The 57671-nt window shown below is 70.9% G+C and carries 46 protein-coding genes and 1 pseudogene (1 of these 47 running past the window's edge); 18 read left to right on the top strand and 29 right to left on the bottom strand.

The window, feature by feature from the left end; translation table 11 throughout:
* The 9 genes from ACWCQM_RS27010 to ACWCQM_RS26970 form a co-directional block, all read right to left on the bottom strand.
* Positions 1-1740, bottom strand: the 5' portion of a protein-coding gene (locus tag ACWCQM_RS27010) for a ThuA domain-containing protein (RefSeq protein ID WP_450917708.1). Its footprint begins 1968 nt before the window's first position; the window shows 1740 of its 3708 coding nt (coding positions 1-1740); it begins with the start codon at positions 1738-1740; its stop codon lies beyond the left edge, outside the window.
* 373 nt (positions 1741-2113) lie between these two features.
* Positions 2114-3118 carry a sugar phosphate isomerase/epimerase family protein gene (locus tag ACWCQM_RS27005; protein WP_450917707.1) on the bottom strand — a complete coding sequence of 335 codons (1005 nt, stop codon included), beginning with the start codon at positions 3116-3118 and terminating at the stop codon, positions 2114-2116.
* 12 nt (positions 3119-3130) lie between these two features.
* Positions 3131-4351 carry a Gfo/Idh/MocA family protein gene (locus tag ACWCQM_RS27000; protein ID WP_450917706.1) on the bottom strand — a complete coding sequence of 407 codons (1221 nt, stop codon included), beginning with the start codon at positions 4349-4351 and terminating at the stop codon, positions 3131-3133.
* Between the two features lie 47 nt (positions 4352-4398).
* Complete coding sequence (locus ACWCQM_RS26995) at positions 4399-5436, bottom strand: substrate-binding domain-containing protein (protein ID WP_267078299.1); 1038 nt, start codon at positions 5434-5436, stop codon at positions 4399-4401.
* A gap of 78 nt (positions 5437-5514) precedes the next feature.
* The gene (locus ACWCQM_RS26990; RefSeq protein ID WP_450917705.1) at positions 5515-6567 is read right to left on the bottom strand and encodes an ABC transporter permease; all 1053 of its coding nucleotides are present in this window, start codon (positions 6565-6567) and stop codon (positions 5515-5517) included.
* Complete coding sequence (locus tag ACWCQM_RS26985; protein ID WP_450917704.1) at positions 6564-8087, bottom strand: sugar ABC transporter ATP-binding protein; 1524 nt, start codon at positions 8085-8087, stop codon at positions 6564-6566. The genes ACWCQM_RS26990 and ACWCQM_RS26985 overlap by 4 nt, the downstream gene beginning before the upstream one ends.
* Positions 8088-8453: 366 nt before the next feature.
* Positions 8454-9635 (bottom strand): ROK family protein, encoded by a 1182-nt coding sequence (locus tag ACWCQM_RS26980; protein ID WP_450917703.1) that lies wholly within the window; start codon positions 9633-9635, stop codon positions 8454-8456.
* A gap of 290 nt (positions 9636-9925) precedes the next feature.
* Positions 9926-10603, bottom strand: coding sequence for a GntR family transcriptional regulator (locus ACWCQM_RS26975; RefSeq protein WP_450917702.1), 678 nt, complete (start codon positions 10601-10603; stop codon positions 9926-9928).
* 75 nt (positions 10604-10678) lie between these two features.
* Positions 10679-11629 carry a beta-ketoacyl-ACP synthase III gene (locus ACWCQM_RS26970; protein WP_450917701.1) on the bottom strand — a complete coding sequence of 317 codons (951 nt, stop codon included), beginning with the start codon at positions 11627-11629 and terminating at the stop codon, positions 10679-10681.
* Positions 11630-11915: 286 nt separating this feature from the next.
* Between ACWCQM_RS26970 and ACWCQM_RS26965 the strand changes: the two genes are divergently transcribed.
* From ACWCQM_RS26965 to fdhD, 5 genes are read left to right on the top strand one after another with little or no spacing between them, the layout of a single operon-like run.
* Positions 11916-12905 carry a 2-dehydropantoate 2-reductase gene (locus ACWCQM_RS26965; protein WP_450917700.1) on the top strand — a complete coding sequence of 330 codons (990 nt, stop codon included), beginning with the start codon at positions 11916-11918 and terminating at the stop codon, positions 12903-12905.
* A complete protein-coding gene (locus ACWCQM_RS26960; RefSeq protein ID WP_450917699.1) occupies positions 12902-14857 on the top strand; it encodes a molybdopterin oxidoreductase family protein in 1956 nt (651 codons plus the stop codon). The genes ACWCQM_RS26965 and ACWCQM_RS26960 overlap by 4 nt, the downstream gene beginning before the upstream one ends.
* Entirely contained in the window at positions 14848-16716 is a 1869-nt protein-coding gene (locus ACWCQM_RS26955) for an NAD(P)H-dependent oxidoreductase subunit E (RefSeq protein WP_450917698.1), read from the top strand. The genes ACWCQM_RS26960 and ACWCQM_RS26955 overlap by 10 nt, the downstream gene beginning before the upstream one ends.
* On the top strand, positions 16713-17573 hold the full coding sequence (locus tag ACWCQM_RS26950; RefSeq protein WP_450917697.1) for a 2Fe-2S iron-sulfur cluster-binding protein: 861 nt from the start codon (positions 16713-16715) through the stop codon (positions 17571-17573). The genes ACWCQM_RS26955 and ACWCQM_RS26950 overlap by 4 nt, the downstream gene beginning before the upstream one ends.
* A gap of 5 nt (positions 17574-17578) precedes the next feature.
* A complete protein-coding gene (gene fdhD, locus ACWCQM_RS26945; protein WP_073748844.1) occupies positions 17579-18427 on the top strand; it encodes a formate dehydrogenase accessory sulfurtransferase FdhD in 849 nt (282 codons plus the stop codon).
* An 87-nt stretch (positions 18428-18514) separates the two neighbouring features.
* Here the strand turns inward: fdhD and ACWCQM_RS26940 are convergent, their stop codons facing one another.
* Both ACWCQM_RS26940 and ACWCQM_RS26935 read right to left on the bottom strand, forming a co-directional pair.
* The gene (locus tag ACWCQM_RS26940) at positions 18515-18724 is read right to left on the bottom strand and encodes a DUF397 domain-containing protein (RefSeq protein WP_450917696.1); all 210 of its coding nucleotides are present in this window, start codon (positions 18722-18724) and stop codon (positions 18515-18517) included.
* A pseudogene (locus ACWCQM_RS26935) lies at positions 18706-19549 on the bottom strand (helix-turn-helix domain-containing protein). Before ACWCQM_RS26935 ends, ACWCQM_RS26940 begins: the two are co-directional and overlap by 19 nt.
* Positions 19550-19724: 175 nt before the next feature.
* On the opposite strand from ACWCQM_RS26935, the gene ACWCQM_RS26930 reads away from it, so the two are divergent.
* The 3 genes from ACWCQM_RS26930 to ACWCQM_RS26920 all read left to right on the top strand — a co-directional run bounded on the left by ACWCQM_RS26930 (position 19725) and on the right by ACWCQM_RS26920 (position 20853).
* The gene (locus ACWCQM_RS26930) at positions 19725-19982 is read left to right on the top strand and encodes a hypothetical protein (protein WP_450917695.1); all 258 of its coding nucleotides are present in this window, start codon (positions 19725-19727) and stop codon (positions 19980-19982) included.
* The gene (locus ACWCQM_RS26925; RefSeq protein ID WP_450917694.1) at positions 19979-20260 is read left to right on the top strand and encodes a hypothetical protein; all 282 of its coding nucleotides are present in this window, start codon (positions 19979-19981) and stop codon (positions 20258-20260) included. The genes ACWCQM_RS26930 and ACWCQM_RS26925 overlap by 4 nt, the downstream gene beginning before the upstream one ends.
* 341 nt (positions 20261-20601) lie before the next feature.
* Positions 20602-20853 (top strand): hypothetical protein, encoded by a 252-nt coding sequence (locus ACWCQM_RS26920; protein WP_450917693.1) that lies wholly within the window; start codon positions 20602-20604, stop codon positions 20851-20853.
* A gap of 46 nt (positions 20854-20899) precedes the next feature.
* Here ACWCQM_RS26920 and ACWCQM_RS26915 read toward each other — a convergent pair whose 3' ends face one another.
* A complete protein-coding gene (locus ACWCQM_RS26915; RefSeq protein WP_450917692.1) occupies positions 20900-21931 on the bottom strand; it encodes a bile acid:sodium symporter family protein in 1032 nt (343 codons plus the stop codon).
* A 115-nt stretch (positions 21932-22046) separates the two neighbouring features.
* Between ACWCQM_RS26915 and ACWCQM_RS26910 the strand changes: the two genes are divergently transcribed.
* From ACWCQM_RS26910 to ACWCQM_RS26900, 3 genes are all read left to right on the top strand, one after another.
* Positions 22047-22940, top strand: a complete 894-nt coding sequence (locus ACWCQM_RS26910; RefSeq protein ID WP_450917691.1) for a LysR substrate-binding domain-containing protein — start codon at positions 22047-22049, stop codon at positions 22938-22940.
* Between the two features lie 227 nt (positions 22941-23167).
* Entirely contained in the window at positions 23168-24967 is a 1800-nt protein-coding gene (locus ACWCQM_RS26905) for an AMP-dependent synthetase/ligase (protein ID WP_450917690.1), read from the top strand.
* Between the two features lie 123 nt (positions 24968-25090).
* Positions 25091-25927 (top strand): aldo/keto reductase, encoded by an 837-nt coding sequence (locus ACWCQM_RS26900; protein ID WP_450917689.1) that lies wholly within the window; start codon positions 25091-25093, stop codon positions 25925-25927.
* 70 nt (positions 25928-25997) lie between these two features.
* On the opposite strand, the gene ACWCQM_RS26895 is transcribed toward ACWCQM_RS26900, so the two are convergent.
* From ACWCQM_RS26895 to ACWCQM_RS26880, 4 genes are read right to left on the bottom strand one after another with little or no spacing between them, the layout of a single operon-like run.
* Positions 25998-26708: a class II aldolase/adducin family protein gene (locus ACWCQM_RS26895; protein ID WP_267078286.1), complete on the bottom strand. Its 711-nt coding sequence runs from the start codon at positions 26706-26708 to the stop codon at positions 25998-26000.
* The gene (locus ACWCQM_RS26890) at positions 26705-27757 is read right to left on the bottom strand and encodes an ABC transporter substrate-binding protein (protein ID WP_450917688.1); all 1053 of its coding nucleotides are present in this window, start codon (positions 27755-27757) and stop codon (positions 26705-26707) included. Before ACWCQM_RS26890 ends, ACWCQM_RS26895 begins: the two co-directional genes overlap by 4 nt.
* Positions 27754-28959, bottom strand: a complete 1206-nt coding sequence (locus tag ACWCQM_RS26885) for an LLM class flavin-dependent oxidoreductase (RefSeq protein WP_450917687.1) — start codon at positions 28957-28959, stop codon at positions 27754-27756. The genes ACWCQM_RS26890 and ACWCQM_RS26885 overlap by 4 nt, the downstream gene beginning before the upstream one ends.
* A complete protein-coding gene (locus ACWCQM_RS26880) occupies positions 28956-30530 on the bottom strand; it encodes a GMC family oxidoreductase (RefSeq protein ID WP_450917686.1) in 1575 nt (524 codons plus the stop codon). The genes ACWCQM_RS26885 and ACWCQM_RS26880 overlap by 4 nt, the downstream gene beginning before the upstream one ends.
* Positions 30531-30680: 150 nt before the next feature.
* Here ACWCQM_RS26880 and ACWCQM_RS26875 point away from each other — a divergent pair, with 150 nt between their 5' ends.
* The 4 genes from ACWCQM_RS26875 to rfbB all read left to right on the top strand — a co-directional run bounded on the left by ACWCQM_RS26875 (position 30681) and on the right by rfbB (position 34399).
* Positions 30681-31490: an IclR family transcriptional regulator gene (locus ACWCQM_RS26875; protein ID WP_450917685.1), complete on the top strand. Its 810-nt coding sequence runs from the start codon at positions 30681-30683 to the stop codon at positions 31488-31490.
* A 135-nt stretch (positions 31491-31625) separates the two neighbouring features.
* Positions 31626-32183: an NADPH-dependent FMN reductase gene (locus tag ACWCQM_RS26870; protein WP_450917684.1), complete on the top strand. Its 558-nt coding sequence runs from the start codon at positions 31626-31628 to the stop codon at positions 32181-32183.
* 159 nt (positions 32184-32342) lie between these two features.
* Positions 32343-33410 carry a glucose-1-phosphate thymidylyltransferase gene (locus tag ACWCQM_RS26865; protein WP_450917683.1) on the top strand — a complete coding sequence of 356 codons (1068 nt, stop codon included), beginning with the start codon at positions 32343-32345 and terminating at the stop codon, positions 33408-33410.
* Complete coding sequence (gene rfbB / locus ACWCQM_RS26860) at positions 33407-34399, top strand: dTDP-glucose 4,6-dehydratase (RefSeq protein WP_450917682.1); 993 nt, start codon at positions 33407-33409, stop codon at positions 34397-34399. Before ACWCQM_RS26865 ends, rfbB begins: the two co-directional genes overlap by 4 nt.
* Before the next feature lie 72 nt (positions 34400-34471).
* On the opposite strand, the gene ACWCQM_RS26855 is transcribed toward rfbB, so the two are convergent.
* The 9 genes from ACWCQM_RS26855 to ACWCQM_RS26815 form a co-directional block, all read right to left on the bottom strand.
* Positions 34472-35440, bottom strand: coding sequence for an ABC transporter permease (locus ACWCQM_RS26855; protein WP_450917681.1), 969 nt, complete (start codon positions 35438-35440; stop codon positions 34472-34474).
* Between the two features lie 4 nt (positions 35441-35444).
* On the bottom strand, positions 35445-36476 hold the full coding sequence (locus ACWCQM_RS26850; protein ID WP_450917680.1) for an LLM class flavin-dependent oxidoreductase: 1032 nt from the start codon (positions 36474-36476) through the stop codon (positions 35445-35447).
* The gene (locus tag ACWCQM_RS26845; RefSeq protein ID WP_450917679.1) at positions 36473-37657 is read right to left on the bottom strand and encodes a macrolide family glycosyltransferase; all 1185 of its coding nucleotides are present in this window, start codon (positions 37655-37657) and stop codon (positions 36473-36475) included. Before ACWCQM_RS26845 ends, ACWCQM_RS26850 begins: the two co-directional genes overlap by 4 nt.
* A gap of 16 nt (positions 37658-37673) precedes the next feature.
* Positions 37674-38069, bottom strand: a complete 396-nt coding sequence (locus ACWCQM_RS26840) for a PPOX class F420-dependent oxidoreductase (protein ID WP_073748828.1) — start codon at positions 38067-38069, stop codon at positions 37674-37676.
* Positions 38070-38100: 31 nt separating this feature from the next.
* Complete coding sequence (locus ACWCQM_RS26835) at positions 38101-39714, bottom strand: ABC transporter substrate-binding protein (protein ID WP_450917678.1); 1614 nt, start codon at positions 39712-39714, stop codon at positions 38101-38103.
* Positions 39715-39761: 47 nt separating this feature from the next.
* A complete protein-coding gene (locus ACWCQM_RS26830) occupies positions 39762-41444 on the bottom strand; it encodes a dipeptide ABC transporter ATP-binding protein (RefSeq protein WP_450917677.1) in 1683 nt (560 codons plus the stop codon).
* The gene (locus ACWCQM_RS26825) at positions 41444-42385 is read right to left on the bottom strand and encodes an ABC transporter permease (protein WP_450917676.1); all 942 of its coding nucleotides are present in this window, start codon (positions 42383-42385) and stop codon (positions 41444-41446) included. Before ACWCQM_RS26825 ends, ACWCQM_RS26830 begins: the two co-directional genes overlap by 1 nt.
* 201 nt (positions 42386-42586) lie before the next feature.
* Complete coding sequence (gene rfbH / locus ACWCQM_RS26820) at positions 42587-43894, bottom strand: lipopolysaccharide biosynthesis protein RfbH (protein WP_450917675.1); 1308 nt, start codon at positions 43892-43894, stop codon at positions 42587-42589.
* Positions 43894-44940: a Gfo/Idh/MocA family protein gene (locus ACWCQM_RS26815; protein ID WP_450917674.1), complete on the bottom strand. Its 1047-nt coding sequence runs from the start codon at positions 44938-44940 to the stop codon at positions 43894-43896. The genes rfbH and ACWCQM_RS26815 overlap by 1 nt, the downstream gene beginning before the upstream one ends.
* A 228-nt stretch (positions 44941-45168) precedes the next feature.
* On the opposite strand from ACWCQM_RS26815, the gene ACWCQM_RS26810 reads away from it, so the two are divergent.
* Complete coding sequence (locus ACWCQM_RS26810) at positions 45169-46620, top strand: NDP-hexose 2,3-dehydratase family protein (protein WP_450917673.1); 1452 nt, start codon at positions 45169-45171, stop codon at positions 46618-46620.
* 186 nt (positions 46621-46806) lie between these two features.
* Here the strand turns inward: ACWCQM_RS26810 and ACWCQM_RS26805 are convergent, their stop codons facing one another.
* Complete coding sequence (locus ACWCQM_RS26805; protein ID WP_450917672.1) at positions 46807-48612, bottom strand: multicopper oxidase family protein; 1806 nt, start codon at positions 48610-48612, stop codon at positions 46807-46809.
* A 383-nt stretch (positions 48613-48995) separates the two neighbouring features.
* Between ACWCQM_RS26805 and ACWCQM_RS26800 the strand changes: the two genes are divergently transcribed.
* Together ACWCQM_RS26800 and ACWCQM_RS26795 are read left to right on the top strand one after the other, a co-directional pair.
* Positions 48996-51788: an AAA family ATPase gene (locus ACWCQM_RS26800; RefSeq protein WP_450917671.1), complete on the top strand. Its 2793-nt coding sequence runs from the start codon at positions 48996-48998 to the stop codon at positions 51786-51788.
* A 5-nt stretch (positions 51789-51793) separates the two neighbouring features.
* Positions 51794-53122: a 3-deoxy-7-phosphoheptulonate synthase gene (locus ACWCQM_RS26795; RefSeq protein WP_450917670.1), complete on the top strand. Its 1329-nt coding sequence runs from the start codon at positions 51794-51796 to the stop codon at positions 53120-53122.
* Positions 53123-53194: 72 nt separating this feature from the next.
* Here the strand turns inward: ACWCQM_RS26795 and mhpA are convergent, their stop codons facing one another.
* The 3 genes from mhpA to ACWCQM_RS26780 form a co-directional block, all read right to left on the bottom strand.
* A complete protein-coding gene (mhpA, locus tag ACWCQM_RS26790) occupies positions 53195-54799 on the bottom strand; it encodes a bifunctional 3-(3-hydroxy-phenyl)propionate/3-hydroxycinnamic acid hydroxylase MhpA (RefSeq protein WP_450917669.1) in 1605 nt (534 codons plus the stop codon).
* Positions 54796-55662, bottom strand: coding sequence for an arylamine N-acetyltransferase family protein (locus tag ACWCQM_RS26785; protein ID WP_450917668.1), 867 nt, complete (start codon positions 55660-55662; stop codon positions 54796-54798). Before ACWCQM_RS26785 ends, mhpA begins: the two co-directional genes overlap by 4 nt.
* A 5-nt stretch (positions 55663-55667) precedes the next feature.
* Positions 55668-57671 (bottom strand): acyltransferase domain-containing protein (locus ACWCQM_RS26780; RefSeq protein ID WP_450917667.1); only part of this gene is annotated, 2004 nt, incomplete at its 5' end.

Raw genomic sequence — 57671 nt, 5'->3', positions numbered from 1 at the left:
GTGCACGCTCGCCGAGCCGGTGCGGCCCGTGGGGTCCTTCGCCGTCACGGTGGCGGTGTAGGTGCCGTTCTTCTTGTACGTGTACGTGGGGTTGGCGGCGGTGGACGTGCCGCCGTCCCCGAAGTCCCAGGAGTAGGTGAGGGCATCGCCGTCACCGTCGGCGGTGCCCGCCGAGGAGAACTTCACCTTGAGCGGTGCGACGCCGGAGGTCTTGTCCGAGGAGGCCTCGGCGATGGGAGAGCGGCCACCGGTGGCGTTCTCGATGCGGTACAGCGCCGAGTGCTCGTCGCCGCCGAACCAGGAGAGCCCGTAGTCCAGGACGTAGAGGGCGCCGTCGGGTCCGAAGGCCATGTCCATCACCTGCGTCCCGGTCCACGGGATGTCGTTGATGGACTGCACGGCACCGTCTGCGTCCTGCTCGACGCGCTTGATCCACTGCCGGCCGAACTCTCCGGCGAAGAAGTCCCCGTCGTACTCCTCGGGGAACTTCACGGGCGAGTCCAGGGCGGCGTCGTAGCGGTAGACGGGGCCGCCCATCGGGGACTCGGAGCCGGTGCCGAACTCGGGAACGGACGCGCCGTCGTACGGGATCCAGGCGGCCTGCGCGGGCGGCAGGTCGACCAGGCCGGTGTTGTACCGCGACTCGTTCTTCGGGGCGGCGCAGTCGAAGGCCGGACCGGACGTCTTGGTCGCGAAGTCGTAGTCGCGGAAGGGGTCGTTGTCGCCGGTGCAGAAGGGCCAGCCGAAGTTGCCGGGCTTCGTCACCCGGGCGAACTCGACCTGCCCGGCCGGCCCTCGGTTCGGGTCGGCGGCGCCGGCGTCGGGGCCGTAGTCACCGACGTACAGGACGCCGGTGGCCTTGTCCACGCTGAAGCGGAAGGGGTTGCGGAAGCCCATCGCGTAGACCTCGGGCCGCGTCTTGTCGGTGCCCGGGGCGAAGAGGTTCCCCTCGGGGACGGTGTACGAGCCGTCCTCGGCGACCTTGATGCGGAGGATCTTGCCACGGAGGTCGTTGGTGTTGCCCGAGGTGCGGCGGGCGTCGAAGGCGGGGTTGCGGTCGGCCCGGTCGTCCAGCGGCGAGTAGCCGTCGGAGGCGAAGGGGTTGGAGTCGTCGCCCGTCGAGAGGTAGAGGTTGCCCTGCGCGTCGAAGTCGATGTCGCCGCCCACGTGGCAGCACATGCCGCGGGTGGCCGGGATGTCGAGGACCTTCTTCTCGCTGGCGTTGTCGAGGGTGCCGTCCTCGTTGAGCACGAAGCGCGAGAGCCGGTTCACTCCGTCGAACTTCTCGAAGTCGGCGGCGGTGCCGTTCTCCGGGGCGTCGCCGGCGGGGGTGTCCAGTGGCGGCGCGTAGTACAGGTAGATGGCCCGGTTCTCCGCGAAGTCCGGGTCGACGCCGATGCCCTGGAGACCTTCCTCGTCGTGCGAGTAGACGGGGATGGTCCCGGAGATCCGGGTGTTGCCGGAGCTGTCCGTGATCCGCAGCTCACCGCTGCGCGCGGTGTGCAGCACGCTGCGGTCGGGGAGTACCGCGAGCGAGATGGGTTCGCCGGTCTCGGCGGCGCCCTTGGCGAGGGTGACCTGCTGGAAGTCCTCGGCGGCGTCCTGCGCGGCCGCGTCGGTCCGCGCCTCGGCGGTCGCGGCGGGCGAGGAGCCCAGGGTGAGGGTTGCGGCGGTGAGCAGTGCGCCGGTGAAGAGGGCGAGTGATTTTCGGGCGCGGAGCCGTCTGCTGCTGATGTGCACGTGCGTCCTCCGGAGTGTGCCGGTTGTCGGGCGGGTGCGTTCTGCCGTTCCGCGCGGGGACTGCCGCGCTCGCCTCCGGGACCTGTCGGTGCCCCGGTGACGCGAGTCATGTCGTGTACACGTCTGGGACGGTAGCCGTGTTCGTCCCTGCCGGAAAGCCCTTGCGCAGGGGGTCGGTCGAACTTTTACCCCGGCCAGGACAAAGCCGCCCGAGGGCATGCCGAACAGCCCCGGCGGCCCCGGAACCGGTGGTCAGGCGGGGGCCTGGGGGGCGGGGGCCCGCCCGGAGGCGGCGGACCCGCCCGGGAACCTGGGGCTCCGCCCCGAGGGTCCTGCGGCGCGGCCCCCGGGGTCCCGGGGGCCTCGCCCGGGGCTACTCGCCCCCGCCGAACGCCGCGTCGAACGACGCGCTCGGCGGGTCGAAGTCGAACCGCTTGAGCGAGGCCAGCGCCTCGGGCGCCCCCGTGAGCCGGTCCATGCCCGCGTCCTCCCACTCCACGGACACCGGTCCCGCGTACCCGATGGACCGCAGCATCCGGAAGACGTCCTCCCAGGGCACGTCACCGTGGCCCGCCGAGACGAAGTCCCAGCCGCGCCGTGGATCGCCCCACGGCAGGTGGGAGCCGAGGCGCCCGTTGCGGCCGTCGAGGCGCTTGCGGGCCTCCTTGCAGTCCACGTGGTAGATCCGGTCCCGGAAGTCGTACAGGAAGCCGACCGGATCGAGGTCCTGCCACACGAAGTGGCTCGGGTCGAAGTTCAGCCCGAACGCCGGCCGGTGGCCGACGGCCTCCAGCGCGCGATGCGTGGTCCAGTAGTCGTACGCGATCTCGCTGGGGTGCACCTCGTGGGCGAAGCGGACGCCCTCCGCGTCGAAGACGTCCAGGATCGGGTTCCACCGCTCCGCGAAGTCCTCGTAACCGCGCTCGATCATGTGCGGCGGCACCGGCGGGAACATGGCGACCAGGTGCCAGATGGAGGAACCGGTGAAGCCGATGACGGTGTCGACACCGAACGCGGCAGCCGCCCGCGCGGTGTTACTGATCTCGTCGGCGGCCCGACGGCGTACACCCTCGGGCTCCCCGTCCCCCCAGATCCGGCCGGGCAGGATTCCCTGGTGGCGTTCGTCGATCGGGCTGTCGCAGACCGCCTGGCCGACCAAGTGGTTGGAGATCGCCCAGCACTTGAGGCCGTACTTGTCGAGCAGCTGTCGCCGCCCGTCGAGATAGCCGGGGTCCGACAGGGCCTTGTCGACCTCGAAGTGATCTCCCCAGCAGGCGAGTTCGAGCCCGTCGTAGCCGAAGTCACGGGCGAGGCGGCAGACCTCCTCCAGGGGCAGGTCGGCCCACTGGCCGGTGAAGAGAGTGAAGGGACGGGGCATGAGCGCAACCTCCTAGAAGGGGACCGGGGTGAAGACGGAGTTCTTGGCGGCGCTCTCCTCCACGGCGGCGAGCACCCGCTGCACCTGGAGCCCGTCGGCGAACGACGGGACCGGGGCGCGACCTTCGGTGATCGTGCGCACCACGTCACGGGCCTGGTGGACGAAGGTGTGCTCGTAGCCCAGGCCGTGACCCGGCGGCCACCACGCCTCCAGGTACGGGTGCTCGGGCTCGGTGACCAGGATCCGGCGGAAGCCGGCGGAGGTGGCCGGTTCCGTGTGGTCGTGGAAGGAGAGCTCGTTGAGCCGCTCCAGGTCGAAGGCGACCGACCCCAGCTCCCCGTTGATCTCCAGGCAGAGGGCGTTCTTGCGGCCCGCGGCCATCCTGGTCGCCTCGAAGGAGGCGAGGGCGCCCGATGCCAGCCGCCCCGTGAACAGCGCGGCGTCGTCGACGGTGACCGCCCCCCGTGCGGTACCGTCCCCGGCGCCCGAGAGCCCGGTGGCCGGGCCCGCGAGCACGGGCCGTTCGCGTACGAACGTCTCGCTCATCGCCGACACCCCCACCAGCGGCTCTCCCGCCAGGTACTGGGCGAGGTCGACGATGTGCGCCCCGAGGTCCCCCAGTGCTCCGGAGCCGGCGTGTTCGCGCTGGAGCCGCCAGGTCAGCGGCGACTCGGGATCGACGAGCCAGTCCTGGAGATACGTGGCCCGCACATGGCGAAGGGTGCCGAGCCTCCCCTCCTCGATCAGGGCGCGGGCGTAGGTGAGGGCGGGCACCTTGCGGTAGTTGAAGCCCACGATCGCCACCTGGCCGCGGGCGGCGGCCCGCTCGGCGGCCTCCGCCATGGCTTCCGCCTCCGCGACCGTGTTGGCGAGCGGCTTCTCGCACAGCACGTGCTTGCCCGCCTCCAGGGCCGCGATGGCGATCTCCGCATGGCTGTCGCCGGGTGTGCAGATGTCGACCAGCTGCACGTCGTCCCGGGCGATCAGGGCGCGCCAGTCGGTCTCCGCCGCCGCCCAGCCGTGCCGGGCGGCGGCGGCCTCGACGGCCGTACGGTCGCGTCCGCAGATCGCGGCGAGAGCGGGTCTCACCGGCAGGTCGAAGACGTGTCCCGCTGTGCGCCACCCCTGCGAGTGGGCGGCGCCCATGAAGGCGTATCCGACCATGCCGACGCCGAGCGTCGCCTTGGGGGGCGGTGCTTCGGTCTCCTGCTCCGTCTCATCCCTACGGGCCATGCGGGCTTCCTCCTCATCGGTGGTTCGGTGTCGGCGGCGGTGCGGGATCAGCTGAAGCCGGTCGGCAGGTACTGGTCGATGTTGTCCTTGGTGACCACGGCCGAGTACAGGGTCAGCGAGGTCGGGATCTCCATCTCGGCGAGTCCCGCGACGCCCTTGTTCTGGCCGAGCGCACGGGCCAGGTCGATGGCGGAGGCGGCCATCGTGGGCGGGTAGAGCACGGTGGCCTTCAGCACGCTGTTGTCCGCCTTGATGGCGTCCATCGCGGACTTGGCTCCGGCACCGCCGACCATGATGAACTCGTCGCGTCCGGCCTGCTGGATGGCCCGGAGCGCGCCCACGCCCTGGTCGTCGTCGTGGTTCCAGAGCGCGTCGAACTGCTTCTGCGCCTGGAGGAGCTGCGCCATCTTCGCCTGGCCCGACTCCACGGTGAAGTCGGCGGCCTGGCGGGCCACCAGCTTGATGTTGGAGTAGTTCTTCAGGGCGTCCGCGAAGCCCTGGCTGCGCTGCTTGGTGAGCTCCAGGTTGTCGATGCCCGCGAGCTCGACGACCTTGGCGTTCGCCTTGTCCTTGAGCTGCTCGCCGATGTAGTGCCCGGCGTTGAGCCCCATGCCGTAGTTGTCGCCGCCGACCCAGCAGCGGTAGGCCTGGGGCGAGGCGAAGATGCGGTCCAGGTTGACGACGGGGATGCCGGCCTTCATGGCCTCGAGCCCGACCTGGGTGAGGGCCTTGCCGTCGGCGGGGAGGATGACGAGGACGTCGACCTTCTTGTTGATGAGGGTCTTGACCTGGCCGATCTGGGCGGCGGTGTCGTTGGATCCCTCGGTGATCTCCAGCGTCACCTCGGAGTACTTCTCGGCCCGCGACTTGGCGTTGACATTGATGGCGTTGAGCCATCCGTGGTCGGCCTGCGGTCCCGCGAATCCGATGGTGACGGGCGTGCCCGGCTTGTCGTCGGCGGCGGGCTGGTTGCTCTGTGCGGCCGACGCCTCCTTGGGCTCGTTGCTGGTACAGGCGGTGAGGAAGGCTCCCGCGGAGACGGCCGCGGTGCCGAAGAGCAGTCCTCTGCGGCTGGTTTCTGGCATGGCTGTCGAACCCTTCATCCGGTGTGGCGCATACGGAACAGCGGGTGGGTGATCGGTGCTCTGCTACGGAAGAGGTGCTCAGGTCTCCCCGCCGCGCAGCGTGCGCCGCTGGACGAGGACGGCGGCGACGATGATGGCGCCCTTGGCGATCTGCTGGACATCGCTCTGGAGGTTGTTCAGAGCGAAGATGTTGGTGATCGTGGTGAAGACCAGGACCCCGAGTACGGAGCCGACGATGGTGCCCCGGCCGCCGCTGAGGAGGGTGCCTCCGATGATCGCCGCGGCGATGGCGTCGAGCTCGTACAGGTTGCCGTTGGTGTTCTGGCCCGATCCCGACAGGATGACGAGCATGAAGGCGGCGATGCCGCAGCACAGGCCGGAGAGCAGGTACAGGTAGAGGCGCTGTCGGCGTACGTCGATGCCGGCGAGCCTGGCCGCCTCCGCGTTGCCTCCGACGGCGACCGTACGGCGCCCGAAGGTCGTCCGGTTCAGGATCAGCCAGCCGGCCACGGTGACCGCGGCGAAGACGAGGACCAGCGGCGGGATGCCCAGGACGTAGCTGTCGGGCAGTCCGAGGTCCAGGACCGACTGGACGGTGACGATCTGCGTCTTGCCGTCGGTGATCTGGAGGGCGAGGCCGCGCGCCGAGGCGAGCATGGCGAGCGTCGCGATGAAGGGGACCATGCCGCCGTAGGCGATGAGCAGCCCGTTGACGAGTCCGGCGGCGAGCCCGACGACCACCGCGGTGAAGAGGATGCCCGCGAAACCGTACTCCTGGGTGGCGAGGGTCGTGGCCCAGACGGAGGCGAGGGCGACCATCGCGCCGACGGAGAGGTCGATCCCGCCGCTGGTGATCACGAAGGTCATGCCGACGGTGACGACACCGATGACGGAGGACTGCGTAAGGATCAGCTGGAGGTTCCCGGTGTCCAGGAACGCGTCCGGTTCGGTGATGCCGCCGACGGCTATCAGGACGGCGAGGACACCGAGCAGCGACAGGTTGCGGACATCGGCGCGCAGGCCGAGTGCGCGCAGGCCACCGCCCTGCTTCGAGGACGGCGCGGCTGCGGGGCCGGTCACGGTCCCCTTCTCCGGCCCGTGGTGCTGCGCCGACGGTGCGGGCTGTGTCATGTCGTCGGGCTCCCTTCCATGACGAGGTCGAGGACACGGTGCTCGTCGAGTTCCCTGGCGTCGGCCGTGTGTACGACCCGGCCTTCCCGGAGCACCAGCACCCGGTCGGCGAGGCCCAGCACTTCGGGCACTTCACTGGAGACGAGCAGGACGGCGAGGCCTTCGTCGGCCAGCCGGCGGATCACGGCGTAGAGCTCGGCGCGGGCGCCGACGTCGACGCCGCGGGTGGGTTCGTCGAGCAGCAGGACCCGGCAGCCGCGCAGCAGCCAGCGGGCCAGGACCGCCTTCTGCTGGTTGCCGCCGGAGAGGGTACGGACGGCGGCGTCCGGGTTGTCGGGGCGCAGGGACAGCTCTTGGGTGGCTGCCCTCGCCGCCTTGCGCTCGGCCGTCCGGTCGAGCCAGCCCGCGCGGGCGAAGCGGGACAGGGAGGAGACCGAGACGTTGCGGGTGACGGATTCCGTCAACAGGAGTGCCTGCGCCTTGCGTTCCTCGGGCGCGAGGCCGATCCCGGCGGCCACGGCGGCGCGGACGCTGCCGGGGCGGAGCGGGGTGCCGTCGACGAGGACCTGGCCCCCGGTCGGCCTGCGGGCACCGTAGACGGTCTCCAGGATCTCGGAGCGTCCGGAGCCGACGAGTCCGGCGAGGCCGACGATCTCGCCGGGCCTGAGCTCCAGGTCCACGGGCTCGAACTCGCCCTCACGGCACAGTCCTTCGACCTTCAGTACGGGCTCGGCGGCGTCCCGCGCACCGGGCGCGGGGCGCTCGGGGAAGACGTACTCGACGTTGCGTCCGGTCATCAGGGCGACGACGTCACGGGTGGGCGTGGACTTGGCGGGGAGCCCGACGGCGACGGCGCGGCCGTCCTTGAGGACGGTGACCCGGTCGCCGATGCGGCGGATCTCCTCCAGCCGGTGCGAGATGTAGACGACGGCCACACCGTCGGCGGTGAGCCCGTCGACGATGCGGAAGAGGTTGTCGACCTCGTCCGGGTCCAGCGCGGCGGACGGCTCGTCCATGACGATGAGGCGTACGTCGTGGGAGAGCGCGCGGGCCATGGAGACGATCTGCTGGTGGGCGGCGGACAGTTCACCCACCGCACGGGCGGGGTCGATCTCCGGGTGCCCGAGGCGCTTCAGGAGCGCGGCGGCCCCGGTGCGGGCCTCGCGGGTGCGGACGACGAAGCCCGCGCTGGTGGGTTCGTGCCCGAGGAAGACGTTCTCGGCGACCGACAGGCCCTCGACCAGGTCGAGTTCCTGATAGATCGTGGCGATGCCCAGGCGCATCGCGGTGATCGGCGAGGAGAGCTGGACGGCGTCGCCGCGCCAGGTGATCGCGCCGCCGTCGGGCTGATGGGCCCCGGCCAGCACCTTGATGAGGGTGGACTTGCCCGCGCCGTTCTGGCCGAGGAGGCAGTGGACTTCGCCGGCCTGCACCTCCAGGTCCACGCCGTCGAGGGCGCGCACTCCGGGGAACGACTTGGTGATGCCGGACATCGTGAGCAGAGGTGGTTCTGGTGCCATGACGAATCCCCTCGGCGAATGGGGTCTCCCCTGCTCGGCGAGGGCCGAGAGGCTGGGGGAGGGCCGGTGAGCGGGCAGGGGGCAGTGCCGGCGGTGCCGTACTGCTGACGGAACTGCGAAGGTGGTACTGCGGTGCTCGTGCGGGTGCGGTGCGGTCCTGCGGGCGGAGCTGCGGTGCGGTGCGGTCCTGCGGGCGGAGCTGCGGTGCGGTGCGGTCCTGCGGGCGGAGGCGCTGTGCTCTGGCGGGTGCGGAGGAACTGCGGTGCGGTGCTGCGGGCGGAGCTGTGGTGGTGCTCTGGCGGATACGGCGGGCCGGTCAGCGAGGTGGTCGCGGAACGCCTGCCGTACGGCGCACCGGCCCGGACATCAGGCCGGTGAGAAGAGGTGGTCGCTGATGAGCCTGGCCGCGCCGGTCACCCCGGCGACGGGCCCCAGCTCGCCCAGGACGATGGGGAGATTTCCGGTGGCCAGCGGCAGGGACTGCCGGTAGACCTGGGTCCGGACGCTGGCCAGCAGATTGTGGCCGAGCCCGGTGACCCCGCCGCCGATCACGACGAGGCCCGGGTTGAAGAAGCTGACCAGCCCGGCGATGACCTGCCCGACCCGGTTCCCGCCTTCGCGGATCAGGTCGAGAGCCGTGGGATCACCGGCCGCCGCGGCTGCGGCGACATCGACGGCGGTGAGCCTGCCCGCCCCGTCCAGCCGGGACGCCAGCTCGGCCGACAGCCCGGCCCTGGCCGCGTCCTCGGCGTCGCGGGCGAGGGCGGCGCCGCTGAAGTGGGCCTCCAGGCAGCCCCGGTTGCCGCAGGCGCAGGCGCGGCCTTCGGGCTCCACCTGGATATGGCCGATGTCGCCCGCGCTGCCCGTCGTGCCGCGGTAGACCTCGCCGCCCACGACGATGCCGCAGCCGATACCCGTGCCGATCTTGACGCAGAGGAAGTCGCCCACGGAACGGGCGACACCCGCGTGCTGTTCCCCCAGTGCCATCAGGTTCACGTCGTTGTCGACCATGACGGGGCAGCCCAGTTCCTGGCTGAGCGCCTCGCGGACGGGGAAGCCGTCCCAGCCCGGCATGATCGGCGGCGCGACCGGCACGCCCTCGGGAAAGCGGACGGGTCCCGGTACGCCGATCCCCGCGCCGTCGAAGTGCTCGGCCAGCCCGGACGCCCGGAGCTTGGCCGCCATCGCCAGCACCTGCTCGAAGACGGCGACGGGTCCTTCCCGTACGTCCATGGGGTGGTTGAGGTGGCCGAGCACCTCCAACTCCGCGTTGGTGACGGCCACATCGATGGAGGTGGCGCCGATGTCCACGCCGAGGAAGCGCAGTTCGGGAGCGAGCCGGATGTTGTGGGAGCGGCGTCCGCCGCGGGACGCGGCGAGTCCGTCGGCCACGACGAGTCCGGTCTCCAGGAGCCGGTCCACCTCGACGGCTAGTTTGGAGCGCGAGAGATCGATTTGATCGCCCAGCTGTGCGCGGGAGTTGGGGCCGCCGTCACGCAACAGTCTGAGCAGTCGCGCCTGGTGCGTGTTCGCGGGTCGTGCCGTCATGCGTCTCACGCGTCCCTCCCCGCCACATCGGCCAGTCCGTCGGGCTTTCGAGGGGAACGTAGCAGCGGTTGACCTGAGTGGGAAGAAGTTGCGCATGAATCCGATCCAACTTTCTCCACACTCAGGACAAAGATGCGATCAGGAGGCTCCGCCGCGCGGGCCGAACGGATTCGGACACGAAAGAAGGCCGGGGTGGTCGGCCCCGGCCTTCGTTCGTCGGAAATTCAGGCGGAATCCAGGCGGAAGTCCGGCGGAAAACAGTTGGAGAACAGGCGGAGAACAGGCCCTGGTCAGTCCTTTTCGCGCCGGTGGTACGTCTGGCGGGTGTGCTCGGTGTGCGCCCGCATGATCTCGGTCGCCCGCTGCTCGTCCCTGGACGCGATCGCCGCGATCAGCTCGCGGTGCTCGATCCAGGACTGGGTCCCGCGCTGCCGGGCCACCGGTGTGTAGTACCAGCGGACCCGGCGGTCCACCTGTCCGGCGAGCTCGGACAGGACGACATTGCCCGCCAGTTCCATGACCTTGGCGTGGAACGCGGCGTTTGTCGCGACGGCGAGATCCACGTCGTCGGCGGCAACGGCCTGCTCCCCCTTGGAGCACAGCTCCTCCAGCGCCTCGATTCCCGGCCGCCCGGAGTGGGCGGCGGCGAGCCGGGCGGCCTCGGCCTCCAGCAGGGTGCGGACCGAGAGCAGCTGGTCCGCCTCCTCCTCCGTGGGCTCATGGACGAACGCGCCCTGGGCGGGGCGCAGATCGACCCAGCCCTCGGTGTTCAGCCGCTGGAGCGCCTCGCGCACCGGCTGCCGCGACACCCCCAGATGGCCGGCCAGCTCGCTCTCGACGAGGTGCTGGCCGGGGCTGAGGGCGCGCGTGGTGATCAGTTCGAGCAACGCCTCGTACACACGCTCGCGCAACGGTCCCGGCCGCTCCAGCTTCGGCACCGTTCCTTGCGGCAGTCCTGCGGACAACATCGCGGTCCCCCTCCGGGCGCCCGGGCAATTGCTTATCGCCTACAGTCTACCGAGCACAATGCCACGACGGGGGCCTCAGGGGCAGCGGATCACCTGACCCGCGTACGAAAGGTTTCCGCCGAAGCCGAAGAGCAGGGCCGGCGCACCGCTCTCGACCTCCCCCCGCTCGACCAGCTTGGACAGGGCCATCGGGATCGAGGCGGCCGATGTGTTGCCCGAGTCCACCACGTCCCGGGCGATGACGGCGTTGACCGCGCCGATCCTGCGGGCGACGGGTTCGATGATCCGCAGGTTGGCCTGGTGCAGCACCACGGCCGCGAGATCCTCGGGGGTGACCCCTGCCCGCTCGCAGACCTTCCGGGCGATCGGCGGCAGCTGCGTGGTGGCCCAGCGGTAGACCGACTGCCCTTCCTGCGCGAAGCGCGGGGGCGTGCCCTCGATCCGTACGGCGTTGCCCATCTCGGGCACCGATCCCCACAGGACCGGACCGATCCCGGGCGCCTCGCCGCCCGCCGGGTCGGCGACCACGACGGCGGCGCCCGCCCCGTCGCCCATCAGGACGCAGGAGGAGCGGTCGGTCCAGTCGACGATGTCGCCCATCTTGTCGGCCCCGATGACGAGGGCCCGGGTGGCGGCCCCGGCCCGGATCGCGTGGTCGGCGGTCGCCAGCGCGTGGGTGAATCCGGAGCAGACGACGTTGATGTCCATCACGGCCGGCGAGCCCAGCCCCAGCCGCGCGGCGACGCGGGCGGACATGCTAGGCGAGCGGTCGATCGCCGTGGAGGTGGCGACGAGGACCATGTCGATGTCGGCGGGCTGCAGTCCGGCCGCCGCAAGGGCCTTGGCGGCGGCGTGCGCCGCCAGTTCGTCCACGGGTTCGTCCGGGCCGCCCACGTGCCGGGTCTTGATGCCGACCCGGCTGGTGATCCACTCGTCGCTCGTGTCGACCATGGCCGCCAGGTCGTCGTTGGTGAGGACCTTGGCGGGCTGATAGTGGCCGAGCGCCACGACACGTGAGCCGGTCATGTACGGGTTCCCCTCGCTACGTTTGGCAGGAACTATCCAGTCTTGGTTGCTACCGATCGGTACAAGGGCACGTAACCCCACAGGAATACGGGCCCGAGGTTGGAGCGTCTCGAACAGCTCCCCGGGAACTCACGCGGACACTCCGGCGTCCCGCCGGAAAAGAAGCCGGAAACAGGAGCGGGAGCACACGCTGTCATGAGTATTGACCCTCCGCGAAGGCATACTGTAGACAATATTCTGTCGACTTGACACCCTCGCTCGGTCCTCTCACCGAACGGAGAGCCCCGTGAAAGTCGCAGTTGTCGGCGCCGGAGCCATCGGCGCCTATGTCGGGGCCGCGCTCCACCGCGCGGGCGCCGAGGTCCATCTCATCGCCCGGGGTCCGCACCTGGCGGCCATGCGCCGCGACGGTGTGCGCGTCATCAGCCCGCGCGGTGACTTCACCGCACGGCCCGCCGCCACCGACGATCCGTCGGACATCGGGCCCGTCGACTACGTCTTCCTCGGCCTCAAAGCCAACTCGTACGCACGGTCGGGACCGCTGGTCCACCCGCTGATGCACGAGGGCACCGCCGTGATCGCCGCTCAGAACGGCATCCCCTGGTGGTACTTCCACGGGCTGGCGGGCCCCTACACCGGGCGCAGACTCGACAGCGTCGACCCCGCGGGCTCGGTGAGCGCCACGCTGCCGCCCGAACGCGCCATCGGGTGCGTGGTCTACGCCGCCACCGAGATCGAGGCACCCGGTGTCGTACGCCATCTCGAAGGCACCCGGTTCTCCATCGGCGAGCCCGACCGCACGGTGTCCACACGCTGTCTGGACTTCAGCGAGGCCATGGTCGCCGGCGGGCTCAAGTGCCCGGTGGAGTCCGATCTGCGCAAAGACATCTGGATCAAACTGCTCGGCAACATCTCCTTCAACCCGATCAGCGCGCTGGCCCGGGCCACCATGGGCCAGATCTGCCGCCATCCGGACACCCGCGCACTCGTGGAGTCGATGATGCGCGAAACCCTCGATGTGGCGGCGGCTGTCGGCTGCCGTCCCGAGATCTCCGTGGAGCGGCGCATCGCGGGCGCGGAGCGCGTCGGCGACCACAAGACATCCACCCTCCAGGACCTGGAGAAGGGCAAACCCCTCGAACTCGACGTGCTGCTCGCGGCCGTCGTCGAGCTGGCCGAACTGGCCGGAACGCCCGTACCGACGCTGCGCGCCGTGCACGCGCTCGCGGATCTCCTCGCCACCACCTCCTCGGCCCCAGCAGGGAGCGCGCCATGACCAGCGACCGCACAGGCGGCCGGAACCGCAAGGGCCGGCAGCCGAAGACGTACGAACGCCTCACCCACCCCCTCGTCCGCTCCGAGGACGGCGTGCTGCGCCGTGCGACGTGGGACGAGGCCCTGACCCGGGCCGCCGCCGGATTCCGGCGGACCCGCGAGGCATTCGGACCCGATGCCTTCGCGATGCTCTCCTGCGCCCGGGCCACCAACGAGATGAACTACGTGGCGCAGAAGTTCACCCGGGTCGTGATGGGCACCAACAACGTCGACTCCTGCAACCGCACCTGCCACGCGCCGAGCGTCGCCGGGCTCTCGGCCGCCTTCGGCTCCGGCGGCGGCACCTCCTCGTACGCGGAGGTGGAGCACACCGACCTGATCGTGATGTGGGGCTCCAACGCCCGTTTCGCCCACCCGATCTTCTTCCAGCACGTGCTGAAGGGCATCCGCAACGGCGCCCGGATGCACGCCGTCGACCCGCGCCGCACCTCGACCGCCGAGTGGGCGGAGAGCTGGCTCGGCCTCAACGTCGGCACGGACATCCCGCTCGCCCACGCGATCGGCCGCGAGATCATCCACGCCGGGCTGGTCAACCAGGCCTTCGTGGACCGCGCGACCAGCGGGTACGAGGAGTACGCGGCGCTCGTCGAGCCCTGGACCCTGACCGCCGCCGAGAAGGTGACCGGGGTCCCCGCCGAGGCGATCCGGGAGCTGGCCCACGCCTACGCGACGGCCGAACGCGCGCAGCTGTGCTGGACCCTGGGCATCACCGAGCACCACAACGGCACCGACAACGTCCGCGCGCTGATCAACCTCTGCCTGCTCACCGGTCACGTCGGACGGTACGGCTCCGGGGTCCAGCCGCTGCGCGGCCAGAACAACGTGCAGGGCGGCGGCGACATGGGCGCCATCCCCAACAGGCTGCCCGGCTTCCAGGACATCCTCGACCCGCCCGTCCGGCAGAAGTTCGAGCGGTCCTGGGACACCGTCATCCAGCCGAGGTACGGAAAGACGCTCACCGAGATGTTCGAGGCCATGGAGACGGGCGAGCTGCGCGCGGTGTACTGCATCGGGGAGAACCCGGCGCAGTCGGAGGCGGACAGCGACCAGGCCGTGCGCCGGCTGAGGTCCCTCGACCACCTCGTCGTCCAGGACATCTTCCTGACGAGGACCGCCGAACTGGCCGATGTCGTCCTGCCCGCCACGGCCGCCTGGGCGGAGACGGACGGCACGACGACCAACAGCGAACGGCGGGTCCAGCGGGTGCGCGCCGCGCTCGTCCCGCCGGGCGAGGCCCGCGAGGACATCGACATCATCTGCGCGATGGCCGGACGGCTGGGCCACGACTGGAAGTTCGACGACGCCGAGGCCGTGTGGAACGAGCTGCGCTCGCTGTCGCCCGACCACTTCGGGATGACGTACGAGCGGCTCGCCGAGCACCAGGGGCTCCAGTGGCCCTGCCCCGACACGGAGAAGCTGCCCTCCAGCTTCCTGCACGCCCGGCTCTGGGAGACCGATCCGGCGCTCAGGGGCCGCGCGGCCCCGTTCGGCCTGGTGCAGCACGACCCGCCGGTCGATCTCACCGACGAGACCTATCCGCTGCGGCTGACGACGGGACGACGGCTCGACTCGTACAACACCGGTGTGCAGAGCGGGAGTTACGCATCCCCGCTGCGCCGGGGCGAGTACATCGAGCTCTGCCCGGAGGACGCGGAGTCCTACGGCGTCACGGTGGGCGAGGAGGTGCGGGTGTCGTCCAGGCGCGGCAGTGTCACCGCGCCGGTCTGGATCGATCCGGGACTGAGGCCGGGGCTCGCGTTCATGACGATGCACTTCCCGGACGAGGTCGACACCAACCAGCTGACCATCGAGGCGAACTGCCCGATCGCGGGCACCGCCGAGTTCAAGGCCTCCGCCGTACGGATAGAGAAGCTGGTGCCCGCATGGACCTGAGGTACACGGACGCCGTCCCCTCCGAGGCCGAACGGGACGCGGTGGACGCTCTGCTGGGTCCGCCGCCCTCCGGCTGGGAGGGTGCGGACGCGCGCACGGACGAGGATCTGCGCTGGGCGAGGGGCGGCGCCTCGGCGGCCAGGGACCGCCGTGACCAGCTGCTGCCCGCGCTCCACGCGGTGAACGACCGGGTGGGCTGGATCAGCGAGGGCGCGCTCGGCTACATCTGCCGGCGGCTGACGGTGCCCCCGGCGGAGGCGTACGGCGTGGCGACCTTCTACGCCATGTTCTCGGTGCGGCCCCGACCCGCGAAGGTCCTGCACGTCTGTACGGACCTGGCGTGCGCGGCGCGCGGCTCGGCGTCGGTGTGCGCGGACCTCACCGAGCGGCTCGGCGCGCCCGGCACCCCCGCCGAGGGCGCGGTCTGGCAGGAGAGCCCCTGCCTCGGCCTGTGCGAACGCGCCCCGGCGGCGCTCCTGTTGAGGGCCGGACCGGAACCCGGCCGGCCCTCGGAGGAGGCGCCGCGCACCGCGGCGGTCGTCGCTCCCGCCACCGCTCATGACCTCGTCGCGGCCGCCCGTACGCCGGAGGCCGCCCCGCCGGAACCCCCCGCCCCGGCGGCGGTCCCCCAGGCGGGCGACCCCTCCCTCGTGCTCCTGCGGCGCATCGGCGTCGTCGATCCCGCCTCGCTGGACGACTACCGCTCCACCGGTGGCTACACCGCTCTGCGCCGCGCGTTCGCGCTGGGCCCCGCGGGCGTGATCCGTGAGGTGCTGGACGCCGGGCTCGTCGGGCGGGGCGGCGCGGCCTTCCCCACCGGACGCAAGTGGCAGGCCACCGCGCAGCAGGCGGACGGCCCGCACTACCTGGTCTGCAACGCGGACGAGAGCGAGCCGGGCACCTTCAAGGACCGGGTGCTGATGGAGGGCGACCCGTATGCCCTGGTCGAGGCGATGACGATCGCCGGGTACGCGATCGGCGCCCACCAGGGCTACGTGTATCTGCGCGGGGAGTACCCCCGGGGGTACGAGCGGCTCGCCCACGCCCTGAGGAGCGCCCGCACCCGGGGGCTGCTCGGCCCGGACGTGCTCGGGCAGGGGTACGCCTTCGACATCGAGATCCGGCGCGGTGCCGGCGCCTACATCTGCGGCGAGGAGACCGCGATCTTCAACTCGATCGAGGGGCAGCGCGGGGAGCCGCGCTCCAAACCGCCCTTCCCCGTGGAGAAGGGGCTCTTCGGCAAGCCGACCGCCGTCAACAACGTCGAGACGCTGGTGAACGTACTGCCGATCCTGGAGCACGGCGCCGCCGCCTACGCCGCGACCGGCACGGAGACCTCCACCGGGACGAAGCTGTTCTGCGTCTCCGGGCAGGTGGACCGCCCCGGTATCTACGAACTGCCCTTCGGGGCGAACCTGCGGGATCTCCTCGAACTGGCGGGCCCGCCCGAGCGGTTGCGGGCCGTGCTCCTCGGGGGCGCGGCGGGCGGCTTCGTACGGCCCGACGAGCTGGACATCCCGCTCACCTTCGAGGGCACCCGCGCCGCAGGGACGACGCTCGGTTCGGGTGTGGTGCTGGTCCTGGACGACTCGGTGGAGCTCCCCCGGGTGCTGCTGCGGATCGCCGGGTTCTTCCGCGACGAGTCGTGCGGCCAGTGCGTGCCCTGCCGGGTGGGCACGGTCCGCCAGGAGGAGGCGCTGCACCGGATCGTCGACCGTACGGGGGCCGCGGCCGCCGAGGACATCGCGCTCATGAGGGAGGTCGGGCAGGCCATGCGGGACGCCTCGATCTGCGGTCTGGGCCAGACCGCGTGGAATGCCGTGGAGTCCGCCATCGACCGTCTGGGGGTCTACAAGTGACCGCTGTGCCGCTTCAGCCGCCGCGCCGTCTCGTCTCGTTCACGCTGGACGGCGCGGAGACCCGGGTCCCCGAGGGCTCGACGATCCTGGACGCCTGCCGGTCGGTGGGCAAGGACATCCCGACCCTGTGCCAGGGCGACACGCTGACCCCGAAGAACGCCTGCCGGGTGTGCGTGGTCGAGGTGGAGGGCTCCCGCACGCTCGCCCCCGCCTGCTCCCGGCGCGCCGAGCCGGGCATGACGGTCCGCACCGACACCGAGCGGGCCCGGCACAGCCGGAAGGTGGTGCTGGAGCTGCTGGCCTCGTCCACGGACCTGTCGACGACTCCCCGCGCCGCCGAGTGGATCAAGGAGTACGACGCGAAGCCCGGACGCTTCGGCGCGGAGGCCGCCAGGGTCAACGAACAGCCGAAGATCGACAACGACCTCTACGTCCGCGACTACGACAAGTGCATCCTCTGCTACAAGTGCGTGGACGCCTGCGGCGAGCAGTGGCAGAACACCTTCGCGATCGCGGTCTCGGGGCGCGGTTTCGACGCCCGCATCTCCACCGAGCACGATGCCGCGCTCCCCGATTCGGCCTGTGTCTTCTGCGGGAACTGCATCGAGGTGTGCCCGACCGGTGCGCTGTCGTTCAGCACAGAGTTCGGCATGCGGGAGGCGGGGACGTGGGACGAGCCCGCGCAGACGCAGACCACGACGGTATGCGCCTACTGCGGCGTGGGCTGCAACGTGACGCTCCACGTGCAGGACAACGAGATCGTCAAGGTCACCTCGCCGCACGACAACCCGGTGACCCATGGCAACCTCTGTATCAAGGGCCGTTTCGGCTTCCAACACGTACAGAATCGGGTTTAACGGCTATGGGACGGGTCACCGAGCGTCGCCGCACCATCCGCATCCGGGACGGGGCGGTCACGACCCGTCCCGACACCCTCGTCGCCGAGGAGCCTCTCGAGATCCGGCTGAACGGCAGGCCGCTCGCCATCACGATGCGGACCCCGGGCGACGACTTCGCGCTGGCGGCGGGCTTCCTGGTCAGCGAGGGCGTGATCGGTGAGGGCTCCGAGGTGCAGTCGATCGTGTACTGCGCCGGGGCGACGGCGGACGGCGTGAACACGTACAACGTGGTGGACGTGAAGCTCGCGCCGGGCGTCGTGGTCCCCGACATCACGCTGGAGCGCAATGTCTACACCACCTCGTCCTGCGGACTGTGCGGCAAGGCCAGCCTCGACGCCGTCCGCACCACCACCCGCCATCCCGTCGCCGACACTCCCCCGGTCCGGGTGACACCCGCGCTGCTCGCCGCTCTCCCCGACCGGCTGCGCGACGCGCAGCGGGTGTTCGACCGGACCGGGGGCCTGCACGCCGCGGCGCTGTTCTCGACGGAGGGCGAGCTGCTGGACATCCGGGAGGACGTCGGCCGGCACAACGCGGTCGACAAGCTCGTGGGGCGCGCCCTGACGGACGACCGGCTGCCGCTCTCGCAGGTGATCCTGCTGGTGTCCGGGCGTGCTTCCTTCGAGCTGGCGCAGAAGGCGGTGATGGCGGGGATTCCGGTGCTCGCGGCGGTCTCGGCGCCGTCGTCGCTGGCCGTGGACCTCGCGGCCGAGAGCGGACTGACCCTCGTCGGGTTCCTGCGGGGGCAGTCCATGAACGTGTACGCGGGTGACCACCGCATCGCCCTGGAGGCGGCGGTGGGCCAGGGCTGAGGCGGCCCCGCCCGCTGCACGGGGCAGGGGTCCGGCCGGCGGGGAGCGCCCCCTGCGCCGGCCGGGCCCTCTCCGGCGCGGCGCGCGTCAGGCGCCCATGGCACCATCCTTCACCGCGGAGACGAACGACGACCAGCCCTCCGCCGCGAAGGTGAGCGCGGGGCCTTGCGGGTTCTTGCTGTCACGGACGGGAATCACTCCCGTGAAGCCACCAGCAACCTCAAGACACTGGCCGCCGTCCTGGTTGCTGTAACTGCTCCTGTGCCAGATGGCAGCGGTCAGGTCGAGGGATCGCACGGTACTTCCTCCAGGATGCGCAGAATGAACTTCCGCGAGTCGGGTGGTGACAGAGCCAGGTCACGCACCGAATCGTACGCACGCTGCAGCCGTTCAACCGACGCAGTTTCCTCGACGAGTTCGCCCCTGTACCCGTTTTCGGCGTAGGCAACGGTACGCCCATCGGGCAGGCGTAAAAACATCACGTCAGCGTTGGTGAGGCCGTGCAATCCCGCACTGAACGGTGCCACCTGCACAGTTGCGTCGTCCCGCTCTCCCACCTCTCGCAGATACTCCAACTGCTGCCGCCACTGGCCCGGATCGCGCAGCGGTGTCCTCAACACCGCCTCCGACAGGATGGTCCGGAACTGCGGTGGGTCTTCAGCAGCCAGCAGTTCCCGTCGCCCCATCCGTGCCTCAACTTGCTGGTCCAAGGCATCCCCTCTGAGGCCGCCCGCCGAGAGAAGCTCCCGTGCGTACCCCGGCGTCTGCAACAGCCCCGGCAGCACGCTCACCGCGAAGTGCCACAGGCTCGTCGCCTCCGCCTCCAGCGCCATGTAGCGCTGGTACCGCTCCTTGAACTGTGATTGGTCGCTGATCGCGAGCTCCCACATGGCCAGCAGCAGCCCCGGAGTCCCGTAGTACTGGTCCAGCGCCTGCACGACCTCCGGGCCCGCCGACCGTCTCGCCCTTCTCCATCTTCCCGAAGAGCGACCAGTCCCAGCCCAGTCGTTCGCCGAGCTGCCGCAGGCTGTCGCCGCGCTCGGTACGCAGATGCCGCAGCTCCTCCGCGAACCGTGCCCGTGGTTCCTTGCTGCGGCCTGTGACCGCCCGCCTCGTCGGCATCGCGCCCTCCGTGGAACGTGTGGAACGTGACTCATCCGCCGGGGAAGCACATCCCGCCCTCGGTGTGTCACGGCCCTGACCGGGTCATTCTCGTGACGAGCCCTTCACGCACCGTAGTTCGCGGGGCTCTGTCCAGGCGGAGAAATCCGCGAAAGAACCACCGAAGGAAGCCACCATGACACCGCCGCCGCAGAAGCCGCCCCTCCCCCGCAGGACGCCCAAGATCCAGGAGGCCGTGGATGCGCGCGACGCCCTGGCCGCGGCACTGAGCGGCGCGGGCATCCAGCTCCCGGCCATGGACGTGCGTACCCCGTGGCCGGACGTGGGGGACGGCGCGCGGCCGGCCCGTTACGCGCTCGTCCACCTCGGCGTCTGCTCGGCCCCCGTGGCGCACGCCCTCGCCGCAGTGATCAGGAACGGAACGTCAAGGTGACGGATGACGGCGCCCTCTGCGTCGGGACAGCCGTGCGGGACGGCGACAGCGGCCGGGTGGGCCTGGTGATGGGCCACGAGGGGCCCTACCTCCAGCTCCGCCCGCTCGGCGGCGGCCTGGAGTGGGACGCGGACCCAACCCGCCTACGGCCGCTCGGCCCGGCCGAGTTGCTGAGCGCCCGAGTCGCCGAGGCCAACGCCCGCAGCCGCACCGACCTCGGACTCGCCGGCATACGGGGCTCCTCGCATACCGACCGGGCCGAGGATGACACTCGATGACGGCACAGCGAAGCCCCTCCGGGGGCGCCAGCGACGAGCAGCCCGGGCGCGCTGTCCCGTTCCCAGGAGGGACCACCGTGGTCGGGGACCCGCCTGGTCTCGTGGTCGTACCGGCAACACGTCGGCCGAGGGCCCGGCCTGGCCTTCGCGGTGGCCCGACGGGCTCTACCATCCTGGCCATGGGGAACAGGGAGTGGAGAACGCTGATAGGCGTGGTGAGTGCCAGTGCATTGTGCTGGGGTGTGGCCGGCGCCGTGCACATGCGGTTCGTCTACCACAGCAATGGGGGACGTACCGGTGGGTGGAACCTTCCCGAGGGGGGCGGGTGGTACGAGTTCGCTATGACCGCTGGATTCATCGTGACGATGTACTCCGTCCCCGGTCTGCTGCGCCGCATCGAGTGGTGGCCGGCTATGAGCCTGAGTGTCGGCGCGGCGGTAGGAGTGGTGTCGGTACTGGCATTGGGGCAGGGGCGGCGGTATTGGGTCGCCGCCTCGGTCATGACGCTCATCGGGGTCGCAGCCCCTCTGGTGAACAGGCTCTGGGGCCGCCACCACCCGCTTCGGAGCTCCGCCGGAACGCCCGCAGATTGACCGTGCGGCCGGTTGAGCCCGTAGGAGCGGCACTCACCTGCCGGCGTCAGCCCACCGGTACGGGCTGCTGCGACGTCGCCTCGCCGTCCGCCAGCGGATCCCGGCTGCGGCGCTTCGCGATCACCGCGCAGACCATCAGCTGCATCTGGTGGAAGAGCATCAGGGGCAGCACCGCGAGGCTCGCGTGCGCCCCGAAGAGGACGCTGGCCATCGGCAGCCCTGCCGCCAGGCTCTTCTTCGACCCGGCGAACTGGATGGCGATGCGGTCCGCGCGCCCGAAGCCGAGCCGCTTCGCCCCGAACCAGCTGAGCGAGAGCATCAGGGCCAGGAGCACGGCCTCGGCGCCGAGCAGCGCGCCGAGCCTGGCCGGGGTGACCTGGTGCCAGATCCCCGCCACCATTCCCTCGCTGAAGGCCGTGTAGACGACGAGCAGGATCGAGCCGCGGTCGACGTAGCCGAGGACCTTGCGGTGGCGGCCGATGAAGCCTCCGACCCAGCGGCGCAGCAGCTGTCCCGCGAGGAAGGGCACCAGCAGCTGGAGGACGATCTTCACGAGGGAGTCCGCCGAGAACCCTCCCGCGCTGCCGCCGAGCAGTACGGCGGCGAGCAGCGGGGTGAGGACGATCCCGGCGATGCTGGAGAAGGAGCCCGCGCAGATGGCCGCCGGCACGTTGCCGCGGGCCATCGAGGTGAAGGCGATCGAGGACTGGATCGTCGAGGGCACCAGGCACAGGAAGAGGAAGCCGTCCTGGAGCTGCGGGGTCAGCACGTACGGCACCAGTCCGTGGCTGGCGAGTCCGAGCAGCGGGAACGCCACGAAGGTGCAGGCCAGAACGGTGAGGTGGAGCCGCCAGTGCTTCAGCCCGTCGAGCGCCTCGGCGGTCGAGAGCCGCGCCCCGTAGAGGAAGAAGAGCAGGGCCACCGCGCCGGTCGACGCGCCGCCCGCCACCTCGGCGCCGGTCCCCGACACGGGCAGCAGCGCCGCGAGCACCACCGTGCCGATCAGCGCGAGGATGTACGGGTCGACCGGCAGCCAGGACGGCAGCGAGGGGATTCGGCGGCTGGTGCGGCGACTCATGTGCTCCGTGCTCTCTCGGTGGAATCGTGCCCTCCCCATCGTGCTCCTGATCACCGCGATCGGGAATCCGGTACACCGCACTGACTGTCATCACGATTCGCGATAACCTCGCGCCATGTACGACCCCGTCCAGCTCCGCACCTTCCTGGCCGTCGCCCAGACCCTGAGCTTCACGCAGGCGGCGCGCAGGCTCGGCGTACGGCAGTCCACGGTCAGCCAGCACGTCCGCCGGCTGGAGTCCGAGGCGGGCCGGCAGCTGTTCAGCCGTGACACGCACCGGGTGGACCTCACGGAGGACGGCGAGGCCATGCTCGGCTTCGCCCGGACGATCCTCCAGGCCAACGAGCGGGCGGCGGCCTTCTTCACGGGCACCCGGCTGCGCGGCCGGCTGCGCTTCGGGGCGTCCGAGGACTTCGTCCTGACGCGGCTGCCGGAGATCCTGGAGTCCTTCCGGCGCGAGCACCCCGATGTCGAGCTGGAGCTCTCGGTGGAGCTGTCGGGCGCGCTGCACCGGCAGCTCGCGGCGGGCCGGCTCGATCTGGTGCTGGCCAAGCGCCGCACCGGGGACACCCACGGCGAGCTGGTCTGGCAGGACACGCTGACCTGGATCGGCGCCCCGCAGCTGCGGATCGACCCCGAGCGTCCGCTGCCGCTGATCGTCTACCCGCCCCCGGGCCTCACCCGGGCCCGTGCCCTGGACGTGCTGGAGGAGCACGGCAGGTCCTGGCGGTTCGCCTGCACGAGCGGGAGCCTGAGCGCGCTGGTCGCGGCGGCCCGCGCGGGCCTGGGCGTGATGGCCCACGCCCGGGGGCTCATCCCGCCGGGGCTCGTCCCGGTGTCGCCCAGGGCCGGGCTGCCCGAGCTCGGAGATGTGGATTTCGTGCTGCTGCACGGCCGGCGCAGGGACACGGCGCAGGAGGCGGCGGACGCCCTCGCGGCGGCGATCCTGGCGGGTGGGGACCGGCTCCACCGCGGTCCGGTGGTGCCCACGCACCCCGATCCGGGGTAAGCGCCGCGTACAGATTCGGTGGAGATTCCCGCCCGAGCTACTTACTCCGCGGTCAGAAGTCCGCCCGAGCCTTGCCCATCTGGCCCGATTTCTTCGGTTGGCCTGGCCGGATGCCACATTTTCGCGGGTGTCCGGAGCCTCCCGCGGGCTCGTCCGGTGAGGTAGCGTCGCGGCGCCGTGCGGAGCGCCACAAGGAGCAGCAATTGCGCGAGTTCACCGTCCCACCCATGGCCGCTGCCCCACAAGTCGGCGGTCTTGCCGATACTGTCTTCGACTTCGCGGAGGAAGACCCTCGCCGTACGGCCCTCGGCCGCAAGGACGAGCAGGGCCAGTGGCACGACGTGTCGGCGGCCTCCTTCCGCGACGAGGTGCTCGCGCTCGCCAAGGGGCTGATCGCGCACGGCATCCGCTTCGGCGACCGCGTCGCCCTGATGTCCCGTACGCGCTACGAGTGGACCCTCTTCGACTTCGCGCTCTGGACGGTCGGCGCCCAGTCCGTGCCCATCTATCCGACGTCGTCGGCCGAGCAGGTCCTGTGGATGCTCCACGACGCCGAGGTCGCGGCGGTCATGGTCGAGCACGAGGACCACGCCATGACGATCGGTTCGGTGATCGACCGGCTGCCGAACCTGCACCGGCTGTGGCAGCTGGACGCCGACGCGGTGACCGAGCTCGTCGCCGCAGGGGCCCTGGTCGACGACGAGGTCGTCCACCGGCACCGCCGCGCGGTGACCCCCGACTCGGTGGCGACCGTGATCTACACCTCCGGCACGACGGGGCGCCCCAAGGGCTGTGTGATCACCCACGCCAACTTCATGTTCGAGGCGGACACGATGGTGAGCCGCTGGCACCCCGTGTTCCTGACGAAACCCGGCGAGGAGGCGGCGACGCTGCTCTTCCTGCCGCTCGCGCACGTCTTCGGACGCATGGTGGAGATCGCGGCGCTGCGCGGCCGGGTGAAACTGGGGCACCAGCCGGAGCTGTCGGCGAAGGCGCTGATGCCGGACCTGGTGGCCTTCCGGCCCACCTTCATCCTGGCGGTGCCGTACATCTTCGAGAAGGTGTTCAACGGCGCGCGCCGCAAGGCGGAGTCGGAGGGGCGCGTCGGCGCGTTCGACAAGGCCGTCGAGATCGCGGTGAAGTACGCGGAGGCCATGGAGGAGCGCGCCTTCGGCACCGGCCCCGGGCCGTCCGCCGGGCTGCGGATGCAGCACCAGTTCTTCGACAAGGTCGTCTACCGCAAGGTCCGCGAGGCGATGGGCGGCCGGGTGCGGCACGCCATGTCGGGCGGCTCCGGCATGGACCGGCAGCTGGGGCTGTTCTTCGCGGGTGCGGGTGTCACGGTCTACGAGGGCTACGGACTCACCGAGACGACGGCTGCTGCCACGGCCAATCCGCCGGAGCGCACCCGCTACGGCACGGTCGGCCAGCCGATCCCCGGCTCCTCGGTGCACATCGCCAGGGACGGGGAGGTCTGGGTGCACGGCGCCAACGTGTTCTCCGGATACCTGGGCGACCCCAAGGCCACGGACTCCGTGCTGCACGACGGCTGGCTGGCCACCGGCGACCTGGGCTCGCTCGACGAGGACGGCTATCTGACCATCACCGGGCGCAAGAAGGAGATCCTGGTGACGTCCGGCGGCAAGAGCGTGGCGCCGTCGGGGCTCGAGGAGCGGGTGCGCGCGCATCCCCTGGTCGCGCAGTGCATCGTCGTCGGCAACGACCGGCCCTACATCGCGGCGCTGGTCACCGTGGACCACGAGTCGGTGGAGCACTGGCTCGCCATGCAGGGCCGTACGCCGATGCGCCCCGGAGAGCTGGTGCGCGACCCGGACCTGGAGATGGAGGTGCGCCGGGCGGTGGTGGCCGCGAACACGGCGGTGTCCCAGGCGGAGTCCATCCGTACGTTCCGCATCCTGGCGCACCAGTTCACGGAGGAGCACGGCCTGCTGACTCCGTCGCTCAAGCTGAAGCGGAAGGCGATCGAGACGGCGTACGCGGCCGAGGTCGACGCCCTCTACCGGTGAGTCCGGCGGAGCGCCGACGGGGCCCCCGTCCGGTTCACCGGATCGTGGCAGGTGGGAATGTCTGGGCGCCGCTGATCGTTGTCCCTGGGACGTATCAATCGACAACGTAAGGATCGACTGCTCGTGAGCCAGGTCCCCACCATCAAGCTCAACAACGGCCTCGAGATGCCGCAGCTCGGCTTCGGTGTCTGGCAGGTGCCGGACGACGAGGCCACGGCGGCCGTGTCCACGGCCCTTGAGGCCGGGTACCGCAGCATCGACACCGCCGCGATCTACGGGAACGAGTCGGGCACCGGCAAGGCGATCGCCGCCTCCGGTGTGGCCCGTGACGAGCTGTTCGTGACCACCAAGCTATGGAACAGCGAGCAGGGGTTCGACTCGACGCTGCGCGCGTTCGACGCGTCGCTGGACAAGCTGGGTCTGGACTACGTCGACCTCTACCTCATCCACTGGCCGGTGCCGGCCAAGGACGCCTACGTCGACACGTACAAGGCCTTCGAGCGGATTCTCGCCGACGGCCGCGCGAAGGCCATCGGTGTGTCCAACTTCCACCAGGAGCACCTGGAGCGCCTGCTGGGAGAGACCTCCGTGGTCCCCGCGGTCAACCAGATCGAGCTGCACCCGCAGCTCCAGCAGGCCGAGCTCCGCGCCCTGCACGCCGAGCACGGCATCGCCACCGAGGCCTGGTCGCCGCTGGGCTCGGGCAAGGGCCTCCTGGAGGTCCCCACGGTCGTCGCCGTCGCCCGCAAGCACGGCCGGACCCCGGCCCAGGCGGTGCTGCGCTGGCACCTCCAGACCGGAAACGTGGTGATCCCCAAGTCCGTGACGCCGTCCCGGATCGCGGAGAACATCGACGTCTTCGGCTTCGAGCTGGACGCCGACGACCTCGCCGCGTTCGCGGCCCTCGACGAGGGCAAGCGCCTCGGCGCCGACCCGGCCGAGTTCAACCTCGGCGCCTGATCACTCCGGGCACCACCGGCGCCCTCACCGCCTGTTCGCGGTGGGGGCGCCGCCGTGTCTCCGCCTCCCGTCAGCCCTCCAGGTCGAGTTCGGCGATGCGGGCCCGGGCCCGGGGGCTGTCGGCACGCCCCATGGCCCCCCACTGCTGCTCCAGCACGCCGGGGCCGAAGTTCTTCGATCCGCCCAGCGGCTCGGCAAGCGTCTGGGCGCGGGCCCCCTCCTCGATCAGCAGGATCGTGCGCGCCAGGTCGATCAGTCCCCCGCGTCCCCAGATGGTCGCGCCGCCGTTGGCCTCCAGGATTCCGGGTACCTCGGGGTCCGCGTCCAGCACCCGCACGATGAAGGCGTCCTCGGCCTCCCGGCGGTCGAGGTAGACCGGGATCTCCTCGGCGAGCGTGTCGCGCTGCACCGGCACGTAGCGCAGGGGCAGGGGGCGGTGCGTCTGGGCCCAGGCGGCGAGGTGCGGGGTGTGCACATGGGAGATCGCGTTGAGCCAGGGGTGGGCGGCGAAGACGGCGGCGTAACGCAGCCCGTCGCCCCAGGGGCGCAGCGCGTCGGGCCCGTCGAGGATGGAGGTCAGCACCACCTCGGGCGAGGTGCCCGGCCGCAGCGGGTCGGGGTGCTTGACCGCGGCGACCAGCTGATCGCCCGGGGCCCGGACCACGAAGCTCAGCGTCGCGCTCGCGGTGATGGTTCCGGTCTCGCGCAGGACCCGGAAGGCGGTCGTGGCGTCGTCGAGCAGCGTCGCGGAGAACGAGTCGACGTCGGTGGCGGCGCTCATCGGGCGGCCACCAGTTCACGGGCCCGCGCGAGGGGTTCACGCGCCACCCATCTGTCGAGGGCGAAGCCGTTCGCGGCGAATTCGTGGGACACGAGGAACTCCTTCTGTTGCTCCAGCAGGGTCAGCCGGTCGTCGGAGAGATCGGGATGGAGCGTGCGGTGGAAGTCACCGCGGTGGGCGGCGGCGACGCTCTCCGGTGCGCCGCCGGTCTCGTCGTGCAGCACGCGGAGAAGCTCGTCGCGGTGGCCGGCCGCCCAGTCGGCGGCACGCAGGGTCTCGGCCAGGAAGCGCGCCACGAGCCCGGGGTGTTCGTCCAGGGTCCTCTCGTGGACGGTGATCGGTCTGGGCGTGCCGTTGTTGACCCGGAAGGCGGGGTCGTCGTGGTCGTCGAGGTCGATGCCGATCACCGCCCCGGCCGCCGCCGCGTGGTCGAGCGCGGCGGAGCCCTTGGCGTAGACGGCGTCGACCTCCCCGCGCGCGAGGGCGTCGATGCCCGTCCACGGCCGGACCAGCGGGCCGTTGACGGTCCACCCCGGCTGGGTGTCCCGTGCGTCGGGCACCTCGGTGAACCGGACGGCGTCGAGGCCGAGCCCGGCGAGGGCGAGGGCACCGCGGAAGCCCTGGAGCGCCATGGCCCGCATGATGCCGTCGCCCGGCGGCGGGCCGTGCGCCGGAAGGGCGGCGCGTCGCCCCGCGAGGGCCTGAGGGGTGTCCAGGCCCTCCCCGGGCCGTACGAGGATCACCTGCCGTTCGTCGATCCAGGTCAGCCCGATGAGCCGGGTGGGCGCGCCCTTCGCCCGGGCGAGGAGGGCGGGAACGCTGCCCCCTTCCCGGAAGAGGCCCGGCAGTCCGTGGTCGAGATGGTGCCGTGCCAGCTCCGGGTCACCGTCCTGGAGGAGGGCGACCCGGATTCCGTCGGGCGCGAACGCGGCGTCGAGCAGACCGAGCCGGTGGGCCAGGCCGCTCGCCGTGGGTACGGGGCACCTGGTGAGCCGGATCGTGTCGATGGTCCCCGTGCCCGTCCCCGGGGGCCGGCCGGGCGCCGTCATCGCAGGCCGGCGGGGGCCGGGGAGGAGGGGAAGCGGGCGAGCAGATCGTCGTAACCGTCGTGTGTGAACGGCTCGGCCTGAAACTCGTGGTCGACGTCCAGGAGCGGCAGCACGTCCCGTCCGAACCGGAGCGCCTCGGTGGCGAGCGGCCACCCGGAGAGGATGAACGCCTCGGCGCCGTGCGCCGCGTACTCGTCGAGCCGCGCTGCCACCTGGGCCGGGGTGCCGACCAGCCAGGTGCCCGCTCCGGGGCCGAAGAAGTCGAACCCGAAGTTGCTGGGGCCGAGCCAGGTGTTGGGGGCGACGACGAGGTCCTCGACCTCCGGCAGCCGCCCGGCACGCAGCGCGTCCACGCAGCGCCGTACCCGGGGGTCGTCGGTCTCCACCTCCTTCTCCAGCCAGCCGGCACCGAGCTTGTAGGAGACCAGTTCCACCGCCTTGGCGTGCGAGGTCTGTTCCAGGAGCCACCGGGCGTACGCCCATGCCTCCTCCTCCGTGTCGCGGACGATCACCTGGAGCCTGGTGCCGTAGCCCAGCGTGCGGCCGTGCCCTGCGGCGATCTCGGCGACCTGCTGGAACCTGGCGCCCAGCCGGTCGGGCAGGTCCGCGAAGCTGAGGTAGAAGTCCACGGTCTTCGCGGCGTGTTCGACACCGGCCGGGGACGCCCCGGCGCCCCAGAGCGGGATGCGCTCCTGGACCGCCTCGGGGAAGAAGGTGAGCGGGATGTCGAACGTGCGGGGGGCCAGCCGGATGTGCTTGCCCTCGTAGCCCTCGGAGCTGCTGCGCCAGCGCCGCGAGAACGCCTCCCAGTACTCGGCGCTGTAGGCGTACCGCTCGTCGTGGGGAAGGAACATCCCGTACTCCGGGAGCCAGGAGTCGTGCCCGTTGACGACGTTGAAGAGCAGCCGGCCGCCGCTGAAGTTGTCGAGGGCCAGGGCGATGTCGACGAGCTTGGCGGGTGAGACCAGGCCCGGATACAGCGCCACCAGGAAGCGCATCCGGCGGGTGAGCGGTGTCAGCGCCGACGCGAGGGCGAGCGGTTCGTGCGGGCCGGTGGGCAGCAGGGCGCCGTAGAGCCCGACCCGGTCGATCACCTCGGCGATGGCCCGCAGCCGGGGCAGGTCGTTGCGCCAGACGCCGTGCTCCTCCCAGGGCACGGGGCCGTCGGCGGACTGGAGGTACCAGAGGATCTTCACGGTCATGGCTGCGGCTCCTTGGCCTCGTGTGCGCCTGCGTCTGTGGTCGTGTACGTGTCGTCCGTGAGCACGAGCCCGGCCGCACGCTCGGCGACGACCGCCGTGGGGGCCATGCTGTGGCCGCGGTTCAGGAGCGGGATCGCCGAGGCGTCGACGACCCGGAGGCCGTCGATCCCCCGGACCCGCAGATCGGCGCCGAGCACCGCGTCAGGGTCCCCGGGTGGTCCGAAGCGGGCGGTCCCGGCCGGATGGAACATGCCGCTGGCGGTGCGCCGCACGAAGGCGTCCACCTCGTCGTCGGTCGCGCCGTCGCGGAAACCGAGGTCGGCGGGGTCGGCGGCGTACGGGGCGAGTGCCCGGGTGCGCAGGAGTCGTTGGGCGAGCCGCGAGCCGGCCCTGAGCACCGCGAGGTCCTCGCCCGACGGGTCGCCCAGATAGCCGGGATCGATGAGCGGCGGCACCAGGGGGTCGGCGTCGGCGAGCCGTACGGTCCCCCGGCTGCGGGGCTGGAGCGCGATCACGCCGAGCGTCACACCGGGTCCACCGCCGCCCGCCGCCGGGGCGAGCACGATCTCGATGTCCGGGTCCTCCGCTCCCAGGCCGCTGCGCGCCAGCACGACCGCGCCCGCGCTCGCGCCGCCGGCACCCTCACCGTCCACGGGCCGGGAGTCCGGCGCGGCCCGGAAGGAGCCGCCGACGCAGATGTGGTCCTGGAGGTTCCGGCCCACCCCCGGCAGCGCGGCCACCACCGGGATTCCCAGGCTCGCGAGGTGGTCCTCGGGTCCGATTCCCGAGAGCAGCAGCAGGTGCGGTGTCCGTACGGCTCCGGCGGCGAGGAGCACTTCGCGGCGGGCGGTGGCCGTGGAGGGCGGGCCGCCGTCGCGGCGGTAGGTGACGCCGCGGGCGCGGCCGGCGGCGGTCTCGACCCGGGTTGCCTGCGCGCCGGTGACGACGCGCAGGTTCGGCCGCCGGCGGGCCGGTCCGAGGAACGCGTCCGCGAAGGTGACGCGCCGGCCGTCCCTGGCCGTCAGCCGGAGTGTGTCCACGCCCTCCGGCCGGACGGACAGATGATCGCCGCGTACGAGGCCGAGTTCACCGGCGGCGGCGAACACGGCCTGCTTCAGGGGGTGTTCGCCGCTCGCCTGGACGGGCAGCGGCCCCCGGCCCTCGCCCTCGTGCCTGCGGAAGGCGTCCAGCGCCGCGGCCCAGTCCCATCCGGGCCCGTAGGCCGCCCAGGCGTCGTAGTCCGCGGCGCCGCCCCTGAGCCAGAGCGACGCGTTGACGGCGGACGATCCGCCGACGGCCCGCCCGGCGTGCCAGCCCACGGTCCGCCCGCCGAGCCCGGACTGCGGCTCGGTGGTGTGGGCCCAGTCGGCCTCCGTGCCCAGGAGTTCGGCGGAGCGCTCCGGGTGCCGGGTCTGCGGGGTGTCGTCGAGCTCCTGCCCCGCCTCCAGCAGCAGCACGGTGGTCCGCGGATCGTCGGACAGCCTCGCGGCAACGATCGAACCCGCGACTCCGGCGCCAACTACCACGTAATCGTAGGCGTGTTGATCGTCCGAACCTTCGGCGGATGTCATGACTGCAGGCTGTGCCAGCTCCGGAGAGCTTGTCAAATAGTGAAGGCACATTTCACATTGCGGCAACCTTCGCCATGATGGAATCGGTAGCGCAGAACCGCCGACCCCCGTCCCCGGCAACCGGGGACGGCCGAAGGGACAGGACTTCGCATGGCACGCCAGGACGCACCGGACCCCCGGCAGACCCGCCCGGCGGGCGCCCAGACGGTGGAGCGGGCCTTCGAGGTACTCCAGTGCCTGAAGACCGCTCCGGGCCCCGTCGGCGTGTCCGACATCGCCCGGAGCCTCGGTCTGAACGTCAGCAGCGTCTACCGGATGGTCCGGGCGATGGAGCGCGCCGGATTCCTCGAACAGGACGCCACCACCCGCAGATACCGACTGGGCAGCGCGATAGCCGGGCTCAACCGCGTGCTGTTCCACCAGAGACGGTTCGACCTCGCCCGGCCCGAGTTGCGCAGGCTCGCCGGCGAGACGTCCGGGTCGGCGGTCCTGGCCCTGCGCGACGGGAACGAGACCCTGGTGGTCAGCGACCTGTCGGCCGACGGCGTGGAGCCGGACGATCCCAGGGCTCCGGTCGCCAACTCCGTCCCCCTGCACGCCTCCGCGTTCGGCAAGACCCTCCTGGCCTGGCCGGCGGGACAGGAGGCGGACCTCGAACCGCTCGCCCCCTTCGAGCGGTTCACCGACCGCACGATCACCACGGCCGAAGGACTGCGGGCCGAGCTGGAAGCCACCAGGCAGCGCGGCTACGCACTCTCGGACCGGGAGCTCTACCCGCTCCAGCTGACCGTGGCCGTACCGATCCTCCATCAGGACGGCGGCAGTTACCTCGCCCTCGGCGTCGGCACCACCTGGACGCGTGGCGCCGCCGCCAGGACGGCCGCGGTCGCGCGGCTGGTGCAGGAGAGTGCCCATCGCCTCCGCCCCCTGCTGGTCCCCGGCCACCCCGAACGGTGGTGAGGGGGTGCGCCGTTGGCGTTCACACACGCCGGATCACTTCGTTCCCGTGAACAGATCCCGAAGTGAGTTGACGTATCACCTCGGGCCCCACACCCTTGAGTTGATACATCAACTCACTGGATGAGGGAAGCAGCCATGCCCAGAATTGCCGTGATCGTAGGAAGCGTCCGCCCGGGTCGCGTCACCCGCGAGGTGGCCGAGTGGGTGCACACCGTCGCGTCCAAGCGTCCGGAGGCCGACTACGAGCTGGTCGACCTCTCCGACTTCGACCTGCCGGCTTACGACGAGGCGCTTCCGCCGCAGTACGGGAAGTACGAGAACGCGCACACCAAGCGCTGGGCCGCGAAGATCGGCGAGTTCGACGGCTTCGTCTTCGTCACGCCCGAGTACAACCACAGCGCGCCCGCCGCGCTGAAGAACGCGCTGGACTACATCTACGGAGAGTGGAACAACAAGGCCGCCGGCTTTGTGAGCATCGGTGCCGCGGGCGGCGTGCGCGCCGTGGAGCACCTGCGCCAGATCGCGTCGGAGCTGCAGATCGCCACGGTGCAGGCGCAGCTTCCGCTTCCGGTCTCGGTCGACTTCCCGAGCTACCCCTCGTTCTCCCCCTCGGAGACCCGTGAGGACGAGCTCGGCCGGGTTCTCGACCAGCTGGAGACCTGGGCGACCGCGCTGAAGGCCGTACGCGGATAACGGCGGACCGCCTGAATTCCGCCGTCGCGGAATGACCGTCCCCTCTCGCGCCAGTCGCGGGAGGGGACTCGTTCGTCTGCTTGCCCGGCGCCATTCTTAGGGGTTCCGGAAAGGATGCTCAGGGGAGGCGCCCGAGTCCTGCCGGTGAAGCATGGGACCATGAAATCATTGGTACTCGCCGGTGGTTCCGGCACCCGACTGCGTCCGATCACCCATACATCGGCGAAACAGCTCGTCCCGGTCGCCAACAAGCCCGTTCTCTTCTACGGACTCGAAGCCATCGCGGAAACGGGAATCACCGAGGTCGGCATCATCGTGGGTGAGACCGCCGACGAGATCGAGCGGGCGGTCGGGGACGGTTCCCGCTTCGGACTGGACGTCACGTACATCAGGCAGGAAGCCCCGCTGGGCCTCGCCCACGCCGTTCTCATCGCGCAGGAATTCCTCGGCGACGACGATTTCCTGATGTATCTGGGCGACAACTTCATCATCGGCGGGATCTCCGATCTCGTGGACCAGTTCCGCGAGGACCGTCCTGACGCCCAGGTGCTCCTCACCCGGGTCCCCGATCCCTCCGCCTTCGGTGTGGCCGAGCTCGACGCGTCGGGGAAGGTGGTGAAGCTGGAGGAGAAGCCCCGGCAGCCCCGGAGCGACCTGGCGCTCGTCGGCGTGTACCTCTTCACTCCGGTCATCCACCGTGCCGTCCGGGCCGTGAAGCCCTCGTGGCGCGGCGAGCTGGAGATCACCGACGCCATCCAGTGGCTGATCGACGAGCGGCTGCACGTCAGGTCCACGACGATCACGGGCTACTGGAAGGACACCGGCAACGTCGCGGACATGCTGGAGGCCAACCGCACCGTGCTGGAGACCCTGGTGCCCGGCAACGACGGCCTGACGGACGAGGCGACACAGATCATCGGGCGGGTGCGGATCGAGGCCGGCGCCGTGGTGCGCGGGTCCCGGATCGTCGGCCCCGCCGTGATCGGCGCGGGTACCGTCGTGGTCGACTCCTACCTCGGCCCCTTCACCTCCGTGTCCGAGAACTGCCATATCGAGGACAGCGAGATCGAGTTCTCGATCATCCTGGCCGATTCCTCGATCAGGGGCGTCCACCGTGTCGAGGCGTCCCTGGTGGGCCGGTCGGTCGAGGTGACTCCGGCCCCGAGAATCCGCGCCGCCCACCGGCTGGTGCTCGGCGACTACAGCAAGGTGCAGATCTCGTCATGACGACCAGAATCCTTGTGACGGGCGGCGCCGGCTTCATCGGCTCCCACCATGTGCGCACCCTCCTCGGCCCCGACGGGCCCCCGGGCGTCGAGGTCACCGTCCTCGACGCGCTCACGTACGCGGGAAACCTCGCCAATCTGGCACCGGTCCGCGCCCACCCGGGCTTCCGCTTCGTCCGGGGGGACATCAGGGACGGCGCACTCGTGGACCCGCTGGTCGCGGAGCACGACGAGGTGGTCCACTTCGCGGCCGAGTCCCATGTGGACCGGTCCATCGAGAGCGCGGGCGAGTTCGTCGCCACGAACGTCCTGGGCACCCAGACGCTCCTGGACGCGGCGCTCCGGGGCGGGCTGAGGACCTTCGTCCACATCTCGACCGACGAGGTGTACGGATCGCTGGCCGAGGGCTCGTGGCCGGAGGACGACCCGCTCCGGCCGAACTCGCCCTACGCGGCGTCCAAGGCCTCCGCCGAGCTCCTCGTGATGGCCTTCCACCGCACGCACGGGCTCGATGTCCGGGTGACCAGGTGCTCCAACAACTACGGCCACCACCACTATCCCGAGAAGCTCATCCCGCTCTTCATCACCAACCTCCTCGACGGGAAGCGGGTGCCGCTCTACGGGGACGGGCTCCATGTCCGGGACTGGCTGCACATCGACGACCACGTACGCGGCATCGAGCTGGTGCGCACCCAGGGCAGACCGGGCGGGATCTACAACATCGGCGGCGGCACGGAGCTCACCAACAAGGACCTGACCGGCCGGCTGCTCGCCGCCTGCGGGGCCGGCTGGGACCAGGTGGAGCATGTGGAGGACCGCAAGGGGCACGACCGGCGCTACTCGGTGGACTGGACGAGGATCCGGGACGAGCTGGGGTACGCACCCGAGGTGGCCTTCGACGAGGCGCTGGCCGAGACCGTCGCCTGGTACCGCGCGAACCGTGGCTGGTGGGAGCCGCTGAAGGCACGGGCGACGGCAGGGAGCCGCTGAGAGCGGAGGATACCGCTGAGGCCCGCCGCGGGCCCCCGCCACAGAAGGAAGGACGGGGGCCGGCCGCGGGCCTCAGCCGGTGGCTCCTGCGACGACCGGCGCCCGGGACCGCCGGCCCTCCCTCGTGATGCGCGGGTCGACCACCGGGTACAGCAGGTCGACCAGGAGGTTCACCACGGCGAAGACGGTGGCCCCGAGCAGCACCAGCGCCTGGACCAGCGGGAGGTCCTGGCCGCTGACGGCCTGGGTGGTGAGCCGGCCGAGCCCGTCGCGGGAGAACACCGTCTCGACGACCACCGATCCGGAGAGCATCCCGCCCACGAGCAGCCCGACCATCGTCAGCGTGGGCAGCACCGCGTTGCGCAGGGCGTGCCCCACATGGACGGCGGACCGGCTGAGGCCCTTCGCCCGCGCCGTGTCGACATAACCGGCCCGCAGCTCCGACTCCAGGCTCTTGCCCAGCAGCTGGGCGACGAGCGCCCCGGCGGGGAGCGCCAGTGTGACGGCGGGCAGGACGATGCTCCCGATCCCCTCGTTGCCGATCGCGGGGAAGACGTGCCACCGGAACGAGAACTGCTGCAGAAGCAGGAGTCCCACCCAGTACGACGGCAGGGAGACGCCGAGCGGCGGCAGGCTCATGAGCGTCTGCCGCAGCCACCTCCACCCGGTCAGCGACGCCCCCACCGCGAGTGCGGTGCCGAGCAGGACGCCGAGCCCCAGACCGGCGGCGGTGATCTGCGCGGTCTGGGGCAGGGCCTGCCCGATGAGGTGGGAGACCTCCTCCCGGCTCTGGATGGACTGGCCGAGGTCGCCCCGCAGGATGGCGCCGAGCCGGGTGACGTACTGCTCGGCGACGGGACGGTCGAACCCGAGGTCGGCGCGCATCGCGTCGAGCTGTTCCGGGGTGAGGCTGGAGTTGGGGCCGGCCATGACCGCCACCGGATCGCTGGGCAGGGCGAACAGCACCGCGAAGGAGATGGTGTACGCGGCCCAGATCACGAAGACCGCCTGTCCGGCCCGTGCCAGCAGATAGCGCGCCATCGGTTCAGCTGCTCCCGTCCAGTGGGCGGCTCGGGAGCTCGCGGCGGAGCACCGGGGCGATCTTGTCGAAGAAGAGCTCCAGGGTGGCGTCGTAGTCGGCGCGGTCGAGCACCTCGCCGTCGACGTGCACATGGAGGAGCTCGTGGCCGAACTGCTGGTGCTGGCCGAGGATCTTCTCGATGATCTGCTGGGGGCTGCCGACGAGGACCGAGCTGTGCTCGATCCACTCCTCCACCGTGTCGTACGTGATGGACCCGCCGTCGAAGGCACGGTTGACGGCGAGGCGCGCCTCGAAGACCGGCCGGTACTTCGCGACGGCCTCCTGCGAGGTGCGGGCGCCGAAGTATCCGGCGGTGCCGGCGCCGACCAGGGCCCGGCGGGGGTCGTGCCCGTGTGCCTCGAAGCGTTCCCTGTAGTGGTGGATCAGCTTGGCGTAACGCTCGATCGGGCCGCTGCCGTTGGACGAGAAGAGCGGGTCCCCGTGGAGTGCGGCGAAGTCGGCCGAGCCGGTGCTGCTGCCGCTGCCGTGCCAGATGCGGATGTTCTTCTGGTACGGGCGCGGGAGCGGTTCGGCGTGGTCGAGGGAGCGGCCGAGCCGGCCCTTCCAGGTGACGTCGTCCTCGTTCCACAGGCGCCTGAAGAGCTCGTAGTTCTCCTGGAGCAGGTCCCACTGGTTCTCGCGGGTGACGCCGAAGAGCTTGCTGGAGCGCGGGTAGGCGCCCTTGGCGACGATGAGGTCGAGGCGTCCGCCGGAGAGGTTGTCGAGCGTGGAGTAGTCCTCGAACGCCCTCAGCGGGTCCAGCATGCCCAGGGTCGTCACCGCGGTGAAGAGCCGGATGGTGGAGGTCTTCGCGGCGATGTGGCTGAGGAGGACGGGCGGTGCGGACGACACGGCGGGCCGGTCGTGGCGTTCCCCGATCCCGTAGGCGTCGAACCCCCATTCCTCGGCGAGCAGGGCGTAGTCGACGAGCTCCTTCAGCTGGAGCGCGTCGGGCTTGTTCTGGTCGGGCAGGTGGGGAAGGAGAAGGAATTTCATGGGTTTTCCCGCTTGAGGTAGTTCTCGATCTCGTCGGCCGCCCGCGCGGGTCCGCCCGACTCGTGTGTGTGCTTGCGCAGTTCCTCCACGCGCCGGGCCACGTCCTCGTCGCGCGAGACGGCGAGCACGGCCTCGCGCAGGTCGGTGGCCTTGAGGTTCTCGGGCCCGACGACGGTGCCGATGCCCAGCTGTGTGACCCGTTCGGCGTAGGGCAGCACGTCGACGCCCTGGGGCACGACCACGACCGGGGTGCCGGTGTGGAGGGCCTCGGAGAGGCTTCCCGTGCCGCCGTGGGTGACGAAGGCCGCAGCGTGTTCGAGCACCTTCACATGGCGCACCCAGCGGTGGACCTCGACGTTGGGCGGCAGCGGGGCGAGCTGCTCGGGGTCCAGTCCGTTGCCCACGGAGATCACCGCGTGCAGGGGCTGGTCCCGGAACGCCTCGACCGCCGTACGGAAGAAGCCGAGGTGCTGGTTGTTGACGGTGCCGAGCGAGACGAGCACGGTCGGCAGTCCGTCGGCCGGGGGCTGCCAGTCGTCGAGGAAGCCCCGGTCGCCCAGGCTGGGGCCGATGAACACGAAGCGCTCGTCGAAGGTCTCGTGCGCGGGCTGGAACTCCTTCGGCACGAAGACGACGGTGAGCTCGTCCGGCTCCCGCTTCGTCCAGAGGAACTCGCCGATCCGGTCGGCGATGCCGTACTCGGCGAGGAGGTCGGTGATCTCCTCCACCGGGTCGGTCAGGGCGAAGTCGGGGGCGAGGGCGAAGATCCTGCCGAAGTACGAGTAGTGCTCGTTGGAGACGACGCTCGGTGCCAGGTGCACCGCGGGCAGCCCCCACACGGCGCGCAGCACGCGCCCCGCCTGGAAGGCCGCCTCGTCGTAGGCGATGAAATCGGGCCGCTCGTCTCCGTAGTGCGCCTCGACGGCCTTCAGGATGGCGACGTTCTCGCGGAAGAAGGCCTCGGTCGGGGTGATGGAGCTGTCGCCGGCGAGGCTCTCCAGAGGCTTCACCGATTCGTAGGCCAGCACCTCCGCGCCGGCGGCGCGCACCTTGTCGGCGAACTCCTCGATCGTCACATAGGTGATGTGGTGTCCGCGCCGGGCCAGTTCGGCGACGAGGGCGAGCTTCGGGAAGAGGTGGCCGTTGGACGGGATGTCGATGATCAGCGCTCGGGTGGTCATGGTGTCCTCCTTGGCTTCAGGTCCGGGGAAAGGCGATGACCTTCTCGGGTACGACACGGACGACGAGGCGCGCCTTGTCGTCCGGCGGCGCGTGGGTCTCGCCCAGGTAGGCGCGGGCCAGGTCGTCGGACAGCTCCTGCACGCCGTCGTCGGAGAGGTGCGCCACACCCCGTACCTCGGCGGACTCGTACGGGTTGGACGCGTCGAAGACCGAGACGCTGATACGGGGGTCGCGCCGAAGGTTGCGGGCCCTGAGGCCGGCCGCGGGGGCCACGAACAGCAGTGCGTCGCCGTCCCGCTTGACCCACACCACCGAGGACTGCGGGCTTCCGTCCGCGTTCACCGTGGAGATGACCGGGAAGTTGCGGCCGTCGAACAGTGCACGGGTCCGTGCGTCGAGTGTCACCGGCATGGCGGTGTCGTCTCCTTCTCGGGACAGGGGTTCAGGACAGCCAGACGGCGGTCAGCTGGTTCAGGCCGGCGCCCGCGCCGAGCGTCAGCCCGTGCACCTGCTTGCCGGTGGCCACCACCGTGGTCTGTTCGAACACCGGGAGGTACACGACCTGTTCGACGATGCGCCGCTGAGCGTCGGCGAGGACCTTGTTGCGGGCGGCGGGGTCACCCAGCGCGACCTGCTCCTGGAGCAGCGGCTCCAGCGTGCTGTCGTCGATCCGGTAGTAGTTCGGCGGGGCGCCCGAGAACGAGGTGCGCAGGACGTCGCCGTCCGCCTGGGTGCCGTTGGTCCAGAAGAAGTCGTACTTCTCCTTCTTGAGCCCGTCCAGGATCTGGAGGCCCGTCTGCTGGAGCAGTTGCAGGTCGACACCGGTCTTGGCCAGCTGTGCCTTGATCAGCTCCAGGGTCTTCTGGCTGGCGGTGTAACCGGGGAACCATCCGACGACGAGGGAGAGCTTCTTGCCGTTCTTCGTGCGCACCCCGTCACCGCTGCGCGTCCAGCCGGCGGCGTCGAGCAGTTCGCCCGCTGCCTTGGGGTCGTGCTTCACCACGGAGCCGAGGTCGGTGTAGCCGGGGGTGGTGGACGCGAGGACGCTGGTGGCCGGCAGGAAGTCGGGGGTCAGCACGGCGTCACGCACCTCGGTGCGGTCGACCGAGAGGGCGATGGCCTGACGGACCCGCACGTCGTCGAGCGGCTTGCGTGCCGAGATGGGCACGAGCCCCCAGACCAGGCCGGGGTTGGGCCGGGTGACGAGGTTGAGCCCGTTGTCGCGTACGGACTCGATGTCGCCCGGGGGCACGTCGCTGACCGCCTGGACCTGCCCGGACTCCAGGCTGCCGGTCCGGACGCTCGCCTCGGGGACCACCTTGAAGACGACCTTGTCGAGGTAGGCGCCGCCCTTGTGCTTCAGGCCCGAGGGGGACCAGTCGTACCCCTTGCGCTTGGACAGGGTCACCTGCGCGGGTGCGAAGGCGTCCAGCACGAAGGGCCCCGAGCCGATCACCTTGTCGACGCGCTTGTCCCAGGGGAGCGCGAGGGTGGCCGGTGCGACGATGGACAGCCCGGTCTGGGAAGCGGCGACCAGGAAGGGCGCGTTGGGGGTGTTGAAGGTCACCGTCACGGTCGAGGGATCCACGGCCTCCGCGCCCTTGAAGGCGGCGAGTACGGGGGCGATCGACGGGTTCACCTTCGCCTTGTTGCTGACCAGGTCGTCGAAGTTGGCCTTGACGACCTCGGCGGTCAGTGGGGTGCCGTCGGAGAAGGTGACGCCCTCGCGCAGGTGGAACGTGAAGGCGGTCGCGTCCTTGCTGACGTCCCACGACTCGGCGAGCCACGGCACGATCTTCCCGGTCTCCGGGTCCTGGCCCACCAGCGAGTCGAAGAGCTGACGGTTGACGTACACGGCACCGGTGTCGGTGAACGCGCGGGGGTTGGCGCTCTGCGGGGCCTGCGAAAGGGCGAGCGTGAGCGTCCCGCCCTTCCTGGGCGTGCCGTTCGCGGCGTCACCCTGCTCCTCGTCCGCCCCGCCGCAGGCGGTGAGCAGCACGGCGAGGCTCGTGGTCACCACGAGTGCGGAGCGCAGTCTTCGTACGTGGAAGCGCATGACGGGGTTGTCTCCTCGTTGATCTGGGAAGGTTCTGGGGGCCTTGCTCAGGGGCGTACGGCGGACGGCTGTCCGGCGTGCCCGAGCTGCCTGCGGCCGGGGATGGCGGCCAGCAGCGCTTCGGTGTACGGGTGGCCCGGACAAGCGAAGAGCTGCTCGGTGGGGCCGTCCTCGACGAGACGGCCCGCGCGCATGACGCCGACCCGGTGGGCGATCTGCCGCACCACGGCGAGGTCGTGGGAGATGAAGAGATAGCTCAGTCCGAGGCGGGCCTGGAGGTCCGCGAGCAGTTCCAGGATCTGGGCCTGCACGGACACGTCCAGGGCGGACACCGGCTCGTCGCAGACCACGAGGCCCGGGTCGAGGGAGAGCGCCCGGGCGATGGCGACGCGCTGCCGCTGCCCCCCGGACAGCTCCGCCGGCCGCCGGTCGAGCACCGAGGCGGGCAGTGCCACGAGGTCGATGAGCTCCGCGGCCCTGCGCCGGCGCTCGCGCCCTGTGCCCAGTCCGTACGACGCGGGCGGATCGGAGACGATCTGCCGGATGCTCAGCCTCGGGTTCAGGGAGGCGTACGGGTTCTGGTGGACGATCTGTATCCTCCGGCGCAGCGCGCGCAGTTCGCGTCCGCGGTGGGCCGTGACGTCCTCGCCGTCCACGTGCACCCGGCCCTGGGTCGGGGAGGTGAGCCGCATCAGCATGCGGGCCACGGTCGACTTGCCGGAGCCGGACTCGCCGACGAGGGCGTAGGTCTCGCCGGGTTCGATGGTCAGGCTGACGTCGTCGACGGCGCGCAGGACGGCGCGGTCCCCGGCGGACCGGGGCAGCCGGTACTCCTTCACCAGGCCTTCGGCGCTCACCCGCACCGCGCCCGGTGCACCGGCGGCGGGCGGAGCGGAGGGCGCCGGGCGGTGGGGGCCGCGGCCCGGGACGGCTTCGACCAGGGCCCTGGTGTAGGGGTGGCGGGGCGCGGTGACGACCTGCCCGGGCTCTCCGTCCTCGACGATCTCGCCCTGCGACATGACGATGACCCGGTCGCTCCGCTCGGCCGCCACCCCGAGGTCGTGCGTGATGAGCAGCATGCTCGTGCCCGCCGCGCTGGTCAGCGACTGGATGTGGTCGAGGATGCGGCGCTGCACGACGACGTCGAGGGCGCTGGTGGGCTCGTCGGCGACGATCAGCCTGGGCCGTGCGGCGATGGCGATGGCGATCAGGACGCGCTGGCGCAGACCGCCGGAGAGCTCGTGCGGATACTGCCCGGCCCGCCACTGGGGGTCGGGTATCCCGGCGTCGGCGAGGAGGTCCAGCACGGCGGCGGGCGCTCCCCGCCGGTCCGTGACACCGTGCGTGACGAGCGCCTCGGCGACCTGCCGGCCGATCCGGTGCACGGGGTTCAGCGCGGTGCCCGGGTCCTGCGGGATCAGGGCGATCTCGCTGCCGCGCAGGGTGCGCAGCCGCCGTTCGCCGAGCCGGGTCAGTTCCTGGCCGTCGAAGCGGATGCTGCCGCCGCCGATCTCGGCCGCGGGCGGGAGCAGACCGAGCACGGCGTGGGCCGTGGTGGACTTCCCCGATCCCGACTCGCCCACGACGGCGAGGGTCTCGCCCGGCGCGACGGTGAAGCTGACGGACCTGACGGCGTCGACGAGGCTGCGGCGCGAGCGGTAGCGGACCACCAGGTCACGGACGTCCAGCAGTGGTGCGGTCTTCTGGTGCGGCACTTCGGCGGTGCTCATCAGGCCGCCCTCCGCTCGCTGTCGAGTGCACGTGCCAGCCGGTTGGTGGCGACGACGGTGGCGGCCACGGCCAGGCCGGGGAAGGTGGTGAGCCACCAGGCGACGCGGAGCGAGTCGCGGCCTTCGGAGACCAGCGCGCCCCATTCGGGGGTCGGCGGCTGGACTCCGTATCCGAGGAAGCTGAGCGCGGACACCGCGAGGATCGCGGTGCCGAACTCCAGGGCGGCGAGCGCCCAGACCGGTCCCAGGGTGTTGGGCAGCACGTGGCGGAGCAGGACCCGTGGCCAGCGGGCACCGCCCGCGGCCGCCGCCTCGACGTACAGGCTCTCGCGGACCTTGAGCACCTCGGCCCGCATGATGCGGGCGCAGACGGCGATGCTGGTGAGGCCGACCGCGATGGCGGCGTTACGGGTGCCGGGGCCCAGCGCGACGATCAGCACCAGGGAGAGCAGCAGTCCGGGGATCGACAGCAGCATGTCGACGAGCCGCATGATCACGGTGTCGGTGACGCCCCTGAGGAAGCCGGCCAGCAGTCCGAGCACCGCGCCCGCAGTGAGGCCGATGACGGTGGCGATCAGGGCCGACAGCAGCGACACGCCCGCTCCGTGCACCAGACGCGCGAACAGGTCCCGGCCGAGCTGGTCGGTGCCGAGCGGGTGCTCGGCGGAGGGGCCGAGCAGCCGGTCGGGGGTGTCCACCGCGAGCGGGTCGCGCGAGGTGAACAGTTCGGGTGCCAGTGCCGCCGTGACCGCCGCGAGCAGCCAGAGCACCGCGACCGCGAGGCCCGGCCGGAGCACGGGCACGGGCCTCGCCGCCGGCCACCGGAGGCGGCGCCGGGGCCCGGCCGCCTCGGGACGCTCCGCCTGCCCGGTGTCCGGGGCGGGAGCGGTGCCCTCCGGCCCGGTCACCGTGCTCGGCGGGGAATCGGGTAGCAGTCTCACGGCCTCTCCAGATGTGCGGACTTACGCAATTCGCTGTCGTTCGCAATACGCCCGGCAGCTCGGAATGGCCGCGCTCGGTGAATCGCAGAGAACTCTTGTCGGGACGACCCTGTACGAGAATGTGGGGGCCGACCCCCCTACATCACCCCCTGTCCCCACCCTGACCTCGTGAGGAAAGGTGTCGGACGTGTTTCAGGAGTGTCATCCCCGTCCCGCGGTGAACTCCCGTATCGAGGTGGCGACGTAATCGATCATTTCGGCCGTCAGCCCCGGATAGATGCCGATCCAGAACGTGCGCTCGGTGATGATGTCGCTGTTCCGCAGATCGCCGACGACCCTGAATTCGACGTCCTGATAGGCGGGTTGTCTGGCGAGGTTCCCGGAGAAGAGCATGCGGGTGCCGATCTTCCGGGATTCGAGGTAGGAGATGATCTCGCCCCGGTCGAAGGGCGCGTCCTCCTCGACCGTCAGCACGAAGCCGAACCAGCTGGGGTCGCTGCCGGGCGTCGCCTCGGGCAGCCGGAGTCCGCGGACGCCGTCGAGTCCCTCCTTGAGCCGCTTCCAGTTGCGCCGGCGGGCGGCGCCGAACTCGGGCAGTTTGGCCAGCTGCGTCAGGCCGAGCGCCGCCTGGAGGTCGGTGGTCTTGAGGTTGTAACCGACGCGGGAGAACGTGTACTTGTGGTCGTATCCGGCGGGCAGCCTGCCGAGCTGGTGGCCGAAGCGCTTGTGGCAGGTGTCGCTGGCGGCGGGCGGGCACCAGCAGTCGCGTCCCCAGTCCCGCAGGGACTCGATCACCTTGGCGAGGGCCACCCGGTCGGTCACCACACAGCCGCCCTCCCCCATCGTGAGATGGTGCGCCGGGTAGAAGCTCGAAGTGGCCACGTCACCGAAGCCGCCCGTGGGCCTGCCCCCGTAGAAGGAGCCGACCGCGTCGCAGTTGTCCTCGATGAAGAACAGGCCGTGGTCGTCGGCGATCTGCCGGATCTCGGCGGCGGGGAACGGGTTGCCGAGCGCGTGGGCGATCATGATCGCTCTGGTGCGGGGGCCGACGGCCTCGGCGACCCGCTCGGCGGTGGTGTTGTAGGTCGCCAGCGACACGTCGACCATGACCGGGATCATGCCGTTCTGCACGATCGGGTTGACGGTGGTCGGGAATCCGGCGGCGACGGTGATGACCTCGTCGCCGGCCCGCAGCCGCCGCTTGCCGAGCTCCTTCTGGGTGAGCGCGGTCAGCGCCAGGAGGTTGGCCGAGGAACCGGAGTTGGTCAGATGTGCCTTGCGTCTGCCGAGCAGCGCCGCGAACTCCCGCTCGAACTGCTGCGCGGCCGGCCCCGCCGCGATCCGCATGTGCAGGGCGGCTTCCACCAGCGCCACCCGGTCGTCCTCGTCGAACACCGCGCCGGACGGGAGGATCGGCGTCTCGCCGGGCACGAACCTCTTCTCGGCCTCCTGTTCGCGGTGGAGCTTCCTGACCAGTTCCAGTATCGGGTCGATCCCGCTGTCTCCCATCAGGACCCCACCGGCTCACGTACGGGCGAGGGGTTCAGGAGCGCCCGCTCCCGGACCCGGTCGACGAGGCCGGCCTGTGAGAGGACGGACTCTCCCTCCAGACCGGACGGCGCACCGTGGCGCACCCGTGCGACGAACGCCTCGGTGACGCGTTCGAACTGGTCCTCGGCGGGCAAAGTGATCTCCTCGACATGGTCCTGCCGTTCGATCCGGATGACGGCGCCATGGGTGGGTGGTGGTGTGTAGGCCCATGAGGCGGAGATCCGCCCGGCGCTCCCCCACAGCACGTAGGCGGACCGGTAGCCGTGTTCCATGCCCCAGGTCAGATGGCCGGAGACGCCCGAGGGGTTCACCACCAGCGCGGACCCTCCCAGGTCGACGCCCAGAGTGTGGTCCACGTGGAGCGACGCCCCGAGCACCTCCAGCTCGTCGCCCAGATACAGGAGCGCGGTGCGCACCGGGTAGACGCCGATGTCCGTGAGGGCTCCGCCGCCCACGTCCGGCCGGTAGCGGATGTCGTCCCCGCCCTTGGCCGGGAAGCCGAACTCCGCTGTGAGGGTGCGCAGTTCCCCGATGACGCCGTCGGCCACGAGTGCCCTGATCCGGGCGTGCTGGGAGTGGCACAGGAACATGAAGCTCTCCAGGAGGACGAGCCCCCGGGACTCGGCGAGTGCCACGAGTGCCGCGGCCTCCTCGCGGGTCGCGGCCAGGGGCTTCTCCGAGAGCACGTGCTTTCCCGCGAGCAGCGCCCGCTCGATCCATTCGGCGTGCAGCAGCGCGGGCAGCGGGACGTACACGGCGTCGACGTCGTCGCGGGCCAGCAGTTCGTCGTAGCCGGTCACGGGGGCGCCGCCGAAGCGCTCGGTGAAGAGGCGGGCCTTGTCCCCGCTCCTGCTGGCGATCGCGGTGACGTCCACGTCCGGATTCCGCACGAGCGCGGGCAGCATGCGCCGCCAGGCTATTCCGGCGCATCCGATCACACCGATTCTCAGTGGCCTCGGATTCTCGCGGGGATTCGAAAGGCTCCCCTCCGAAGAATGCGGCATTGCCTGACCTCCATCGGGCCGACCGGCCTCAGCACCGGGGCATAATTCGATTCGCTGAATTCGGCTCGACGGTAGGCATCACACCCTCCACCGTCAACCCCCTGCCCCTCGCCGGAGAACCCGCCCGCACCCCCCTACTCGCCCCCTGAGTATGCGCGCCCCATGGCCGGAGAAATTCTTTGCCGCCATAGTGGTCCCCACTATCGCGCGATACAGGGAGGCTGCTCGATGTCCGGAATCGTGTCAACTCTGGCGGCGGAACAGAGAACTGCCGAACGCATCGCGGAATCCGCAGTCCGCATCGACGGTGTATTCCCTTTCACGGAGATACGGGACTGGTTCGCGGAACGCCGACTCACGGACGTGGCACGGGTGGAGCGGATCGCGCTGGACGATCTGGTCCGGTGGCGCACCGATGACGCCACGGGGAACATCGTCCACGAGAGCGGCAGGTTCTTCAGTCTGGAAGGGCTCGCGGCCGAGGTGCCCGGCGGGGAGGTGCCGGCCTGGACCCAGCCCGTCATCCATCAGCCGGAGATCGGCATCCTGGGAATTCTCGCGAAGGAGTTCGACGGCGTACTGCATTTCCTCATGCAGGCCAAGAACGAGCCCGGAAACGTCCATGGCGTGGAACTGTCCCCCACGGTCCAGGCCACCCGGAGCAACTACACACGGGTCCACCGGGGGAATTTCGTACCGTACGTCGAATACTTTCAGCAGCAGGACCCGAAGAAGGTTCTCGCCGATGTCCTCCAGTCCGAGCAGGGCGCCTGGTTCTTCCAGAAACGTAATCGCAACATCATTGTCGAGACCGACGAAGAGGTGGAACTCCGCGACGGCTTCCGATGGCTGACCCTGGGGCAGATACACCGCCTGCTCGCGGGCGACGCGGTGATCAATATGGACTCGCGGACCGTTCTGTCGTGCCTGCCGTTCTCAGGTGTCGGACTCGCCGACAATTTCTCCTTTCCGGGCCAGGAATTCCGTCGGTCCGTCATCCGCTCCAGCAGCGCCGACCGCTCCGGGCTGCACGGGGTGGGCGAGATCCTGAGCTGGATCACCGAGACCCGGACCCGCCACGAGGTGTCCGCCCGCCGGATTCCGCTGCGGGAGGTGACGGGCTGGACCCGGCGCCCGGACGCCGTGGTCCACGACTCCGGGCTGTTCTTCAAGGTCATCGGCATCGAGGTCGAGACGGAGGGCCGGGAGGTCACGGGCTGGACCCAGCCGGTGGTGGAGCCGGTCGGCACCGGCATCAACGCGTTCCTCGTCAAGCGGGTGGACGGTGTCCTGCACGCCCTGGTCAACGCCCGGGTCCAGCCGGGCTTCCTCGACGTCATCGAGCTGGCACCGACGGTGCAGTGCACCCCGGACAACTACACATGGCTGCCGCCGGGGGCGCGACCGCGCTTCCTGGACGACGTGCTGGACGCCCGCCCCGACCGCATCCGTTTCGAGAGCCTGCTGTCGGAGGAGGGCGGGCGCTTCTTCCACGCCCGCAACCGCTATCTCGTCATCGAGACCGACGCGGACCACGCACCCGACCCCGGCCCGGACTTCCGGTGGCTGACGCTGCACCAGCTAGTCGGGCTCCTGCGGCACAGCCATTACGTCAACGTGGAGGCACGCAGCCTGATCGCCTGCCTGCACAGCCTGACCGGCACTCCCGCCACCGTCTGAACCGGCCGGCGGACCGGCGGCTGTCCGGCCGCGCGGGAGCGGCGCTCCACGCCCGGATGCCTGATGGGCGCTGCCTGTCCGGCCGCACGCGGGCAGCGTCACGGCCGGACGGCTCGTCCCTCCTGAGCGGTCGATCCTGATGGGTCGATCCTGAGCGGTCGATCCCAGGGGGTCGCTCCCGGCCGGTCAGTGGTGGTGCGCGGTGTGGGGCATGCGGTCGAGCACCTCGCGCGGCGCCACGACGAAGGGCCGCATCATGCCCTCGTCCTCGTGCTCCAGGATGTGGCAGTGGTACACGAAGCGGCCCGTGGCACGGGTGAACTGACCAGCCACGCTGATGAGTTCGTGCTCCTCGACGCGGATGGTGTCCTTCCACCCCTGTTCCTCCTCGCCGAGCACCCCCGCCCTGTCGTAGTCCGCGCTCCAGGTGACCACGTCCGACCCGGACTCCGCGGCGCTGGTGACCGTGTAGACGTGCCGGTTCAGCGCCTGGAATCCGAGCAGATGGACGTGCATGGGGTGACCCGGTCCGGCCAGGTGGAGGAAGTTCCACACCTCCCAGCCGCTGCTCTCCACGAAGAATCCGACCTTGTCGTCGAACGCCGTGGCGGCCTTGCGGAACCTGTGGACCGCTCCCTGGGCGTCCGTGACCTCGACGATCCGGTCGCCGTCGGCGGGTTCGTACCCCGCCGCGACCTCCTCCAGTTCCCACATCTCCGGGTGCCCGAGCGCCGTGCCGTCGGCGGTGGAGAGCGCGATCCACCGGGCGGTGTGGTCGGCGGGCAGGCCGGCGCGGGTCAGCCGGGTGAACGAGGGGGAGGTGGTGGCGGGCAGCGTGAAGGGGTTGTCGACCGTCGTGGCACCGACCCGGAACTGCATGACCTCCGGGCCGAGCGGGGACGGGCCGTTGGCATTGGTGTTGAGCAGCCGGAGGCGTTTGCCGCGGAACTGCGAGAAGTCGATGAGCACATCGGCGCGTTCCGCCGTGCCGAGCGTCAGGGCGTCGAGTGTGACCGGTTCGGGCAGCAGCCCCTGGTCGCTGCCGATCTGCACCAGTGCCCCGGTGACGGCGGTCGTCGTGCCGTCGGCGTTCTCCGTGTGGAGCTCCAGGGTGTACGGACGGGTGTTGGCGGCGTTGAGCACCCGGAACCGGTACCAGCGCGGCGTCACCTCCAGATACGGCCATATCACCCCGTTGACGAGGTTGTACGGGCCGATGAACGGAAGGTTGAGCCGCGCGGGGGCCGAGGCGGTGCCGGTGTCCAGAAACCCGATCTTGTGCAGCAGCCGGCCGTTGGGTACGCCGTCTGCGTCGGTGTCCAGATTCCGGTCGTTGATGACCAGTGGTATCTCGTACGCCCCGGAGGGGAGGTTGAGTGCCGTCTCCTCCGAGTCCCGGACCAGCAGTGTCCCGGCGAGGCCCGCGTACACGTTGAACGCGGTGATGTTCATGGCGTGGTCGTGATACCAGAGGCCCGCCGAGCTCTGGATGTTCGGGTACTCGGACAGCTGCGCGTCGCCGGGCGACACGCCGTTCTCCGTCCAGCCGTCGTTGTTGCCTCCGGTGACCCCGCCGTGCAGATGGACGACCGTCCACGACGGCAGTGCGGCGACCGAGGCGTCCGGCTGCGCGCTGCCGCGGCCGGGGCCGAGGATGGAGTCGAGGCCGGTGAAGGGCACCTGGACCCCGGTCACGGGGAAGTCGCCGGTGATCTCGTTGAGCCACGCCACACGCTGCCGCTTCTCGCTGCGCACCTCGATGGTGGGCCCCGGGACGGAGCCCTCGTACGCCCACACCGGGGTCGGCGGGAGCTGCGAGTGCAGAAGAACGGTGGTGGCCTTCTGGCGGATGGTCAGCAGACTGCCGACCGCGGGTGTGAGCACGGGCGGGATACGGAGCGAGTCGGCGAACTTGGTCAGATCGGTCGAGGTGGCACGCGGGACCCCGGTCGCGACGGGACCTCCGCTGCCGGGTCTTCTCTCTCCCGGCACGCTCGATGCCGATGGTCCCCGGCTGCTCAGCAGCGCGGCACCACCTCCTACTCCCGCGACGGTGGCTGCTGCGGACCCCACGATGAACTGGCGGCGACTGGGCATACGAGGCTCCTCGGTCGGCGTCGCCGGGTGTCGGCGACGGAGCCGATCGTCAGCACGGTGCAGGCGAATCTCAAGGGAAGAAGTGGGTCTTAGGGGTATTCGGGCGAGTTGACCCAGGGATCGGATCCAGCCATCCCTGAGGCACCCCCCTCACCGTCACCCGGGACCCCAGTAGGCAGGGCGTGGGTGACCGGTTCCCGGGCAGTTGGCGGCTCCCGCCCATGATGGGAACGGTTGGTCACGAACATGACGTCCTGGGGGATCGAGTGGCTTCGCTGGTGGAACGAGACGCACATATACGTCGCCTGGACCATCTGCTCACCAACTGTTTCGCCCACCGGGGGCATGCCGTACTGCTGGAGGGGCCGGTCGCCGGAGGCAAGACGGAACTGCTGCGGACCTTCGCGGCGAAAGCGACGGAGGCCGGGGCCCGCTTCCTCGGAGCCAGCTGCTCCGCCGCGGAGCGCGCGCTGCCGTTCGGGGTCGTGAACCAGCTGTTCCGGGGCACCGTCTGGCCCGCGGAGCAGAGCGGGCGGATCGACGCGCTGCTGGACTCCCTCCGGTCGGGCGACTTCGGCGACGGATCCGCCACCGGCCTCCCGGCCCCGGAACTGGTGCGGGCCTGCCATGAACTCGCGGCCGTCGTCCTCGGCCTCGCCGCCGAGGCCCCGCTCCTGATCGGGGTGGATGATCTGCGCGACGCCGACGTGCCGTCGCTGGAGTTCCTGCTCCATCTGGTCCGGCGCATCGGGCAGGCGCGCATCCTGCTCGTACTCACCGATCAGACGACGCCCTGGCCGCTGAACCGCAGGTTCCGCGGCGAGCTGTCCCGGCCGCCGTACGCCGAGCGGCTGTGCGTGGACCCGCTCTCCCCGTCCGGAGCGGCCCGGCTCCTCGCCGACGCGCTCGGCGAGGAGACAGCGCGGGAGGTGGGTGAGGCGTTCCTCGGCGCCTCGGGCGGCAGTCCGCTGCTGCTCCACGCCCTGGTCGACGACCACCGCCGCCACGGCGAGGCTCCCCTCGCGCAGGGGTACGGACTGGCCCTGGTGAGCGCGCTCCAGCGCGCCGATCCGGGCCTGCTCCAGGCGGCCCGGGCGCTGGCGGTGCTCGGCCCGGACGCCACGCCCGCCGAGATCGGCCGGCTCATGGCCGGTGAGGCGGCCGACGCGGACCGCGCGGGGGTGGCGCTGCGCGCCCTCACCGCCGCCGGGTTCCTCGACGGCAGCCGTCTGCGGCACCCCGTCGCCGTCACCTCCGTACTCGACGATCTGCCGCCGCAGGAGCGGGCCGATCTCCACCGGCGGGCAGCACACCTGCTCTACGACCGGGGGGCGGGGGCGCTGGAGGTGGCCCGCCATCTCATCGAGGCCGGTCACACACAGGTCCCGTGGGCCGAGACGGTCCTGTCCGAGGCCGCCGAACACGCGCTCCTGGACGATCGTCCGGATCTCGCCGTCGAGTGCCTGAAGCCCGCGCACCAGGCCGCCGCCGACGAGCGTTCCCGCTCCGCGCTCAGGGCACGGCTGGCGCAGGCCGAGTGGCAGCTCAGCCCGTCGTCCGCCGCCCGGCACCTGTCACCGCTGACCGCGGCGGTCGGCGCGGGCCACCTCAGCCTGTCGGACGGGCTCGTACTCATCCGCCAACTGCTGTGGCACGGACGCGGGGAGGAGGCCGCCGACGTACTCGGCCGGCTGCGGGCACGGGCGAGCGCGGCCCGGCCGGTGAATCTCGCCGAGGCCGGGGCGCTGCGCGACATCGAGGTGTGGCTCGCCTGGACGCACCCCACGCTGGCGCGCGGGCGACGGACCCCGGTGCTCCCGGCCGACCTGCGCTACGGCGTGGTGACTCCGGGCACCGACCCTCAGCTCCAGGCCGCGGCCTCGCTGTCGGACGCGCTGTCCCGCGGCCGGGCGCGGGAGGCGGCCGACCACGCCGAGCAGGTGCTGCGCGATCTGCCGCTCCACCGCAGGAGCCCCTGGGCCGAGGAAGCCGCCATGATCGCCGTACGGGTGCTGATCCAGGTGGACCGGCTGAGCGCGGCGGCCTCCTGGTGCGACCGGCTCCTGGAGACGACCGATGCCCGCAACGCGACCACGGCCCGGGCGGTGCTGTCGGCGGCTCGCGCCGATGTGGCCGTGCACCAGGGGGATCTCGCCGCTGCCCGGCGGCACGCCAGGAGCGCCCTGGAGCTGCTGACGCCCCGGTCCTGGGGGGTCGCCGTCGGGCTGCCGCTGAGCACGCTGATCCTGGCGGCGACCCGGACGGGCGAGCACGAGGAGGCGGCGAGGCAGCTCACCCACTCCGTCGGCGACACGATGTTCCAGAGCCGGTTCGGGCTGCAGTACCTGTACGCGCGCGGCCACCACTTCCTCGCCACCAACCACAGCCATGCCGCACTCGCCGACTTCCTGTCCTGCGGTGAACTCCTGCGCGACTGGGGGCTGGACGCGGCCGGTCTGCTGCCGTGGCGCACCAACGCCGCCGAGGCGTGGCTGCGCCTGGACAACAAGGACCAGGCCAGGCGGCTCATCCACGAGCAGTTGGCCCGCCCGGGCGCGGGCACGTCCCGCACCCGCGGTCCCGCGCTGCGCCTGCTCGCGGTCGCCGGACCGCCCGGCCGCCGGCTGCCGCTGCTCACCGAGGCCATCGATCTGGCCGAGGCGTCCGGCGACCGCTTCGAGCAGGTCAGGGTACTGGCCGAGCTGAGCCGGGCCCATCGCGCCAACAACGACAAGCGGCGCGCGCGGCTGCTGCTGCGGCAGGCGCTGCATGTCGCCAACATGTGCGAGATGAAGCCGCTCGCCCAGGAACTGCTCTCGGTCTCCGCCGACCTGGGCGGCGCCGAGTCCATGGCGGACGGCCTGGAGGGCATCGCGTCGCTCACGGACTCCGAGCGGCGGGTCGCCTCGTTGGCCGTGCTCGGCTACACCAACCGCGAGATCGGGGTGAAGCTGTACATCACCGCGAGCACCGTCGAACAGCACCTCACCCGGGTCTACCGGAAACTCAAGATCCGGCGCCGCAAGGACCTCCCGGCCGATCTCTGGGCCAACCTCCGGAAGACGGGATGAGACCCATGACGATGTCGCTCGGCGAACGCGACGCGAACGGTTCGCTCACCGAAGCCCTGGCCCGCCCCGCGGCCCAGCAGCCCGAATGGCCGGACCCCGAGGCAGCGCGTGAGACGGCACGGACGCTGAGCCGGCTGCCTCCCACGGTGCTGCCGTCGGAGGTCGATCTCCTCTCCGCCCGGCTGGAGAAGGTCGCGCGGGGAGAGGCGTTCCTCGTCCAGGGGGGCGACTGCGCCGAGACCTTCGACGGGAACACCGACGAGCATGTGCTCGGCAACCTCCGCACGCTGATGTGTGTGGCCGGGATCCTCTCCGCATCCACCGGACTTCCGATGGTGTCCGTGGGACGGATCGCGGGCCAGTTCGCCAAGCCCCGGTCCAGTCCCTTCGGCTCCGACGGTCTGCCCTCGTACCGTGGGGACATCATCAACTCCCCTGTGCCCACCGCCCTTTCCCGTACGCCCGACCCTCGGCGGATGCTGGACGCCCATGCCGTCGCGGCGGAGGCGATGGAGATCGTCAGGGCCGAGGCCAAGCAGTCCGGTTCGGAGATCTTCACGAGCCACGAGGCACTGCTGCTGGACTACGAGAGGGCACTGACCCGGGTCGGCCCCTCGACCGCCGGGGTACCGTTCCCGGGCGGAGGCGGCGTGCCCGGCGGGGTGGCTTTCCCGGGTGGAGGTGCGGCCGGCGGGGTGCCGTTCTCGAACGGAGGTCTCAACGGAGGTCTCTACGGCCTGTCCGGGCATTTCCTGTGGATCGGTGAGCGGACGCGCGACCCGGACGGGGCGCACATCGCCTTCGCCGAGCACATAGCCAACCCGATCGGCCTGAAGATCGGCCCCTCGGCCACCCCCGAGCAGGTCACGGCGTACGTCGAACGGCTCGACCCCGACCGGCGGCCCGGCCGGCTCACGCTGATCAGCAGGATGGGCTCCAAGCACGTCCGCGACGCCCTTCCTCCGATCGTCGAGAAGGTGACTGCGTCGGGACACCAGGTCATCTGGCAGTGCGACCCGATGCACGGCAACACCCACCAGTCCCCCACCGGCTACAAGACGCGTCACTTCCATCGCATCCTGGACGAGGTGTACGGCTTCTTCCAGGTGCACCGGGCCCTCGGGACGCACCCCGGCGGACTGCACCTGGAGCTGACCGGTGACGACGTCACCGAGTGCCTGGGCGGCGCGCAGGAGATCCGCGACGAACAGCTGGCGCTGCGCTACGAGACGGCCTGCGACCCCAGGCTCAACGCCCGCCAGTCCCTGGAACTCGCCGGGCACGTCTCGCGGCTGCTGAGCGGGACCGCGGGCGCGCCGCCGTTCGGCCGATGAGGAGGTCCTTCGGCCGGTGGAGGCACTCCACCGGCCGAAGGAGGCGGTCCGTCAGCAGACGGAGGCGGACGGTCAGCCGATGAGGGCCCCGGCGCGGAGCCGGGAGCGGAGGTCGTCGACGAGCGCCACGAGCCCTCGCGCGTCCCTGGCCGCGCCGAACACGTAGAAGTCGGGACGCACCAGGAGGGCGACGGCGTCCCCGCCCGCCTCGGCCAGGTAGGGCAGGTAGACGGCGTCCACGTCGGTCACGACGCCGGACTCCGTCACCTGTCCTGCCGGGGCATCTCCGGCTGGGCCCAGGTGAACCGTGCGGGTGCCGATGCCGTGGAGGAACTCCAGTCGTTCGGCGTCCAGCAGATCGCCCGGCTCCACCGTGGTGATCAGGGCGAAGCCTCGGCCGACGACATCGTCGAAGAGCCCGGTGGACCCAGCTCGCCGTACCTGCCCCTGGGGCACGAGTTCCCCGGCCGGTGCGGTGGGCGGCCCGCCGGCGGGAGCGTGCACGACCCCGGTGGTCAGCGCCTGGACGGCGGACCTCGGCTGAGCCGCTCCGATGCCCCGCTCCCTGACCGCGATCATCACCGTGTCCCGGTCGCGGGCGGCCACCGGATCGGTCTCGCAGATGACCCGGCCCAGGTCCATCGACATCTTGAGCGCGTGCCGGACGTGCTCCCTCCGCTCCGACGTGTAGGTGTCCAGCAGGGCGTCGCCCGCGGTACCGCGCAGTACGAGGTCGAGCTTCCAGGCCAGATTGGCCGCGTCCCGGAACCCCGAGCACATCCCCTGCCCGGCGAACGGCGGCATGAGGTGGGCGGCGTCCCCGGCCAGCAGCACCCTGCCGACCCGCCAGTCGTCGACGTACCGCGCCTGGAAGGTGTACACCGCGTGCCGTTCCAAGGTGGCGTTGCCAGGGGCGATCCCGAACAGCCCGAGCAGCCGCCAGGCGTTCTCCGTCGTGCCGAACTCCGCCGACGGCTCGCCCGGAAGCCTCATGAACTCCCAGCGCCGGTGTCCCGGGCCCGCCGACACCGCGGTCCGGGGGCGGGCGGGGTCGCAGATCTGAAGGTTGTTGGGCACGAAGTCACGGGGCTCATCGAGCTTGACGTCGCAGGTCAGCCAGTCGTTGAAGAAGCCGAAGTCGGTCGCGGTGACCCCGACGGCATCCCGTACGAAGCTGTTGGCGCCGTCGCAGCCCACCACCCAGCCGGCGGAGACGAGTCGCTCGCCCTGAGGGCTCTCGACGGTCAGCTCCACCCGGTCGCCCCGGTCCTCCAGCCCCGTCACCCTGTGCCCGCGCAGCACACGCAGATTCGGCAGGGCCTCGCCGCGGGCGGCCAGCGCGGCTTCGAGGCCGGGCTGGTACATCGAGGTCGAGTCGGGCCAGCCCGACCTGCCCGATGCGGCGACGTCGACGTGGAAGAGCGTCTGCCCCTCGGCGTTCGTCCAGACGTAGTCCCTCGACGGTTCGGCGAGCTCACTCATCGAGTCGCCGATCCCGGCGGCGGCGAGGATCCGGGCGGATTCCCCGTCGAAGGAGACGGCACGGGGCATCGGATAGGGCGCGGGCCAGCGCTCGAGGACGGTGACGTTCCATCCGCGCGAGGCCAGGAGCAGCGCGGTGACCTGGCCCACAGGTCCGTAACCGACGACGGCGACATCGGTCGTGACGACGCTCATCGCTCGGTCTCCCGCGTGGCCGCCGTGCTCCCGGTGCTCCCGGTGCCCCCGGCGCCTGCGGTGCTTGAGGTGCTTGACGTGGCTGAGGTGGCTGAGGTGCGCAGGATGTCCGCCAGGACGGCCGCGTGATCGTCCGCGCCGATCACGCCCCGCACCGTGTCATGGCCGCCGTCGACGGTCAGCAGGCGCTTCCCGATCAGAATCCGCTGCCCGGTGTCGAAGGCGCGGCCCCGGACGACCGTCCCCGCGCCCATGAGCTGCCGGGCGAAGGCGTCGAGATCCTCGGAAGGCGCCAGCCACTCCGACAGCTCGCGCGGCCGGGGCTTGAAGCGGTACACCGCCTGCCAGCCGCCGGCCTGCCCCTTGCGCTGCACCACGTGGTAGCCGTCGCGGATGACGATCCTGAACTGGTTGCCGTACTGATGGGTGATCTGATGGGGCACCACGGGCAGCGGCTCCAGATACGACGGACCGACGAACCCCACGTCGACGAGCCAGAGGCGACCGTCGAGTTTCGCATAGTTGAAGACGTGCTCCAGGTCAGGACCGAACGAGTCGTCGACCTGCCGGATGCCCGCCGCGAGCACCCCGGCCTCGAAGCCGAGGCGCTGGAGCAGCACCCGGAAGAGTCCGTTCAGCTCGTAGCACACACCGCCGCGGCCACCGATGACGATCTCGTCGAAGACCGCATCGACGTCGATGTCCACCTCCGCCCACAGGGAGGTTCCCCGAGCGGTGTTGAGGGAGCTGTCGTAGGGAAAGGCGACCAGATGCCGCTTGTGGAGCTCCCTCAGCGTCTCCACCGTCGGCTCGACAGGACCGTCGTAGTCCAGCGCCTCAAGATAGGTCGCGATCGTCAACACCGCGCTCAGCCCTTCTCGTTCAGGAGTACGTGCAGATGACCGGCGAGCTCACCGGGGGTGGGGTGGTCGAAGATCAGCATCGCCGGGAGCTCCAGTCCCGTGACCGCCGAGATCCGGTTGCGGAACTGGACCGCCGTCAGCGAGATGAATCCGACCTCGAAGAAGACGCTCCCCGCCTCGACGGCATCCGGCGTCTCGTGCCCCAGCACGGCTGCGGCCTCGGACCGTACGACGTCCAGGATCAGCTGCCGCTGCTCCTCCTCGGGGAGTTCGGCCAGCTTGTGGGCCAGAGCCGCTCCGGGAACCTCCTCTGCTGCGGGCACCTCTGTTCCGACATCTCCGGACACGATCTGTGGCCCCTTTCGGCCGGACTTCAGCCAGTAGTGCTGGTGTTGGAAGGCGTACGTGGGCAACTGGACCCGTGTGCCGTCGTGTTCGCCCAGCGCAGGTGCCCAGTCGACGTGTATGCCGCGTACGTGGAGTTCGGCTGCGGACTTCAGGAATCGGTCGAGGTCACCGTCGTCGCGGCGCAGGGTGCCGGTGACCACGGAGGGGGCTTCACTGTGCTCGTCCAGGATCTCCTGGACGCTGTGCGCGAGTACCGGATGCGAGCTGACCTCGACGAACGCCCGGAAACCCTCAGCAACCAGCGCTTCCACGGCTCCGGCGAAGCCGACCGTGCTGCGCAGGTTCCGGAACCAGTAACCAGCATCCAGCTCCGGACCATCCAGCCACCGACCCTCGACCGAGGAGAAGAACGGCACCTTCGCCTTGCCTGGCCGCAGGCCGTCCAGAACCCTCGACAACTCAGCCTGGATCAGCTCGACATGAGAGGTGTGCGAGGCGTAGTCCACCGGAATGCGACGCACCCGCACACCCCGGGACTCCAGCTCCCCGAACAACCGCTCCAGCGCATCCACATCACCTGCGACCACCACCGACGACGGGCCATTGACCGCAGCCAACTCCACGCCCTCAAGGAGGCGTTCGCGCACCACGGATGCGGGCAGGCCGACCGAGACCATGCCTCCACGCCCCGCAAGACCGTCCGCGATCGCACGACTACGCAGGACCACGACCCGCGCCGCGTCTTCCAGCGACAGCGCACCCGCGACATGAGCCGCCGCGATCTCCCCCTGCGAATGCCCCAGCACCGCATCCGGACGTACACCAAAGGACTCCCACACCCGGGCCAGGGACACCATCACCGCGAACGAAACGGGCTGCACCACATCCACCCGGCCCAACGACACCGCGCCCTCGACACCCCGCACCACATCCAGGGCCGACCAACCACTCACCGACTCCAACACACCACTGACCAGCGAAAACGCATCCGCAAACACCGGGGACGACTCCAGCAGCGCCGCACCCATCCCCACCCACTGCGAACCCTGACCAGGGAACACGAACACCGTCCGGCCATCTACATCCGCACGACCCGACACCACCGAACCGGCGACTTCACCATGCGCCAGCGCAGCCAAGCCGGCCAGGTCACCGGACAGAACCACCGCACGGTGGGCGAAGGTGCCCCGTGTCGTCGCCAGCGCGTGCCCGACAGCGGCGGAACTCACGTCCTGGCTCTCCCCCGCCAACGATTGCAGACGCGCCGCCTGCCCCTTCAGCGCTTCCTCGGAGGCCGCGGAGAGCACCCACGGCACGACGGCCGACGAGGCAGGCCGCCCCTCTTCCAGCGGTGAACCCTCCACCGGCGGCGCCTGCTCCACAATGACGTGGGCGTTCGTGCCACTGACACCGAATGCGGACACCCCTGCCCGCCGGGGGCGGTCCACCTCGGGCCAGGGCTGGGCCTCGGTCAGCAGTTTCACCGAGCCCGCGTCCCAGTCGATCTTCGAGGACGGCTCATCCACATGCAACGTCCGAGGAAGCACACCCTCCCGGATCGCATGGACCATCTTGATGATCCCCGCAGCACCAGCAGCAGCCTGCGTATGCCCGATGTTCGACTTCAACGACCCCAACCACAACGGACGACCAGGCAACCG

The organism is Streptomyces sp. NPDC002125, from assembly GCF_053593715.1.
Note: the sequence above shows the minus strand (reverse complement) of the source record. Positions and strands in the feature narration are given on the sequence as shown.

Coding starts and splice junctions, on each gene's coding strand:
- ACWCQM_RS27005 (WP_450917707.1), bottom strand. CDS start 3,118: ATGCCCCGTCCCTTCACTCTCTTCACCGGCCAGTGGGCCGACCTGCCC.
- ACWCQM_RS27000 (WP_450917706.1), bottom strand. CDS start 4,351: ATGGCCCGTAGGGATGAGACGGAGCAGGAGACCGAAGCACCGCCCCCC.
- ACWCQM_RS26995 (WP_267078299.1), bottom strand. CDS start 5,436: ATGCCAGAAACCAGCCGCAGAGGACTGCTCTTCGGCACCGCGGCCGTC.
- ACWCQM_RS26990 (WP_450917705.1), bottom strand. CDS start 6,567: ATGACACAGCCCGCACCGTCGGCGCAGCACCACGGGCCGGAGAAGGGG.
- ACWCQM_RS26985 (WP_450917704.1), bottom strand. CDS start 8,087: ATGGCACCAGAACCACCTCTGCTCACGATGTCCGGCATCACCAAGTCG.
- ACWCQM_RS26980 (WP_450917703.1), bottom strand. CDS start 9,635: ATGACGGCACGACCCGCGAACACGCACCAGGCGCGACTGCTCAGACTG.
- ACWCQM_RS26975 (WP_450917702.1), bottom strand. CDS start 10,603: ATGTTGTCCGCAGGACTGCCGCAAGGAACGGTGCCGAAGCTGGAGCGG.
- ACWCQM_RS26970 (WP_450917701.1), bottom strand. CDS start 11,629: ATGACCGGCTCACGTGTCGTGGCGCTCGGCCACTATCAGCCCGCCAAG.
- ACWCQM_RS26960 (WP_450917699.1), top strand. CDS start 12,902: ATGACCAGCGACCGCACAGGCGGCCGGAACCGCAAGGGCCGGCAGCCG.
- ACWCQM_RS26955 (WP_450917698.1), top strand. CDS start 14,848: ATGGACCTGAGGTACACGGACGCCGTCCCCTCCGAGGCCGAACGGGAC.
- fdhD (WP_073748844.1), top strand. CDS start 17,579: ATGGGACGGGTCACCGAGCGTCGCCGCACCATCCGCATCCGGGACGGG.
- ACWCQM_RS26930 (WP_450917695.1), top strand. CDS start 19,725: ATGACACCGCCGCCGCAGAAGCCGCCCCTCCCCCGCAGGACGCCCAAG.
- ACWCQM_RS26920 (WP_450917693.1), top strand. CDS start 20,602: ATGACCGCTGGATTCATCGTGACGATGTACTCCGTCCCCGGTCTGCTG.
- ACWCQM_RS26915 (WP_450917692.1), bottom strand. CDS start 21,931: ATGAGTCGCCGCACCAGCCGCCGAATCCCCTCGCTGCCGTCCTGGCTG.
- ACWCQM_RS26910 (WP_450917691.1), top strand. CDS start 22,047: ATGTACGACCCCGTCCAGCTCCGCACCTTCCTGGCCGTCGCCCAGACC.
- ACWCQM_RS26905 (WP_450917690.1), top strand. CDS start 23,168: ATGGCCGCTGCCCCACAAGTCGGCGGTCTTGCCGATACTGTCTTCGAC.
- ACWCQM_RS26895 (WP_267078286.1), bottom strand. CDS start 26,708: ATGAGCGCCGCCACCGACGTCGACTCGTTCTCCGCGACGCTGCTCGAC.
- ACWCQM_RS26890 (WP_450917688.1), bottom strand. CDS start 27,757: ATGACGGCGCCCGGCCGGCCCCCGGGGACGGGCACGGGGACCATCGAC.
- ACWCQM_RS26885 (WP_450917687.1), bottom strand. CDS start 28,959: ATGACCGTGAAGATCCTCTGGTACCTCCAGTCCGCCGACGGCCCCGTG.
- ACWCQM_RS26880 (WP_450917686.1), bottom strand. CDS start 30,530: ATGACATCCGCCGAAGGTTCGGACGATCAACACGCCTACGATTACGTG.
- ACWCQM_RS26875 (WP_450917685.1), top strand. CDS start 30,681: ATGGCACGCCAGGACGCACCGGACCCCCGGCAGACCCGCCCGGCGGGC.
- ACWCQM_RS26870 (WP_450917684.1), top strand. CDS start 31,626: ATGCCCAGAATTGCCGTGATCGTAGGAAGCGTCCGCCCGGGTCGCGTC.
- ACWCQM_RS26865 (WP_450917683.1), top strand. CDS start 32,343: ATGAAATCATTGGTACTCGCCGGTGGTTCCGGCACCCGACTGCGTCCG.
- rfbB (WP_450917682.1), top strand. CDS start 33,407: ATGACGACCAGAATCCTTGTGACGGGCGGCGCCGGCTTCATCGGCTCC.
- ACWCQM_RS26855 (WP_450917681.1), bottom strand. CDS start 35,440: ATGGCGCGCTATCTGCTGGCACGGGCCGGACAGGCGGTCTTCGTGATC.
- ACWCQM_RS26850 (WP_450917680.1), bottom strand. CDS start 36,476: ATGAAATTCCTTCTCCTTCCCCACCTGCCCGACCAGAACAAGCCCGAC.
- ACWCQM_RS26845 (WP_450917679.1), bottom strand. CDS start 37,657: ATGACCACCCGAGCGCTGATCATCGACATCCCGTCCAACGGCCACCTC.
- ACWCQM_RS26840 (WP_073748828.1), bottom strand. CDS start 38,069: ATGCCGGTGACACTCGACGCACGGACCCGTGCACTGTTCGACGGCCGC.
- ACWCQM_RS26835 (WP_450917678.1), bottom strand. CDS start 39,714: ATGCGCTTCCACGTACGAAGACTGCGCTCCGCACTCGTGGTGACCACG.
- ACWCQM_RS26830 (WP_450917677.1), bottom strand. CDS start 41,444: ATGAGCACCGCCGAAGTGCCGCACCAGAAGACCGCACCACTGCTGGAC.
- rfbH (WP_450917675.1), bottom strand. CDS start 43,894: ATGGGAGACAGCGGGATCGACCCGATACTGGAACTGGTCAGGAAGCTC.
- ACWCQM_RS26815 (WP_450917674.1), bottom strand. CDS start 44,940: ATGCCGCATTCTTCGGAGGGGAGCCTTTCGAATCCCCGCGAGAATCCG.
- ACWCQM_RS26810 (WP_450917673.1), top strand. CDS start 45,169: ATGTCCGGAATCGTGTCAACTCTGGCGGCGGAACAGAGAACTGCCGAA.
- ACWCQM_RS26795 (WP_450917670.1), top strand. CDS start 51,794: ATGACGATGTCGCTCGGCGAACGCGACGCGAACGGTTCGCTCACCGAA.
- mhpA (WP_450917669.1), bottom strand. CDS start 54,799: ATGAGCGTCGTCACGACCGATGTCGCCGTCGTCGGTTACGGACCTGTG.